The organism is Paraferrimonas sp. SM1919, from assembly GCF_010993985.1.
Classification (GTDB): domain Bacteria; phylum Pseudomonadota; class Gammaproteobacteria; order Enterobacterales; family Shewanellaceae; genus SM1919.
In genome coordinates this window covers 1-57,671 of sequence record NZ_WINH01000020.1, presented here as the reverse complement: position 1 = coordinate 57,671, position 57,671 = coordinate 1, and the positions used below count along the sequence as shown (strand labels likewise).

The 57,671-nt window shown below is 43.3% G+C and carries 56 protein-coding genes (1 of these 56 running past the window's edge); 22 read left to right on the top strand and 34 right to left on the bottom strand.

Features of this window, described 5'->3' with window-relative positions; translation table 11 throughout:
• From atpA to mioC, 11 genes are all read right to left on the bottom strand, one after another.
• A protein-coding gene (gene atpA / locus GFB48_RS12900; protein ID WP_163936395.1) for a F0F1 ATP synthase subunit alpha crosses the window boundary here: on the bottom strand, positions 1–137 show its beginning. 1,402 nt of this gene lie to the left of the window's left edge; 137 of the gene's 1,539 nt are visible here — the first part of the coding sequence; the start codon lies at positions 135–137; its stop codon lies beyond the left edge, outside the window.
• A 14-nt stretch (positions 138–151) separates the two neighbouring features.
• A complete protein-coding gene (atpH, locus tag GFB48_RS12895; RefSeq protein ID WP_163936392.1) occupies positions 152–685 on the bottom strand; it encodes a F0F1 ATP synthase subunit delta in 534 nt (177 codons plus the stop codon).
• Positions 686–698: 13 nt separating this feature from the next.
• Entirely contained in the window at positions 699–1,169 is a 471-nt protein-coding gene (atpF, locus tag GFB48_RS12890) for a F0F1 ATP synthase subunit B (protein ID WP_163936388.1), read from the bottom strand.
• Positions 1,170–1,204: 35 nt separating this feature from the next.
• Positions 1,205–1,456: a F0F1 ATP synthase subunit C gene (gene atpE, locus GFB48_RS12885; protein WP_095499564.1), complete on the bottom strand. Its 252-nt coding sequence runs from the start codon at positions 1,454–1,456 to the stop codon at positions 1,205–1,207.
• A 75-nt stretch (positions 1,457–1,531) separates the two neighbouring features.
• Complete coding sequence (atpB, locus tag GFB48_RS12880) at positions 1,532–2,326, bottom strand: F0F1 ATP synthase subunit A (RefSeq protein WP_163936385.1); 795 nt, start codon at positions 2,324–2,326, stop codon at positions 1,532–1,534.
• 12 nt (positions 2,327–2,338) lie between these two features.
• On the bottom strand, positions 2,339–2,722 hold the full coding sequence (locus GFB48_RS12875) for an ATP synthase subunit I (protein ID WP_163936382.1): 384 nt from the start codon (positions 2,720–2,722) through the stop codon (positions 2,339–2,341).
• Between the two features lie 215 nt (positions 2,723–2,937).
• On the bottom strand, positions 2,938–3,816 hold the full coding sequence (locus GFB48_RS12870) for a ParB/RepB/Spo0J family partition protein (RefSeq protein WP_163936379.1): 879 nt from the start codon (positions 3,814–3,816) through the stop codon (positions 2,938–2,940).
• Between the two features lie 19 nt (positions 3,817–3,835).
• A complete protein-coding gene (locus GFB48_RS12865) occupies positions 3,836–4,627 on the bottom strand; it encodes a ParA family protein (RefSeq protein ID WP_163936376.1) in 792 nt (263 codons plus the stop codon).
• Positions 4,628–4,644: 17 nt separating this feature from the next.
• Positions 4,645–5,259, bottom strand: coding sequence for a 16S rRNA (guanine(527)-N(7))-methyltransferase RsmG (gene rsmG, locus GFB48_RS12860; protein ID WP_163936374.1), 615 nt, complete (start codon positions 5,257–5,259; stop codon positions 4,645–4,647).
• Positions 5,260–5,389: 130 nt separating this feature from the next.
• Positions 5,390–7,279, bottom strand: a complete 1,890-nt coding sequence (gene mnmG / locus GFB48_RS12855) for a tRNA uridine-5-carboxymethylaminomethyl(34) synthesis enzyme MnmG (RefSeq protein ID WP_163936371.1) — start codon at positions 7,277–7,279, stop codon at positions 5,390–5,392.
• 431 nt (positions 7,280–7,710) lie between these two features.
• Complete coding sequence (mioC, locus tag GFB48_RS12850; RefSeq protein WP_163936368.1) at positions 7,711–8,151, bottom strand: FMN-binding protein MioC; 441 nt, start codon at positions 8,149–8,151, stop codon at positions 7,711–7,713.
• Between the two features lie 93 nt (positions 8,152–8,244).
• Between mioC and GFB48_RS12845 the strand changes: the two genes are divergently transcribed.
• The gene (locus GFB48_RS12845) at positions 8,245–8,793 is read left to right on the top strand and encodes a gamma carbonic anhydrase family protein (RefSeq protein WP_163936364.1); all 549 of its coding nucleotides are present in this window, start codon (positions 8,245–8,247) and stop codon (positions 8,791–8,793) included.
• 39 nt (positions 8,794–8,832) lie between these two features.
• Here GFB48_RS12845 and GFB48_RS12840 read toward each other — a convergent pair whose 3' ends face one another.
• Positions 8,833–9,477, bottom strand: a complete 645-nt coding sequence (locus GFB48_RS12840) for a TorF family putative porin (RefSeq protein WP_163936362.1) — start codon at positions 9,475–9,477, stop codon at positions 8,833–8,835.
• 233 nt (positions 9,478–9,710) lie between these two features.
• On the opposite strand from GFB48_RS12840, the gene GFB48_RS12835 reads away from it, so the two are divergent.
• The gene (locus GFB48_RS12835) at positions 9,711–11,081 is read left to right on the top strand and encodes a sodium:alanine symporter family protein (protein ID WP_163936358.1); all 1,371 of its coding nucleotides are present in this window, start codon (positions 9,711–9,713) and stop codon (positions 11,079–11,081) included.
• A gap of 35 nt (positions 11,082–11,116) precedes the next feature.
• Positions 11,117–11,596: a peptidylprolyl isomerase gene (locus tag GFB48_RS12830; RefSeq protein ID WP_163936355.1), complete on the top strand. Its 480-nt coding sequence runs from the start codon at positions 11,117–11,119 to the stop codon at positions 11,594–11,596.
• 57 nt (positions 11,597–11,653) lie between these two features.
• On the opposite strand, the gene GFB48_RS12825 is transcribed toward GFB48_RS12830, so the two are convergent.
• Positions 11,654–11,986 (bottom strand): DUF1294 domain-containing protein, encoded by a 333-nt coding sequence (locus GFB48_RS12825; protein ID WP_163936353.1) that lies wholly within the window; start codon positions 11,984–11,986, stop codon positions 11,654–11,656.
• A 53-nt stretch (positions 11,987–12,039) separates the two neighbouring features.
• Between GFB48_RS12825 and GFB48_RS12820 the strand changes: the two genes are divergently transcribed.
• Positions 12,040–14,385 (top strand): helicase-related protein, encoded by a 2,346-nt coding sequence (locus GFB48_RS12820; protein ID WP_163936350.1) that lies wholly within the window; start codon positions 12,040–12,042, stop codon positions 14,383–14,385.
• 385 nt (positions 14,386–14,770) lie between these two features.
• Here the strand turns inward: GFB48_RS12820 and GFB48_RS12815 are convergent, their stop codons facing one another.
• Positions 14,771–15,439 (bottom strand): hypothetical protein, encoded by a 669-nt coding sequence (locus GFB48_RS12815; RefSeq protein WP_163936347.1) that lies wholly within the window; start codon positions 15,437–15,439, stop codon positions 14,771–14,773.
• Between the two features lie 387 nt (positions 15,440–15,826).
• On the opposite strand from GFB48_RS12815, the gene GFB48_RS12810 reads away from it, so the two are divergent.
• The gene (locus GFB48_RS12810) at positions 15,827–16,432 is read left to right on the top strand and encodes a hypothetical protein (RefSeq protein WP_163936344.1); all 606 of its coding nucleotides are present in this window, start codon (positions 15,827–15,829) and stop codon (positions 16,430–16,432) included.
• A 125-nt stretch (positions 16,433–16,557) separates the two neighbouring features.
• Entirely contained in the window at positions 16,558–17,142 is a 585-nt protein-coding gene (locus GFB48_RS12805) for a hypothetical protein (RefSeq protein ID WP_163936342.1), read from the top strand.
• Positions 17,143–17,216: 74 nt separating this feature from the next.
• Here GFB48_RS12805 and mnmE read toward each other — a convergent pair whose 3' ends face one another.
• The 5 genes from mnmE to rpmH are packed head-to-tail and all read right to left on the bottom strand — an operon-like array spanning position 17,217 to position 21,015.
• Positions 17,217–18,584, bottom strand: a complete 1,368-nt coding sequence (mnmE, locus tag GFB48_RS12800) for a tRNA uridine-5-carboxymethylaminomethyl(34) synthesis GTPase MnmE (RefSeq protein ID WP_163936339.1) — start codon at positions 18,582–18,584, stop codon at positions 17,217–17,219.
• Positions 18,585–18,644: 60 nt separating this feature from the next.
• The gene (yidC, locus tag GFB48_RS12795; protein ID WP_163936336.1) at positions 18,645–20,273 is read right to left on the bottom strand and encodes a membrane protein insertase YidC; all 1,629 of its coding nucleotides are present in this window, start codon (positions 20,271–20,273) and stop codon (positions 18,645–18,647) included.
• Positions 20,274–20,276: 3 nt separating this feature from the next.
• Positions 20,277–20,531 (bottom strand): membrane protein insertion efficiency factor YidD, encoded by a 255-nt coding sequence (yidD, locus tag GFB48_RS12790; protein WP_163936333.1) that lies wholly within the window; start codon positions 20,529–20,531, stop codon positions 20,277–20,279.
• The gene (rnpA, locus tag GFB48_RS12785) at positions 20,498–20,857 is read right to left on the bottom strand and encodes a ribonuclease P protein component (RefSeq protein ID WP_205597736.1); all 360 of its coding nucleotides are present in this window, start codon (positions 20,855–20,857) and stop codon (positions 20,498–20,500) included. Before rnpA ends, yidD begins: the two co-directional genes overlap by 34 nt.
• 20 nt (positions 20,858–20,877) lie before the next feature.
• Positions 20,878–21,015, bottom strand: coding sequence for a 50S ribosomal protein L34 (gene rpmH / locus GFB48_RS12780; protein ID WP_163936330.1), 138 nt, complete (start codon positions 21,013–21,015; stop codon positions 20,878–20,880).
• 437 nt (positions 21,016–21,452) lie between these two features.
• On the opposite strand from rpmH, the gene dnaA reads away from it, so the two are divergent.
• The 4 genes from dnaA to gyrB are packed head-to-tail and all read left to right on the top strand — an operon-like array spanning position 21,453 to position 27,454.
• Positions 21,453–22,829 carry a chromosomal replication initiator protein DnaA gene (gene dnaA, locus GFB48_RS12775; protein ID WP_163936327.1) on the top strand — a complete coding sequence of 459 codons (1,377 nt, stop codon included), beginning with the start codon at positions 21,453–21,455 and terminating at the stop codon, positions 22,827–22,829.
• Positions 22,830–22,852: 23 nt separating this feature from the next.
• Entirely contained in the window at positions 22,853–23,950 is a 1,098-nt protein-coding gene (gene dnaN / locus GFB48_RS12770; protein ID WP_163936324.1) for a DNA polymerase III subunit beta, read from the top strand.
• A 12-nt stretch (positions 23,951–23,962) separates the two neighbouring features.
• On the top strand, positions 23,963–25,042 hold the full coding sequence (gene recF, locus GFB48_RS12765) for a DNA replication/repair protein RecF (protein ID WP_163936321.1): 1,080 nt from the start codon (positions 23,963–23,965) through the stop codon (positions 25,040–25,042).
• Between the two features lie 18 nt (positions 25,043–25,060).
• A complete protein-coding gene (gene gyrB / locus GFB48_RS12760; RefSeq protein ID WP_163936318.1) occupies positions 25,061–27,454 on the top strand; it encodes a DNA topoisomerase (ATP-hydrolyzing) subunit B in 2,394 nt (797 codons plus the stop codon).
• 239 nt (positions 27,455–27,693) lie between these two features.
• Here the strand turns inward: gyrB and glyS are convergent, their stop codons facing one another.
• Positions 27,694–29,763 (bottom strand): glycine--tRNA ligase subunit beta, encoded by a 2,070-nt coding sequence (gene glyS / locus GFB48_RS12755; protein WP_205597737.1) that lies wholly within the window; start codon positions 29,761–29,763, stop codon positions 27,694–27,696.
• Positions 29,760–30,677, bottom strand: coding sequence for a glycine--tRNA ligase subunit alpha (gene glyQ, locus GFB48_RS12750; RefSeq protein WP_163936312.1), 918 nt, complete (start codon positions 30,675–30,677; stop codon positions 29,760–29,762). The genes glyS and glyQ overlap by 4 nt, the downstream gene beginning before the upstream one ends.
• Positions 30,678–30,776: 99 nt before the next feature.
• Here glyQ and GFB48_RS12745 point away from each other — a divergent pair, with 99 nt between their 5' ends.
• A complete protein-coding gene (locus GFB48_RS12745) occupies positions 30,777–31,349 on the top strand; it encodes a DNA-3-methyladenine glycosylase I (protein WP_163936433.1) in 573 nt (190 codons plus the stop codon).
• A 378-nt stretch (positions 31,350–31,727) separates the two neighbouring features.
• Here GFB48_RS12745 and GFB48_RS12740 read toward each other — a convergent pair whose 3' ends face one another.
• The 5 genes from GFB48_RS12740 to fadB form a co-directional block, all read right to left on the bottom strand.
• Positions 31,728–32,531, bottom strand: coding sequence for a hypothetical protein (locus tag GFB48_RS12740; protein WP_163936309.1), 804 nt, complete (start codon positions 32,529–32,531; stop codon positions 31,728–31,730).
• A gap of 322 nt (positions 32,532–32,853) precedes the next feature.
• Complete coding sequence (locus GFB48_RS12735) at positions 32,854–36,012, bottom strand: amidohydrolase family protein (RefSeq protein ID WP_163936307.1); 3,159 nt, start codon at positions 36,010–36,012, stop codon at positions 32,854–32,856.
• Positions 36,013–36,110: 98 nt separating this feature from the next.
• Positions 36,111–36,350 carry a sulfurtransferase TusA gene (tusA, locus tag GFB48_RS12730; RefSeq protein WP_163936304.1) on the bottom strand — a complete coding sequence of 80 codons (240 nt, stop codon included), beginning with the start codon at positions 36,348–36,350 and terminating at the stop codon, positions 36,111–36,113.
• Between the two features lie 139 nt (positions 36,351–36,489).
• Positions 36,490–37,653, bottom strand: coding sequence for an acetyl-CoA C-acyltransferase FadA (fadA, locus tag GFB48_RS12725; protein ID WP_163936302.1), 1,164 nt, complete (start codon positions 37,651–37,653; stop codon positions 36,490–36,492).
• Positions 37,654–37,671: 18 nt separating this feature from the next.
• Entirely contained in the window at positions 37,672–39,819 is a 2,148-nt protein-coding gene (gene fadB, locus GFB48_RS12720) for a fatty acid oxidation complex subunit alpha FadB (protein WP_163936299.1), read from the bottom strand.
• A gap of 186 nt (positions 39,820–40,005) precedes the next feature.
• Here fadB and pepQ point away from each other — a divergent pair, with 186 nt between their 5' ends.
• Genes pepQ through hemG form a run of 4 tightly spaced genes read left to right on the top strand, consistent with a single transcriptional unit; the run spans position 40,006 to position 43,978 of the window.
• A complete protein-coding gene (gene pepQ / locus GFB48_RS12715) occupies positions 40,006–41,328 on the top strand; it encodes a Xaa-Pro dipeptidase (RefSeq protein WP_163936295.1) in 1,323 nt (440 codons plus the stop codon).
• Positions 41,318–41,938, top strand: coding sequence for a YigZ family protein (locus tag GFB48_RS12710; protein WP_163936293.1), 621 nt, complete (start codon positions 41,318–41,320; stop codon positions 41,936–41,938). The genes pepQ and GFB48_RS12710 overlap by 11 nt, the downstream gene beginning before the upstream one ends.
• Before the next feature lie 40 nt (positions 41,939–41,978).
• Complete coding sequence (locus tag GFB48_RS12705; RefSeq protein WP_163936290.1) at positions 41,979–43,436, top strand: TrkH family potassium uptake protein; 1,458 nt, start codon at positions 41,979–41,981, stop codon at positions 43,434–43,436.
• Complete coding sequence (gene hemG, locus GFB48_RS12700; protein ID WP_163936288.1) at positions 43,436–43,978, top strand: menaquinone-dependent protoporphyrinogen IX dehydrogenase; 543 nt, start codon at positions 43,436–43,438, stop codon at positions 43,976–43,978. Before GFB48_RS12705 ends, hemG begins: the two co-directional genes overlap by 1 nt.
• On the opposite strand, the gene GFB48_RS12695 is transcribed toward hemG, so the two are convergent.
• From GFB48_RS12695 to def, 5 genes are all read right to left on the bottom strand, one after another.
• The gene (locus GFB48_RS12695) at positions 43,935–44,255 is read right to left on the bottom strand and encodes a metalloregulator ArsR/SmtB family transcription factor (RefSeq protein WP_163936285.1); all 321 of its coding nucleotides are present in this window, start codon (positions 44,253–44,255) and stop codon (positions 43,935–43,937) included. The two genes, hemG and GFB48_RS12695, sit on opposite strands and share 44 nt — an antisense overlap.
• 83 nt (positions 44,256–44,338) lie before the next feature.
• Entirely contained in the window at positions 44,339–45,745 is a 1,407-nt protein-coding gene (trkA, locus tag GFB48_RS12690) for a Trk system potassium transporter TrkA (RefSeq protein WP_163936283.1), read from the bottom strand.
• Positions 45,746–45,916: 171 nt separating this feature from the next.
• The gene (gene rsmB / locus GFB48_RS12685; protein ID WP_163936430.1) at positions 45,917–47,194 is read right to left on the bottom strand and encodes a 16S rRNA (cytosine(967)-C(5))-methyltransferase RsmB; all 1,278 of its coding nucleotides are present in this window, start codon (positions 47,192–47,194) and stop codon (positions 45,917–45,919) included.
• A gap of 11 nt (positions 47,195–47,205) precedes the next feature.
• A complete protein-coding gene (fmt, locus tag GFB48_RS12680; protein ID WP_163936281.1) occupies positions 47,206–48,147 on the bottom strand; it encodes a methionyl-tRNA formyltransferase in 942 nt (313 codons plus the stop codon).
• Positions 48,148–48,153: 6 nt separating this feature from the next.
• Complete coding sequence (gene def, locus GFB48_RS12675) at positions 48,154–48,666, bottom strand: peptide deformylase (RefSeq protein ID WP_163936278.1); 513 nt, start codon at positions 48,664–48,666, stop codon at positions 48,154–48,156.
• A gap of 194 nt (positions 48,667–48,860) precedes the next feature.
• Between def and GFB48_RS12670 the strand changes: the two genes are divergently transcribed.
• The 4 genes from GFB48_RS12670 to GFB48_RS12655 all read left to right on the top strand — a co-directional run bounded on the left by GFB48_RS12670 (position 48,861) and on the right by GFB48_RS12655 (position 52,151).
• Positions 48,861–49,946, top strand: coding sequence for a LysM peptidoglycan-binding domain-containing protein (locus GFB48_RS12670; protein ID WP_163936275.1), 1,086 nt, complete (start codon positions 48,861–48,863; stop codon positions 49,944–49,946).
• Positions 49,943–51,016, top strand: a complete 1,074-nt coding sequence (dprA, locus tag GFB48_RS12665) for a DNA-processing protein DprA (RefSeq protein ID WP_163936274.1) — start codon at positions 49,943–49,945, stop codon at positions 51,014–51,016. The genes GFB48_RS12670 and dprA overlap by 4 nt, the downstream gene beginning before the upstream one ends.
• Positions 51,017–51,019: 3 nt before the next feature.
• The gene (locus tag GFB48_RS12660; protein WP_163936271.1) at positions 51,020–51,496 is read left to right on the top strand and encodes a DUF494 family protein; all 477 of its coding nucleotides are present in this window, start codon (positions 51,020–51,022) and stop codon (positions 51,494–51,496) included.
• 97 nt (positions 51,497–51,593) lie between these two features.
• Positions 51,594–52,151 carry a type I DNA topoisomerase gene (locus tag GFB48_RS12655; protein ID WP_163936268.1) on the top strand — a complete coding sequence of 186 codons (558 nt, stop codon included), beginning with the start codon at positions 51,594–51,596 and terminating at the stop codon, positions 52,149–52,151.
• 17 nt (positions 52,152–52,168) lie between these two features.
• On the opposite strand, the gene GFB48_RS12650 is transcribed toward GFB48_RS12655, so the two are convergent.
• Together GFB48_RS12650 and purE are read right to left on the bottom strand one after the other, a co-directional pair.
• A complete protein-coding gene (locus tag GFB48_RS12650; protein ID WP_163936265.1) occupies positions 52,169–53,311 on the bottom strand; it encodes a 5-(carboxyamino)imidazole ribonucleotide synthase in 1,143 nt (380 codons plus the stop codon).
• A gap of 4 nt (positions 53,312–53,315) precedes the next feature.
• Positions 53,316–53,798, bottom strand: coding sequence for a 5-(carboxyamino)imidazole ribonucleotide mutase (gene purE / locus GFB48_RS12645; protein WP_163936262.1), 483 nt, complete (start codon positions 53,796–53,798; stop codon positions 53,316–53,318).
• A 184-nt stretch (positions 53,799–53,982) separates the two neighbouring features.
• Here purE and GFB48_RS12640 point away from each other — a divergent pair, with 184 nt between their 5' ends.
• Together GFB48_RS12640 and hemF are read left to right on the top strand one after the other, a co-directional pair.
• Complete coding sequence (locus tag GFB48_RS12640; protein ID WP_163936259.1) at positions 53,983–54,528, top strand: Sua5/YciO/YrdC/YwlC family protein; 546 nt, start codon at positions 53,983–53,985, stop codon at positions 54,526–54,528.
• Between the two features lie 102 nt (positions 54,529–54,630).
• A complete protein-coding gene (gene hemF, locus GFB48_RS12635) occupies positions 54,631–55,554 on the top strand; it encodes an oxygen-dependent coproporphyrinogen oxidase (RefSeq protein ID WP_163936256.1) in 924 nt (307 codons plus the stop codon).
• 465 nt (positions 55,555–56,019) lie between these two features.
• On the opposite strand, the gene GFB48_RS12630 is transcribed toward hemF, so the two are convergent.
• Entirely contained in the window at positions 56,020–56,463 is a 444-nt protein-coding gene (locus GFB48_RS12630; protein ID WP_163936253.1) for a group II truncated hemoglobin, read from the bottom strand.
• A gap of 16 nt (positions 56,464–56,479) precedes the next feature.
• On the opposite strand from GFB48_RS12630, the gene aroE reads away from it, so the two are divergent.
• Positions 56,480–57,295 carry a shikimate dehydrogenase gene (gene aroE, locus GFB48_RS12625; RefSeq protein WP_163936250.1) on the top strand — a complete coding sequence of 272 codons (816 nt, stop codon included), beginning with the start codon at positions 56,480–56,482 and terminating at the stop codon, positions 57,293–57,295.
• The last annotated feature ends 376 nt before the right edge of the window (positions 57,296–57,671 follow it).

Below are 57,671 nucleotides of genomic sequence, written 5' to 3'. Positions count from 1 at the left end.
TCAGCCATGCCGTGGATGCGGATAATGCCGTCGCTTACCCCAACGATAGTACCTTCGTTGCGAGCTTCACTAACAACATTAAACTGCTCAATTCGCTGTTTAATCAGATCGCTGATTTCTGTGGAATTCAGTTGCATGCTCTAATCCCCGTTTACGACTGCAGTGTATCAGCTAGGCGGTCAATCTTACCGCGAGCTGAGCCATCAATTACTAAATCATCTGCTTTAACGATGAAACCAGCAATTAAATCGGCGTTAACACTGCAATTCAGCTTAACTTTGCGTGATAGACGTTTTTCTAATGCGCCAGCAATACTTGCTTGCTGTGCTTCAGTTAGTGAGACTGCTGAAATTACTTCAGCTTCAATTTCTTGAGCCCACTCGTTACGAAGACCGGCATAAAGTGCCGCAACTTCAGGTAACACTGATAAACGTCCATTTTCAGCCATCACCTTAATAAGGTTTTGGCCTTGCTCGTTGACTTGCTCACCACAGACTTGATTGAAAATTTCAGCCAATTTATCTGCAGCTAAAGCACCATTTAGAAGTTCACTGATTGACTCATTTTGAGCAACCAGAGATGCGAACTCTAACATTTCCTGCCATTTTTCAACGGCTTGCGCTTCTACAGCAATATCAAAAGCTGCCTTTGCATAAGGACGAGCTACAGTACTCATTTCAGCCATGGCTTAGTCCTTATTAAATTTCAGAGACAAGTTTCTCAACAATGTCGTTCTGAGCAGCTTCGTCAATCGAGCGTTCTAAGATACGTTCAGCACCAGTAATAACTAGAGCGCCTACCTGCTTACGCAGTTCTTCTTTCACGCGGTTACGTTCAGCTTCAATTTCTGCTTGGCCTTGCGCGATAATTTTAGCGCGCTCAGCTTCAGCTTCCGCTTTAGCTTCTTCAACGACTTGAGCTTTACGCTTATTAGCTTGCTCAATAATGTCGCTGGCTTGTGCTTTTGCTTCTTTAAGCTTGTTGGTTGCTTCCTGTTGTGCAAGTTTTAAATCTTGCTCAGCACGGTCAGCATCCGCCAGACCATCAGCAATTTTCTTCTGGCGCTCTTCAATAGCAGCCATTAGAGGTGGCCATACATGCTTCATGCAGAACCAAACAAAAAGAATAAAAGCGATTGTCTGACCAATTAAGGTAGCGTTGATATTCACAACTGCCTCCTAGTTAGAGTTAAGACAGAGGCTTCTTATAGCATCGCACCTAGAGGGTTGGTGAACAGCATGTATAAAGCAATACCAACACCGATCATAGTTACGGCGTCAAGTAGACCCGCTACGATGAACATTTTAACTTGTAGCATTGGTGCCATCTCAGGTTGACGAGCAGCACCTTCTAGGAACTTACCACCTAGTAGACCAAAACCAATAGCAGTACCTAGTGCACCCATACCAATTAGAAGTGCAACAGCGATAGCCGTAAAACCTAGTACAGTTTCCATCAGAATCTCCAGTTTCTAACTTTATTGTTAGTAATTATGTTTAAAACAATTAAAAAAAAATGCTTCTAGCAATTCTTAGTGATCTTCATGTGCCATGCTGAGGTAAACAATCGTCAGCATCATGAAGATAAACGCCTGTAAAGTAACAACTAAAATATGGAAAATAGCCCAACCTAAGTGTAGGGTTACACCTAGAGAAGCAATCATCCAGTTGGCACTGTACATCAACGCAATAAGAATAAAGATCAACTCACCCGCGTACATGTTACCGAATAAACGCAGCGCCAATGAAATTGGCTTAGCGATTAAGGTAACCGACTCTAAGATGAAGTTAACAGGAATCATTGCCCAATGATTGAAAGGATTCAGGGTCAATTCCTTAGTAAAACCACCAATGCCCTTAACTTTAATGCTGTAATAAATAATCAGCGCGAACACACCTAAAGCTAAGCTTAGGGTAATGTTCAAGTCAGTGCTCGGCACTACTTTCAGATATGGGACACCTGCTGCCAACGCTAGCTCAGGAAGCCAGTCTACAGGAACAAGGTCCATAAGGTTCATTAAGAACACCCATACGAAAATAGTAAGAGCTAAAGGAGCAATTACTTTGTTTTTACCGTGGAAAGACTCTTTCACGCTTTGGTCAACAAACTCGACGATCATTTCGACAAAACATTGAAGTTTGCCAGGAACGCCGGTTGTCGCCTTCTTAGCTACTGAGCGGAATAAACCCAAAAACAGTACGCCAAGAGCAACCGAAAAGAACAATGAATCAATATGCCATGACCAGAACCCTTCACCAGCCGTTAGGTTGGTAAGGTGGTGCTGGATATAGCCCTGCGGTGTCAATGCTTCACCATTTGCAGCCATGATTCATCCCACTTACTTTTTCTTGAAAAAAACCGGTGCAATCCAATGCACAATTAGCGCCAGTGTGTAACATACGAACGTTGGCATAAAACCAACCTTGACGTTAGCAAACACCAACGAAAACAGCAGCACGGTTGTCACCAGCTTCAACGCTTCCCCTCGATAAAACGACTTAACCACTTTATCGGCTTTACTCGCCCCTGAATGGGCAAAAGCAAAGGTTGCGAAGACCAAATTTGGCAGCACCGCAATCATTCCACCTAAAAAAGAAGAAATCAAAGCGTCAACTCCCAAGCTTACGAAGAAAATGCTCGAACAAAGCAAAACAGATATAAATTGGAAGAATACCAACTGGTAAGCTGATTTTTTTCCTTTTAAAGCTAAAGCATTTCGCACGAGTATTCTCCGGACTCTGATAAAACTGCCCCCTATTGTACTTTTTACAGAAAATGAGAGCAGAGTCAAAGACAGCCGCAAGTATACCTTTTCAGGGTACTATTGCAACAGATACTACCCCTAAAAAGACGCTTATTTTGGTGAATTGTTCTACATCAAGGCTGTGAGTTAGGTCACACAGCCTAAAATAAGAATTTGAGAAGTATATTAGAGTGTTATGAGGAAATTTTGTTCAGGATACCATCTAAATGAATCAAATCATGATAATCGATTACCAGCTTACCTTTACCCTTGGCGGAATGCTTGATTGCGACACTGGTACCAAGTGTTTCAGCCAATTTAAGTTGAAGCTTTTCGACATCTGGATCGAGTGCCTGCGGCTCTGCTTTTTGTGGTGGGTTTTGAAGATTTTGAACCAGCTTCTCTGTTTCACGCACCGTTAAGTCTTTGGCAATCACCATTTGCGCAGCTTCTAATTGTTGTTGCTCATCAAGTGATAAAATTGCTCTACCATGGCCCATTTCAATATCGCCATGTTCCATCATTAACTTCACATCTTTACATAAGCCATTAAGCCTAAGTAAGTTACTCACTGTTGAACGAGACTTACCCACGGCCTCGGCGACTTGTTGGTGAGTCATACCAAACTCATCTAAAAGTCGTTGCAGCGCAACGGCTTCTTCGATGGCATTCAAGTCTTCACGTTGAATATTTTCGATCAAAGCAATCGCGATAGCCGCTTCATCATCCACATCTTTGATGATACAAGGCACGTCATGTAAGCCCGCTAATTGAGAGGCTCTCCAGCGACGCTCACCAGCAATAATTTCAAATTTACCATTGCTAATAGGGCGAATAACTAAAGGCTGCAACAGCCCCTGTTTTTTGATTGATTCAGCTAACTCTTCTAGAGGCTCACTGGCCATGTCACGACGGGGTTGATACTTGCCAGGTACAAGGCTTTCAATTGGCTTAATGGCTAAGCCTGATTGATTACCTGTTGATTGATGATTTGATTCTGTTGATGCAGCAACCTGACTGTTACTAAAAAGGGCGTCTAATCCTTTTCCTAACCCTCTTTTTTGTGGTGACATAGTTTTCTCTCTTACTATCCTAAGCGGTTTCTAATTGTTTTTTTTGTTGCTCGCTGCGGCGAATTATTTCACCTGCTAATGCTAAATAGGCTTTGGCACCTGAACTTGTTTTGTCGTAATACATTGCCGGCGCTCCAAAACTGGGGGCTTCAGCTAAGCGCACATTTCTTGGTATCACGGTACGATATACTTTATCGCCAAAGTGCTGCTTTAATTGGTCTGAAACATCATTAGCTAAACGGTTTCGAGGATCGAACATGGTTCTGAGGATCCCTTCAATTTTTAGATCTGGATTAACCACTGAAGCCAGTTTACTGATGGTATCGACCAATGCCGTAATACCTTCTAACGCATAATATTCACATTGCATTGGTACAATGATCGAGTCAGCGGCAGACATGGCATTAATGGTTAATAGATTAAGCGAAGGAGGGCAATCGATAAAGATATAATCATAGTAATCACGAACTGGCGCTAAACCATTACGCAGACGAACTTCCCTAGCGAACACTTCCATCAATTTAATTTCAGCGGCTGTGACATCACTATTGGCAGCGATTAAATCGTACTTACCAACAGTATCTTTGATTATCACTTCTTCTGCTGGGCGCTCATCAACTAGGAAATCATATACGGTATGTTCAACATCGTACTTATCGACGCCGCTCCCCATGGTAGCATTACCTTGAGGATCAAGATCGATAAGAAGTACTTTTCGCTTAGTGGCAGCAAGTGAAGCAGCTAAGTTGACACTTGTGGTGGTTTTTCCTACACCGCCTTTTTGGTTTGCAACCGCAATAACTTTTCCCAAAACCGTTTCCTAACTATCTATTTTATTTTTACCACATGCCTAGGCTCATTAAGCTCAGGAACAGTGAGTTCTATGATTTGCTGAACAGCAAATTGCTGAGGTATTTGCTCAAGTTCAGATTGTTCAATATTTGCTTTTAAGGCGACAAATTGACCTGTTTCCTTAGGCAAATGATGACACCATTGCAACATATCAGACATAGATGCGAAAGCCCGACTTAATACCCCATCAAAACCAACTTCGTCATGATAATCTTCAACTCTTGAGTTTACACTTTCAATGTTTTGTAAACCAAGTTCAAATTTTACCTGTTTTTGGAAACGGGTACGCTTACCCAGGCTATCGAGTAACACAAACTCTTTATCTGGGTTAATAATTGCCAAAGGGATCCCAGGTAAACCTGGGCCAGTGCCAACATCAATGAATCGATGTCCTTGTAAATGCGGAGAAACACAAATGCTGTCCATGACATGGCGAACTAGCATTTGTTTTGGATCCCTAATAGAGGTTAAGTTATAGGCCTTATTCCATTTATGCAAGAGCTCGACAAAAGCAATTAACTTTTGCTGCTGCTCATTTGTCACGATTAAGTCAGTTTGTTTAAGCAAGTCACTCAAATATTGTTGTAGCACTTTAGCCACCTGATCACTGCACAAAAGGATATTATGACCCCACAATTGGGGGATGAAAAGGTTTATTAAACCAAAAGAGCCTGCATTTTACTGCAAGCTCTTCAATTTATGAGTTAAACAACATTGTTTTTTAACTCACTTTTTTTAATAAGCCGCGCTTCTTCAAGTGGACCAATAATACCGAAACAGCCGCAGGAGTGATACCTGAAATTCTTGATGCTTGGCCGATATTTTCTGGTTTATGCTCATTAAGTTTGGCAATAACTTCATTTGATAAGCCAGGTACTTCAGCATAATCAAGATCCAGTGGTAAACCGGTAGTTTCGTTTTTAATGGCTTTTTCAATTTCATCTTTTTGTCGTTGAATATAGCCAGCATATTTGATTTGTATTTCAACTTGCTCAGCAGCTTTTTCATCGCTAATGGCTGGACCAAAACCATCAATAGACATCAACTTTTGATAATCTAAATCTGGTCGACGGAGTAATTCCTCAAAAGTCGCTTCACGATTGATCGGTGTTTTTAGGTGTGGGTTTAATACCGCAACCGATTCGTGATTTGGATGAATCCGCTGAGAACGTAAGCGTTGTAGCTCTTGTTCAATGGCTTCTTGTTTTTCATTAAACTTTTGCCAGCGGTGATCATCCACCAAGCCTAACTCACGGCCTTCCGCAGTTAAACGTAAATCAGCATTGTCTTCGCGTAATAGCAGACGGTATTCGGCACGGCTGGTAAACATTCGGTATGGTTCTTTGGTACCTAACGTTGATAAGTCATCAACCAGCACACCAAGGTAGGCTTGATCACGACGTGGAGACCAAGCTTCTTTTTCCTGAACTTGTAAGGCCGCGTTTAAGCCAGCTAACAACCCTTGTGCAGCCGCTTCTTCATAGCCGGTGGTACCGTTGATTTGACCCGCAAAAAATAAACCATCAATCACTTTGGTTTCTAGTGATGATTTAAGATCGCGAGGATCAAAATAATCGTACTCAATGGCATAACCAGGGCGGATGATCTCAGCGTTTTCAAAACCTTTGATCGAGCGTACTAGGTTAATTTGTACATCAAAAGGTAAGCTCGTAGAAATACCATTAGGGTATATCTCATTAGTATTCAAACCTTCTGGTTCAACGAAAATTTGGTGTGATGTTTTATCAGCAAAACGCATGATTTTGTCTTCAATAGAAGGACAGTAGCGAGGGCCAATACCTTCAATAACCCCTGAATACATAGGACTACGATCTAATCCACCACGAATGATCTCATGGGTTTGCTCGTTTGTATGGGTGATATAACAAGGGATCTGCTGAGGATGTTGTTCCCGGTTACCAATAAATGAGAATACCGGAGTAACATCATCACCATGTTGTACTTGCATCACATCAAAGTTAATGGTGTTGCGATCTAGTCTTGCTGGAGTGCCTGTTTTTAAACGGCCAACACGCAAAGGTAATTCACGTAAACGGTCGGCTAATGCTATTGATGGCGGATCACCAGCACGGCCACCCTTGTAGTTTTCCATACCGATATGGATCTGACCACCTAGGAAAGTACCGGCGGTTAATACCACAGTCTTAGCGGCAAAGGCTAAATTCATCTGAGTTACAACACCAACAACTTTATTGTTTTCAACAACTAAGTCTTCTACTGCCTGTTGGAAAATACGCAAATTAGGCTGGGCTTGCAGAATATTTTGAATCGCTTGCTTGTATAAAGCACGATCAGCTTGAGCACGGGTCGCTCTAACGGCTGGTCCTTTCGATGAATTTAAGGTCCTAAATTGAATACCGCCATGATCAATAGCGGTAGCCATGGCACCGCCTAAAGCGTCAATTTCTTTTACCAAATGACCTTTACCAATTCCCCCAATAGCGGGGTTACAAGACATTTGACCTAGAGTATCAACATTATGAGTCAATAATAATGTTTTACAATTCATTCGTGCAGCGGCAAGCGCAGCTTCTGTACCAGCATGGCCACCACCAATAATGATGACATCAAAAGACTCGTGAAAATGCATCGATTAAACCCGTTATTAAAAAAGAGCGGTATTCTAACACTAGTTTAGTAGCAGTTACATTACGCAGATCGAATAAATCGAATTTTGCAAAGTAAAGTGATCAAAGAGATCAATTAATAAGATCATATGATCTTTATATATATTCTTTATATTTGTTACTATTAAGGATCTGGATAACTCTTGTTATGGGTGTTTTTACCTTATTTATCATTGGTTTAAGTTGACTTTAAAGCTGTGATCAAGCATTACAAAGATATGGATCTTCTTGGGGGTAAGTCGCGATCTTATACACAGGGGCAGATCTTGTTGGATCCCGTTTTAGATCTATCCCTAGGTAGATCCAAGCTTGATCATAAGTTATCCCCAGAGTTATAAAATTACCGATACTTATGTGGGTAAATATCGGTAATCTGTTAATAACTTATTTTTTATCAAGATTTAAAAGAGTCTATGTGATTGCCAAGCCATTGTAGAGCTTGATCTTCTACGATGAGATCTGCACTCATATCTAATTCGATCTTATTCACAATAGGTTTTGCACAGGCTTGTATAAGTTGATCTTCGAGGGTTTTTCCTGCTTCGCAAAAAGTATCATAATTTTTGTCGCCGATAGCGCAAATGGCGAATTTCACATCAGATAGCTTGTCTTCTAAGCATTGCAATTGCTGATAAAAGGGGCGAATGTTCTCTGGTAGCTCTCCAGCACCATGAGTAGAACAAACTAACAACCACTGACATTGCTTATTCAAGTTATCCAAGTTGGGATCGAAATGAAGTCGATTCGGGATCTGATTTTCTTCAAGTAACGCTGCAAGCTCTTCAGCTATGAATTCGGCATTGCCTAATGTGCTGCCAATAATGATTTCTACCATTTTTAATTTTGCCTTTTGACTTTCATCGATGAGATTTTTTAACAAGCTTATTATACTGACTTTTCAATAATTAACTTCATTAAGGGAAGAAGCATGGGCTTAGTTAATCATTCTATTCGTGCTTATCAAGGCAATAAGCCAAACATAGCGCCAGAGGTTTATGTTGATCCACAGGCTTGCGTGATAGGTAATGTTACTTTAAATAAGGATAGCTCGGTGTGGCCAATGGCGGTGATCCGTGGTGATGTTAATGAAGTTATCATTGGTGAGAGAACATCTGTACAGGATGGCTGCGTACTGCATGTTACCCACCGAAGTGACTTTAATAGTGATGGTTTCGCTTTAACGATAGGTAATGATGTCACTATAGGACATAAAGCCTGTCTACATGGATGTACCCTAGAAAGTGAAATCTTAGTTGGTATGGGGGCGATTATACTTGATGGTGCTTATATTGAGTCTCAAGTAGTGATAGGAGCTGGCAGTGTCGTTCCTCCTGGTAAGCGTTTGCAAAGTGGGTTTTTATATCTTGGTAACCCTATAAGGCAAGTTCGTTGTTTGAATGAACAAGAGTTATCATTTTTTAAGTATGCTGCAGCGAAATACGTTAAAACCAAAAACGATTATCTTCAACACAATTAAAAAGGCAGCAAATGCTGCCTTTTATCTATTATTTTACAATTAAAAAGCGACAGCATAGCCAACAACAACTTGGGCATCGTCATAGTCTACGGCACTACTTTTTGAAACTAATAAACTGATATCACCTTGATCCGTTGAACGGGTCAAACTTGCGTTGATATCAGTATCTTCATCAGTGTCGCTACCTAACCACTTACCGGCATGTAGGCCTAAAGTTAAGCTTTGTGTTAGTTCAAATTCTGCATTTGCCTCTAAATAAGAAACGTTATTAGCATCCCAGTCAGACTGAATTTGCTTAGAATAAGTCATGCTGATGAAATCATATCCAGCGCTTAGGTAAAGCTCTGTAGCGTTACTGTCTTCACCATCTGGAAAGGCATAGTAAATAACACCTAAATCATAGTTAAACCCACTAACTTCACCAGCATAACCACCGTAGAAGTCAAGTTCATAACTTGTGCCGTCACCAAAATCTACATTTGATGCCCAAGATCCAACATAAACGCCCGAATCACTTTCAAAATCAATTCCACCTTGAACTGCAGCAGCGCCATTAGTTTGAGTAAGACCACGCCATAGGTAATTTGATACTACGCCTGCATTTAGGCTGACTTCCGCCATCACAGGAGTGGCTAATAAAGAACCTGCAGTAATTACTAATGCTGCTAATTTAGTTTTTTTCATTGTGCTTTCCTCGCAAAATAATAATTAAAAAGTTACTGCTGATTACATTGCGAGTTGCATGCCACTTATTTTTATTGTTGTTTATCAGTTGTTTATGCTTTAAATGCTAACTTTGGTGCATTTTGTATGCACCATATATGAACCTGTTGCCCATATTTTGTGCAGCAAGGTGTTAGATAAAATACTGATAATTAGGTAGTTTATGTATCAAGTTTCCAAAATTAAGAAGTGTTATGTCTTTCCAAGAAATTACAGCCAGTTTTGCTGATCTTGCATGGGGACACCATATGTTGGTGTTGTTAGTTGGTGGGGGCCTGTTCTTCACCATTTTTTCTGGTTTCGCGCCTTTTCGTTATATGCGCCATGCCATTGATATTGTTCGTGGCAAATACGACGATAAAAAGGCTGAAGGGCAAATATCCCATGCTGGGGCATTGGCTAGTGCCATGGCAGGTACAGTGGGCTTGGGTAATATCGGCTCGGTCGCGGTGGCGATTATGGTAGGTGGCCCTGGGGCGATATTTTGGATGTGGGTTAGCGCCATATTAGGGATGGCGACTAAGTTTTTCACCGGTACCTTGGCGATCATGTACCGTGAGAAGGATGAAAACGGCACCCCCCAAGGTGGGCCTATGTATATCATTACCCAAGGTTTAGGCAGTAAGTGGAAGCCGCTGGCCATTTTGTTTTGTATTGCGGGTATGGTTGGCAATCTACCATTATTTAATACCAACCAAATTGTGCAAATTATCCGTGAGTATTTAATCGTGAAACCTGGCTTTGTAGCGGCAGGTGAATCTACCTTTGCGGTAGACCTAACTTTGGGCTTCTTTATCTGTACCTTAGTGGGCATCGTTATTTTAGGCGGTATTAAGCGAATTGCTAATGTTGCGGTTAAAGTGGTGCCAACCATGGTGGCGATATATGTTAGCTGTGCGGCATACGTTCTTATCACCCATGCTGATCAAATTCCCTATTATTTTGGTTTAATTGTTACTCAAGCGTTTGCTGCAGATTCTGTCGCTGGTGGCGTGCTAGGTGCCATGTTAATTGGTATTCGCCGAGCTGCTTTTTCGAATGAAGCGGGTATTGGTACTGAGGTGATGGCTCATGGTAGTGCCAAGACTAATGAACCTGTGCGTGAAGGGTTAGTGGCGATGTTAGGGCCATTTATTGACACCATTATTGTTTGTACCGCAACAGCGATGATTATTTTGATCTCTGGGGTGTGGCAAGTTAGTGATGCTGAAGGGGTAGTGCTATCAGCCAAAGCGTTTGAGCAGACTATTCCTGGAGTGGGCCCGTACATCTTAATTGTGTGTGTGTTTTTCTTTGGCATTAGTACCGTGTTTACCCAAGCATTTTATGGCAGCCAGTGTTTTGCCTTTTTGTTTGGTCGCAGCAAAGTGCGTTACTACCTGTATGTGTATATTGGCATTATCCTGTTTGCAGCGACGGCATCGGTCAGTGAAATAGTAAATATTGTTGATGGCTTTTATGCGCTGATGGCGATTCCGACCATGACTTGTGCACTCTTGCTCGCACCTAAGGTGAAAGCTGCCGCGAAAGACTACTTTGGTCGCTTAAATCGTGGTGAAATGTAGTACAATAAGCGCATTACTTGTGTACGAGAACAATTATGCAAATTACTGAAAAAGACGTAGTAGTCATGCACTACAGCGTAGCTACCGAAGGTACTCAATTAGACAGTACTTTCCACGATAAGCCATTAACGGTGATGATGAACTCTGGTTATCTAGTACCAGGTTTAGATAAAGCTTTAATGGGCAAAGAGGCCGGTGAAAAATTTACGGTTGATATCGATTGCAGTGATGCCTACGGTGAAAGAAACCAAGAGCTAATGCAAGCGGTGCCGATTTCTATGTTTGATGGCATGGAAGTAAAAGCAGGTATGCAGTTCCGCGCGGATACCGATCACGGTGAGCAATCGGTGATGATCCTTGATGTTAGCGACGACGAAGTGATCGTTGATGGCAATCATCCGCTAGCTGGCATGGACTTAACCTTCACTATTGAAGTGCTAGAAGTGCGTGCTGCCACTGCTGAAGAGTTAGTGCATGGTCATGCCCATGAAGATGGCAAGTGTTCCCATCACTAGTTTTTAACGGCACAGAAAAAGCAGCCATTTGGCTGCTTTTTTATTGGGGTATGTAATTTAAAGGTATCTTGGAATCGCATAAATAGCCGCAGCAGATACAATGCTCAGTACCAACCAAGGCCAGAAGAAGGCGTGTTTATTATGTTTGTGGTTGAACACAATAAAACTTAATGCCATTGCTCCCCAGCCACCAGCTAAAGTTGCAATAAAAAATAGCCACTCTGGCAGCCGCGACCACCTTTGAACAGCACAAAACTTGTCGATTGCGACTATCGATACAGCAGCAATAGAGCTGATGTAGCATACCTCAAGTAGCCATTTAGGGGTCCAAATATAATACCAAGCTGCTACGGCTGATATTGCAATTAATAAGCTAAGTAATTTTTTCATAATGATAAGTTGCCGTTACAATAGGGTTTTAATAAAGGTAAATGTTTTAATTTATGACTCTGCCAAGCCTTCCGATAGATCCTTTAAAATCGAAAGTTATCGCCAATATTGCTAACCATCATTTAGTGGTGGCGGCAGATACAGGCTCGGGTAAATCAACGCGTTTACCCTTGTGGTTGGCAGCAGCAGGCTATCGAGTTTTAATTGTCGAGCCTAGACGTATAGCGGCGACCGCTTTGGCCAATTATTTGAGCCAATCCAGCGCGTTTGCTGTTAATTACGCCATCCGCTTTGAAAATCATGTGACTGCCAATACTCAGCTGGCCTTTGTGACCCCTGGGGTTGCCCTTAGTTGGTTGGCAGATAATAACCTACAAGATTTCGATGTGGTGATGATTGATGAATTTCATGAGCGCCGCTGGGATACCGATTTATTACTGGCCATTCTTAAGCAAAAGCAAAGTCATAAACTGCTGCTGACTTCTGCCACCATTAATGCCCAAGCCTTAACCCGCTATATCGATGGCCAATACTTATTTAGTGAGGGCAAGCGCTTTAGTGTTGAGCTAAAACACTTAGCCAAAGACGATTTACAACTGCCAAGCAATCATAACCTAGAGCAAAGGGTGGCGACTGCCGTAGACCAAGCCTTAGCTGAAACCCAAGGCGATGTTTTGGTATTTCTACCCGGTAAAAAAGAACTGGCTAGCTGTCAGCAGGCCTGCCAGCATTTTGGGATTAGCAGCTTTCCCCTTCATGGTGGCATTGAATCTGATATCCAGCAGCAAATCCTGAGCCCAGCCAATGAGCGTCGAATCATTTTTGCCACTAACGTGGCAGAAACCTCTTTAACCATTGAAGGGGTAACGGCGGTGGTGGATAGTGGTTTAGAGCGCAGAACCATACAACGTAATGGCCGCAATGTGTTGTCACTGGAACGTATTTCCATGGCCAGTGCCAAGCAACGCCTAGGTCGAGCGGGTAGGGTGCAGGCAGGTGTGTGTTACCGATTATGGGGCCAAGCGGCTCCACTGGATGCCCATACAGACAGTGAATTAATGCGCCAAGAACTCCTAGAGCCCATGTTAGCCGCCGCCAATAATGGCTTTGAACTGGCTAGTTTAGAGTTTCTTGATAGCCTCAAGCCGAAAACCCTAGAAATTGCTAAACAGGCATTACTGTCATTAAGCGCTATTGATAGCCAAGGCCAGATCACCGAACACGGCAAACGCCTAGGGCCACTGCCGATCGATGCCATATTTGCCCATTTACTGAGTTCCATGCCGGACTTGGATTGCACCCAGTTAATGATCGATTGTATTGCAGTAATGTCGACCCCCGGGCGTTTATATCAATTGCCGAATGATCCCTACGATATTGATCAGCTGCAGCAGTGGCAACACTTTGATTGTGATGCCTATACCCAAATTAAACTGCTGCGTGAAGGGGCGCCAGATTGCTTAAAAGTGAATCACGAAGTGCTAAGGGAAGCCCGCACATTTGCTAAGCAGCTTAGGTTAGCGCTCGATATTCCTCTCTTAAGTAAACAGTTAAGCAAAGACAGCAGCAAGCTGCTGACTAATACCCAATTGCGCGAACGTTGGATATTGGCACTTTTAAAGGCTCATCCGCAAATGGCTTTTGTACGCCGTGAAAAACGCCAACAAGCGCTGGCCAATGGCATCCAAGAAGTACAAATCGGTCGAGATAGCCGCTTTGAAATTGCTAAAGAAACGCACCCTAGCGCCATCGTACTAAATATTCATTCCGTTCCTGGGCGTGGGGTAAAGCAAACCCTAAACTTAGCCACAGTTTTGATACCCGTGTCCCTGCAATTGCTTTGCAAAGCAGAACTGGGGCAAGAACAACTCAATGCCGATGGTAAGTTAGAGCGCATCTATGCCGGACGAGTGATTGGGGTGCGTCAAGCGCAGCTCAATAGCCAGCATACTGGGCAATTAGTGTTGCAACAAATCCTCTCTGGTGAGCGTTATGCCGGTCTCGCTGAGCAATTGCAGCAAGACATAGCATCCTATAACCTGTGGTTAAAGGTGACGGGCGAGCAGGGTACGGCCACCAGCTTAGAAGCCCATTTAAGTCATACCATTAGTGAACTTGGTATTGAAACCATGGATGATCTTGAGCTCGTAGAAGCCGATGACTTTGCCTTTGCGGGCATACCTGACTGGCAAAAGTCCGAGTTTATGGAAACTTACCCATTGGCGCTGACGTTGGCAGAGCTTAAGCTAACAGTCGAATACTTTCCTGCTGCTAAGCGCGTGGTGGTGCATTATGCCTCTGGTACCCGCAAAGCTGGGCCTAAGCGTTGGGAGTTACCAAGATTCAACGGTTGGCGGGTTCAATATAGGAAGGCGAGTAAGCTGGTGGATGTAAAGTAGTTGTCCTGCGGACGGCTGTGGGATTTCTTTCAAGTTAGGCTCTGCTGTTCGAGCTGGGAGTCGCGGTGGCGACGGCACGTCAGGGGAAAACAACAGCTTTTTCCCCCGACACCCCCTGAGCCGCCCCTTACTTTGCTTAACCAGAATTTTTCATTCGTCATTACGCAGACGGTCTGACTCGGCGTCCTGCCTCGAACAGACCTTGCTAGACATCCTGTCTAGTACAGCTATTCCTCAATCAAATTCTTCGCAAAGTCAGAGGGGAATTTGAGCATCAGGACGTAATTCGTATTGGTGACATTTTATTTAAAACTCATTTCAAGCAGTTCATCAATTTAATAGAATTAAGGATAAAGTGAGGGGAGGGAGTTGGGTGAAAGAAATGCTATGGCTCTATTGATAACTCAAGTTCTTTGAGTTGTTCATTCATAATAGGAATATTTGAAATTGATCTATTAACATCAATACTACTTTTGATATGTATTTGGTTAGGGGTGTAGCTGATAATAATTAATGCTAAGTTTTGATATTTAGCATCATTTTCAGCAATGTTAGCATCAATTTGAGAGCAAAAATTACAGAAATAATCATGTGATTTTTGCACTTCTTTTTGTATTGGAATTAATTCACTTTGTGGTCGCCATTTTATATTGGTGGGATCACGCAACACAGATATAGCTTGATACTGATAGAGTTTATTTTCTAGGTCTTTTAATGCGCTTTTGGCTTTCCATATTAATTCTATATTTTTGTTGTAAATGATCTGCTTTTTCCAAGTATTTAGTGATAGTAAAGCGATAATAGCGAGTGAAAAACCCGATAATCCGCTCATAAAAGCCCCTATGCTAGATAGGCTTTCCATTATTCTTTGGTATTCAGAAGAACTCGAGATAATCAGTGTAACGAGCCCTAATAGCCCTAATAGGATACAAATAGCGTTGAAGGTAAGAGCAGTTGCTTTTTTTATAAGAGTGGAGTTATTTATAGGGAGCTCGATATTTTTAACTTTCAGCAGATATTTACTCAAAGTACCAGTTAATAAGTACTCATTCAACTTTACAAACTTTGATAGTGGTAGCATTTACCCTTCTGTCTGCGCTTAATTTGATTGAGTTAATAGAGGGATTGGGCATGGATGCCCAAGAAGGTCAGTTTGAGCCATGGATGGCGAATCTGACCGTACTCGTACATTAACGAATGAAAATTAAGGTCACGCAGACTGCGGGGGCTGCGGAGGGGTTCCAAGGGGAGGGCGCAGCCCGGTCTCCCCTTGGGTGCTGTCGCCACCGCGACTCCCTAGCTATAAAAGCAAAACAAGGTTTAAATTACAGCTTCAAATCTATACCAACGATTCCACAAAAATATTTAACATTGATTTCAATGGGATATGCCTGTTAATTTATCCTTAATGAGGATCATCAAAGAAAAATAGGGATATTCTGTGGGTAAAGGGCGTTCTTTTTTGGCGGCGGATAGGCTTAATCTTCTTATCGCGTTATGTGCCATTTTAATCTCTTTGGCATCGTTTTATGCCACTTATATGCAGGCCAGTGCGGCTGAAAAACAGGTTAAGGCGATGACTTTCCCGTTAATGGGGTTCACTCATAGTAACTATGATGAGGCTGCTAAAAAGCCTGCTATTGCTTTTACTATTAAAAATTCGGGCTCTGGACCAGCGATTATCCATAGTGCAAAGTTAATTTATGATGGTAAGCCCTACAATGAAGTAGGTAACTTTATGGTGGCTTGCTGTAATGCAGAATATAAAGCCTACCAGTCACTTTTCGATAAGTTTAATTCAACGACGATTTCTATTGAAGAAGGGGCAACCCTGACGTCTGTGATTAATAATATTGTGTTGCCTGCTCAGCAAGATAGAGTCTTTTTTAAATTATACGATCATCAAAATAGCCATGATTTATGGCTAAAAGTGAACAACGAACGTTGGAAACTGGATGTCGAGTTTTGCTATTGCACCCTATTAGATGACTGCTTCACCTCTAAAGGTGGCGGCATTGCTAACCCAGTCAAATCTTGCAAAGCATAACTAGCTGATATTGAATTAAATAATCCATGATTTAAAGGTTTTTCAGGTGCTATTTTTCCTGTATCTTGTGTGGGTTAGAGTTACTGATTCTAGCCATTGTAATTATATAGAGGTAGGAAATTTAAATGGAATTTATACAGAAAAAAGGTTCTTTTAAGCATACATTTCAATTGAAAGATAATTACTTTAATTTTGCTTATGCAGATAAATCGGGGTCAGGGGATATAGATCATAACTATGCTGACTTTCCTCAGAAACACTCGGTTCAAATTGAACAGAATGATTGGTTAAGAAACGTTGGCTACCTTTGGATTGTTATTGGAATCATCCAGTTTGGACTTGCATATAGTGAAGGCCTTTCTTTAGTTGGCAAAGGTTTTTGGTTTTATATTGGCTTAGGTTGTGTGGCTTGGTCTGCTTTCACAAAAGTTAAGTTTTCAGTGTTTTCTAATGAAAGAGGTAATATCTTCATTATCCAAGACAGTCAGCATGACAACATTATTAATGAACTTAATAAGCGTCGTAAAACTCAGTTGCTGCAATGGTATGGAGAGGTAAATCTTGAGAATGAACTCCAACAGGAAATAAATAAGTTTAATTGGTTAGCCGATCAAAATATTCTTTCTAGGAATGAAGCAGATACTAAAATCGCCCAGGCTGAACTTATGTTCAAGTCAGAAGATTCGGTCGTTCCTGAAAGACTAAATTAATAAAAAAGCCGAACATAACGTTCGGCTTATTTCGTCTCTCGAAGCGAAGCGCTCTCGCACCTCGACTCTCGTATCTACTTACCAATACAAAAACTCGAGAAGATCCTTCCTAGCAAATCATCGGCACTAAATTCACCAGTGATTTCACTTAGGCTTTGTTGGGCGCTGCGCAGTTCTTCGGCTAGCAGTTCGCCTGCTTGAAAGACTTCTAGCTGCTCTTTACCAATCTCTAAGTGTTGCTCGGCGGTTTCAATCGCTTCAATATGGCGACGACGGGCACTGAAGCTGCCTTCGGTGGAACCTTGGTAGCCCATGCAGTCTTTTAGATGCCCGGTCAGTGCATCAAGGCCAAGTTTGGTTTTAGCCGACAGTGGGTAAACCGGGTGGCCGTGGTCTTCACTGGTTTTAATGCTTTCGCCGGTCATGTCCGCTTTGTTGCGAATGACGGTTAAGCCCATGTCCTTAGGGAGACGTGCCATAAAGTCAGGCCAGATTTTGGCTGGATCTAACTCTTCGGTGGTGGTGCCATCAACCACAAATAATACCCGGTCGGCTTGTTCAATTTCTTCCCAGGCGCGTTCAATACCAATTTGCTCAACGGCATCGGTGGCTTCACGCAGACCTGCGGTATCAATAATATGTAGTGGCATACCATCAATATGAATGTGTTCACGCAGCACGTCACGGGTAGTACCAGCAATGTCGGTCACAATCGCCGATTCTTTACCTGCTAGGGCATTGAGCAGGGACGATTTACCGGCATTAGGACGACCCGCAATCACCACTTTCATGCCTTCACGAATAATCGCCCCTTGGCTGGCTGAACGTTTAACTGCCGCTAAGTCATCAATGATTTGGTAGAGATCGCCAGCAATTTTACCGTCCGATAAAAAATCGACTTCTTCATCGGGAAAATCAATCGCTGCTTCCACATAAATGCGTAGGCGGGTTAGTTGTTCAACTAAGTGGTGAACACGGTTAGAGAACTCACCCTGTAAGCTGTTTAAGGCGTTTTTCGCCGCCTGTTCGCTGGTGGCATCAATTAAGTCAGCAATGGCTTCCGCTTGGGCTAAATCCAGCTTATCGTTTAAGAAGGCACGCTCAGAAAACTCACCTGGGCGGGCTTGGCGAACCTTGTTTACCTTAACCGCCGCGCGCAGCAGCATGTCCATAACGATTTGACCGCCGTGGCCTTGTAGCTCAAGGACATCTTCACCGGTAAATGAGTTTGGGCCTTCAAAGTACAGCGCAATACCTTGATCAATCACCATGTTGTCGCTGTCTTTAAATGGCAGGTATTCCGCCATACGGGTTTTAGGCACTTTACCTAGAATAGCCTCGGCAACAGTTTTGGCATCAGGGCCAGAAACTCGAACAATCCCTACGCCACCTTTACCTGTGGCCGTTGCTTGGGCGACGATAGTGTCATTGCTTAATTGCATTTAGTTTCTCTCTAATAAAAAAGGCGACCTAGGGCCGCCTTTTAGCCGAATGGCTATACTTTACTTAAGACCTTGCTTATCTAGGGCTTTGTAAATGTACATTTGCTGGGCGATAGCAACTAAGTTACCTACTAACCAGTATAGAACCAGACCGGCAGGGAACCATAGGAAGAAGATAGTAAATACCACAGGCATGTACTGCATCATCTTCTGTTGCATAGGATCCATGTTAGCAGGCATTGGTTGCATCTTCTGCATTAGGAACATAGAAGCACCCATTAGTAGAGGTAGTACGTAGTATGGATCTTGTACTGAAAGGTCTGTGATCCATAACATAAACGGTGCGTGACGCAATTCTACGCTTTCTAGAAGTACCCAGTATAGAGCAATGAAGATTGGCATCTGTAGTAGGATAGGTAGACAGCCACCCATAGGGTTAACTTTCTCTTTCTTGTACAGTTCCATCATGGCTTGGCCTAACTTCTGGCGGTCGTCCGCGTAGCGGTCTTGCAGTTGTTTCAGCTTAGGTTGTAGCTGACGCATTTTCGCCATAGAAGTGTATTGTGCTTTCGTTAGCGGGTATAGCGCACCACGTACCGCTAGGGTAACCATAATAATTGCCGCACCCCAGTTAACTACTAATCCTTGGAATAACATCAGTAGCCAGTGAATTGGTTCTGCTAACCACCATAGGAAACCATAATCTACAACAAGGTTTAGGCTTTCAGAAATGTCTGATAGCTGGTCTTGATACTTAGGGCCAACGTATAGATCAGCTTCAATGTTTTGGGTGCTGTTTGGTGCAACGTTAATTAGCGCACCACGGTAGCCAATATTAGCTAGACCGCCCGCATTAATGCGAGAAAACAGTAAATTTTGATCGCTTGCAGGTGGCACCCATGCAGACACAAAGTAGTGTTGCAGCATTGCTACCCAGCCACCAATAGTGCGCTTGTCTAAGTCTTCTTCACCCATGTCTGCAAAGTCATACTTTTCATAGTTAACATCTGCAGTTGAGTAAGCCCCACCACGGTAAACAGGCATCATCATCGAGCCTTCACCTTGGGTAATAGACTGTTTTAGCTGACCGTACATCTGCATCTGAAGAGGGGCAGCGGTGGTGTTTTCAATTTGGTAACCCACTTTGATTTGGCCTTTGCCACGGCTAAAGATGAAGTACTTTTGGTAATTCACGCCGTTATCAGCCACTAGGGTAAGGGTTACTTTCAGTTGGTCTTGGTCTTCGGCGAGTTCGTAGCTGGTTTGCTCTGAGCTGAATGCCGCACGACCTGCAGTCGTATCGATACCGTCTTTACCAATCAGGCCTGACTGAGCAATATAGGTAAAGTTGTTACCTTGCTCTAGCAAAACAAATGGAGCTTGCTCACCTTGTACCGCTTGGTGTTGCAGTAAAGAGGCTGCAACAATGTCACCACCAACAGGGTTTATTTTTAGGTCAAACTGGTCAGTTTTAACAGAAATCAGTTCTGCAGAGTTAACCGTTGCTTGAGCGATGCTGGTTTCTGCCATTGGTACATCGCTATTTATAGCGGTGTTAGCAGTAGTGGTCGTTGATTGCGTTTGCGGTGCTGTTACTGGCTGTGGGTTCTGTTCTTCTTGCCATGCTTGGAACAAAAAGAATGAAACTAACAGCAAGCCAATCAATAATATATTGCGTTGTGATTCCATAAGTTATTTTTCATGCCTATTGGTTTTTTCTGGGACAGGATCATTGCCACCAGGATTCATAGGATTGCATTTTAATATGCGTTTAATAGATAGCCAACTGCCTTTTGCAAATCCGTAGATTTTTATTGCTTCAATAGCGTAGCTAGAACAAGTTGGATGAAACCTGCAACGTGGTCCTAATAATGGACTAATACCCAGTTGGTAGCCTCGAATAATAGCGAAGCTTAGCCGTTGTAGCGGCGAGTAAGTTTTCGCCATAGCTTTTCTACCATTTTATGAAGCGCTGGATTATCGAGATCTTGTATGCCTTTTTTACCAATGGCGACAATATCGACAGCAGGAAGCTGATGTTGATGCAGGCGGTAACTTTCACGAATAATGCGTTTCAAACGATTCCGTTTACAAGCAAGCTTTACATTTTTTTTGGATATGGTTAATCCTAAGCGTGGATGCTCAAGTTTATTGGGAACAGCAAGTAAAGTGAGCTCAGGGGTGGATGCTCGAACGGGATTCGAAAAGACATTTTGAAAGTTTTTGGGAGTTAACAGACGTAACTCCCTAGGGAAGGTGTATGAATTATTCACCTTTATTACCAACCAGCTGATTAAACAGCTAGGCTAGCACGACCCTTTGCGCGACGGCGAGCGATAACTGCGCGACCGTTTTTAGTAGCCATGCGAGCACGGAAGCCGTGAGTGCGCTTGCGCTTCAGGTTTGTAGGTTGAAAAGTACGTTTACTCATTGTCTTGGCAATCCGTCTTTAGTAGTTAATGTTTACAGCACAATTAATTGAGCCAGCGTAAAAAGAGGCGAAATTGTAATGATTTTAACCATCAGCGTCAACCATTGTATGTCACAGATATTGAAGTAATGATTGTTTTTTTACAATTAACCCAAAAATCCTCATTTTATTGTGGATAACTTTGTGGAGAGACACAATATATAGTGTTTCTTTAGGTACAAAGATCCTAAGGGGCGGCGATTATAGATCAGAACCGATCCATTTATAAGCCTTAATATAAGTAAATTACTACATATATAGTGATAAATTAAAGATTATGATCAAGATCAGATCTTTGTTCGATCCTAATTGTGTATAAAGTTGAAAATACTCTAGCACTTATCCACTGCAAGGGATAGAATAAACAAATCGTTTGGGAATAACTTTAGGAAATAATTGTGTCTGACGCGCTCTGGCTGCAATGTGGTAAATGGCTACAGGATGAAATGCCTGCCCAGCAATACAATATGTGGATACGTCCCCTGCAAGCCGAGCACAGTGGTGACACTTTGGTCTTGTATGCACCGAATCGCTTCGTACTGGATTGGGTTACAGATAAGTACCTTAATAGTATCAATCAGTTCCTGCAAGAGCAGCTAGGTGACAATGCACCTAAACTGCGTTTTGATATCGGATCTAAGCCGGTGGCAAAGCCTGAAAGTCCTGCTGTTGAATCGAAAACAAAGCCTAAAGCAAGCGCATCGAATTTAACTAGATCGGAAACGAAACCTGAAACTAACCTAGTTCCTAACCATCGCAGCAATATCAACCCTAATTATCAGTTTGATAACTTTGTTGAAGGTAAATCAAACCAATTAGGCCGGGCTGCCGCTATGCAAGTAGCTGAAAACCCAGGTGGTGCCTACAACCCATTATTCTTATACGGTGGGACTGGTCTTGGTAAAACTCACCTTTTGCATGCTGTGGGTAATGGCATTATGGCGGGTAAGAAAAACGCCAAGGTGGTTTATATGCATTCTGAGCGCTTTGTGCAAGATATGGTTAAGGCGCTGCAAAACAACGCGATTGAAGAATTTAAGCGCTTTTATCGTAGTGTGGATGCATTACTGATCGATGACATTCAGTTTTTTGCTAATAAAGACCGATCCCAGGAAGAATTCTTCCACACCTTTAACGCCCTTTTGGAAGGCAACCACCAGATCATTCTTACCTCTGATCGTTACCCGAAAGAAATTGATGGCGTAGAAGACCGTCTTAAGTCTCGCTTTGGGTGGGGCTTAACGGTCGCGATTGAGCCTCCAGAGCTTGAAACTCGAGTTGCCATTTTAATGCGCAAGGCCGAAGAGAGTGGTATTCACTTACCTGACGAAGTGGCCTTCTTTATTGCTAAACGGTTACGTTCTAACGTACGTGAGCTTGAAGGTGCATTAAACCGTGTCATGGCTAACGCCAACTTTACCGGTCGTCCTATTACCATTGACTTTGTGCGTGAAGCACTAAGAGATCTCTTGTCATTACAAGAAAAACTGGTAACTATAGACAATATTCAGAAAACCGTTGCAGAATATTACAAAATAAAACTGGCTGATATACTTTCTAAACGTCGTTCTCGTTCGGTCGCTCGTCCGCGCCAGGTGGCAATGGCATTAGCAAAAGAACTGACTAACCACAGCTTACCAGAAATCGGTGATGCTTTTGGTGGGCGTGACCATACTACGGTGCTGCACGCATGTCGTAAGATTGAACAGTTAAAAGAAGAAAGCCACGATATTAAAGAAGATTATGCGAATTTAATTCGTACTTTATCGTCATAAACGTTTAAGGGAACTTGGATAATATGAAATTTACCATAGATAGGGATTCACTATTAAAACCTATACAGTTGGTATCTGGCGCAGTTGAGCGTCGTCATAATTTACCTATTTTGGCAAACATCCTGGTTCAGGTAACTGAGCAGCAATTACGCCTAACAGGCACCGATTTAGAAGTAGAACTTGTAGGTCAAATTCCTCTAGAAGGAAATGTAGTTGTTGGTAGTACTACAGTTCCCGCGAAAAAGTTTTTAGATATTGTCCGTTCTTTGCCTGAGGCACCTATTAATATCGAATTGGCTGGTGACCGATTATTGCTCATCTCTGGCCGATCTCGATTCTCGCTTTCTACATTACCCGCCAGCGATTATCCCAATATTGATGAGTGGCAGCCGGATATTGAGCTTACTCTGACTCAAGGAACGCTTAAGTCATTAATTGAAGCAACTCAATTCTCGATGGCTAACCAAGATGTTCGTTATTATCTTAATGGTTTGTTGTTTGAAACCGATGGTAACGTGTTGCGAACTGTTGCGACTGATGGTCATCGTCTAGCATTAAGTTATCGAAATATCGAACATTCACTCCCTAAAAAGCAAATGATTGTGCCACGTAAAGGCGTGGTTGAGTTATCGCGCTTATTAGATAACCCTGAAGCAACGATTGCGATTGCTATCGGCCAAAATTCCATTCGCGCCGCAACTAACGACTCGACCTTAACCTCTAAATTGGTGGATGGGCGCTTCCCGGATTACGAGCGAGTACTGCCAAAAGGCGGTGATAAAGTGGTAGTAGCCGACCGCGAATGGCTGCGCCAATGCTTGTTACGGGCCTCTATTTTATGTAATGAAAAGTTCCGTGGCGTACAGCTTAATGTGACTAATGGCCAAATGAAAATTACAGCCAATAATCCAGAGCAAGAAGAAGCGGTAGAAATAATTGATATCGACTATCAGGGCGATGACATAGAAATCGGGTTTAACGTGTCTTATCTATTAGATGTGATGAATGGCTTAACCTGTAAAGATGTGCGTCTAACTCTGAAAGATGGTGGTTCCAGTGTGCTTATTGAAAACTGTGATTTTCAGGATTCCATGTACGTTGTCATGCCGATGCGCATTTAGGTTCGTGACCCTTTGTTAAAGCAGTTACATTGCAGTAATTTTCGTAATTTCAGTTCAGCCCATTTGCAACTTGCCGATGGGCTGAACCTTATTTATGGCGCTAATGGGAGTGGTAAAACCTCGATATTAGAAGCGGCTTATTTTCTTGGCATGGGACGATCTTTTCGCAGTCACTTATCCCAACGCATCATTAATACACAACACAGTGAGTGTACCGTGTTTGGCCAGGTGTTTTTTGCTGAAGAGTTAAATAAGATTGGTATTCGTCGACAGCGCAGTGGCAATAATGAAATCCGTATTAATGGGGAAAATACCAAGGGCTTGGCTCAACTGACAGCTATTTTACCTATTCAAATTATTACCCCCGAAAGTTTTGCCATCCTGTTTGAAGGTCCCAAAGCCAGAAGACAATTTATGGATTGGGGAGTATTTCATTCCCAGCCCACTTTTCACCGATTATGGGCGGCCACCAAGCGTTTATTAAAACAGCGAAATGCACTGCTAAAAAGTCAATCCTCCCCTGCAATGCTTAATCCTTGGGATAAAGAGTTAATAAATCTCGCTGAGCAAGTTTCATCCCTTAGAAATAACTATATAGCCTCGTTAAATGAGGTATTAAAGGGTATAATCGAACAGTTTCTTCCTGACAAAAATGTTGTAGTAAGTTATTATCAGGGATGGGATAAAACTCTCTCCTATCAGGAAGTGTTAGCCAAGCAAAATCAAAGAGATAGAGAGCTTGGTTATACTGTTTCAGGCCCGCATAAAGCAGACCTGCGACTTAAGGTTGGCAATATGCCAGCACAAGATGCGCTTTCCCGTGGACAGTTAAAGTTACTTGTGTGTGCTTTGAGAATTGCTCAAGGGCAATTATTAGCACAGCAAACAGGTAAAGACAGTATTTATTTGGTTGATGATTTGCCATCAGAACTCGATGCCAAGCATAGAGGGTTATTACTGTCCCAGCTTCAGCTAACACAGGCTCAGATATTGGTTACCGCCATTGAGCCGAGCGCAATAATAGATTCGTTGTCACAGCCTCCAAGCAAGATGTTCCATGTGGAACAGGGTAAAGTGGTTGAGCAAAAATAAAATACATGAGAGAAAGACATGTCTGAAAGTTACGATTCTTCGAGTATTAAGGTATTAAAAGGCTTGGATGCCGTCCGTAAGCGTCCGGGTATGTACATCGGTGATACCGATGACGGTTCTGGTTTGCACCATATGGTGTTCGAAGTTGTCGATAACTCTATTGATGAAGCTTTGGCTGGCCACTGTGAAGACATTAACGTGACCATTCACGCGGATGGTTCTGTATCAGTCAGCGATGATGGTCGTGGTATTCCAGTCGGTATTCACCCAGAAGAGGGCGTATCGGCGGCGGAAGTTATTATGACGGTCCTGCACGCAGGTGGTAAGTTTGATGACAACTCTTATAAAGTTTCTGGTGGTCTGCACGGTGTAGGTGTATCGGTAGTAAATGCGCTGTCTGATAAACTGCAACTGACCATTAAGCGTGAAGCAAAAATTCATCAGCAAACCTATAGCCTAGGTGAACCTGATGCTCCGTTAGGAGTGATTGGCGATGCGCAAAACTCTGGTACAGAAATCCGTTTCTGGCCAAGCCCAACTATTTTCTCTGATATCACTTTCCACTACGACATTTTAGCTAAGCGTCTGCGCGAGCTTTCGTTCCTAAACTCTGGTGTGTCGATTAAATTATTAGACGAGCGTGACGGTAAGTCTGATCACTTCAAATACGAAGGTGGTATCAGTGCGTTCGTTGATTACCTAAACCAAAACAAAACCACCATCAACAAAAACGTATTCCATTTCACCCAAGAACGTGAAGATGGCATTACGGTTGAAGTTGCGATGCAATGGAATGATGGTTTCCAAGAAAACATTTTCTGTTTTACCAATAACATTCCACAACGTGATGGCGGTACTCACCTTGCAGGTTTTCGTGGGGCATTAACGCGTAACATGAATGCTTACATGGAGCGTGAAGGTTTTAATAAGAAAAACAAAACCAGCGCCACCGGTGATGATGCCCGTGAAGGTCTAACTGCGGTTATCTCAGTGAAAGTGCCTGATCCTAAGTTCTCATCACAGACCAAAGACAAGCTAGTATCAAGCGAAGTTAAATCTGCGGTTGAAAGCTCTATGTCTGAACGCTTTGGTGATTTCTTATTAGAAAACCCAACTGACGCTAAGACCATTGTTGGTAAAATTATTGATGCTGCCCGTGCCCGTGAAGCGGCCCGTAAAGCTCGTGAAATGACACGCCGTAAGGGCGCGTTAGACCTAGCAGGCTTACCAGGTAAACTGGCTGACTGTCAGGAGAAAGACCCAGCACTTTCTGAACTATACATAGTGGAGGGTGACTCGGCGGGTGGTTCTGCCAAGCAAGGCCGTAACCGTAAGAACCAAGCGATTCTGCCGCTCAAAGGTAAAATTCTTAATGTTGAGAAAGCACGCTTCGACAAAATGCTTTCTTCACAAGAGGTTGCCACACTGATTACTGCAATGGGTTGTGGCATTGGTCGTGACGAATACAACCCAGACAAGACCCGTTACCATAACATCATCATCATGACCGATGCTGATGTGGATGGTTCTCACATTCGAACTCTGCTACTGACGTTCTTCTTCCGTCAAATGCCAGAGCTCATTGAGCGTGGTTACATCTACATTGCTCAACCACCGTTATACAAGGTGAAAAAAGGCAAACAAGAGCAGTACCTAAAAGACGATCCAGCATTAACCCAGTACCTAACTACGTTAGCACTGGATAAATCGAGCATTCATACCAATGCTGAAGCTCCTGGTATCAGCGGTGCGCCACTAGAAAGTTTAGTAAAAGAGTACCGTAATGTTGAAGGTATTTTAAATCGACTTGCTAAGCTATACCCTGAAAAGTTGGTACAGCGTTTGCCATACCAGGCTGGGTTATCAGAAGCGAATCTAAATGCTGAAGGGCTTAAAGTTTGGTCCGAGGCGTTGGTTAAAGAGCTTATTGAGCTTGAATCTGAAGGCATTTTATACTCGTCTGAAATTATTGATGGCGATGCGGTATTTACCGTACGTATGCACGGTATTGACCGTAACTACACCTTCACTAATGATTTCTTCAAGTCGAAAGATTACCAAGCGATTGCTAAGCTAGGTGAGCAAATTAACGGCATGATTGAAGAGGGCGGTTTTGTTCGTCGTGGTGAGCGTAGTAAGCCAGTGGCTAGTTTTATTGATGCTTTAGAATGGTTAATGCATGAATCAAAACGCGGTTTATACATTCAACGCTATAAAGGTCTAGGCGAGATGAACCCAAGTCAACTTTGGGAAACCACTATGGACCCAGAGGCTCGTCGTATGCTGCAAGTAACTGTTGAAGATGCGGTAGCGGCAGATCAACTGTTCACAACATTAATGGGTGATCAAGTTGAGCCACGCCGTGAGTTTATTGAGACCAACGCGCTGAATGTAGAAAATCTAGATTTCTAATTTTATTGGCCTGACGGTTTACATATTAAAGCACGCCTATTGGCGTGCTTTTTTGTTGCTGGTTATGGAGCTTGATTCTTGCTAGCCAGCCAAATTAAATAGTGCTTCGCTTCACCCGCATCAACCTTGCAACTAAGGCCCTTCAACTCTCATTCGCCGTTTTTCAGGAAATAAAAAACCCGCAAAAAGCGGGTTTGGGCAAAAAGTGAGCGCTTGCTCACTTTTTGGTTAGTTATTGCTTACTTTTGCAGCATGGAGATGTCAGCTGTGCGTAAGAATAGTTCTCGCAATTGATTAAGCATGGCTAAACGATTTTGTTTAATTGCTTCATCATCAGCCATTACCATCACACCATCAAAGAACGCATCCACTGGCTCACGAAGGGCAGCAAGTTCTGTTAATGCGCATTGGTAATCATTATTTTCAAATGCACTCTGTAGCTTGTTATTAAGCTGTTGTAGTGTGTCAGCGAGTGCGACTTCAGCCTCTTCAACAAGCAGTTCAGCATTAATACTCGCAGATAACGTACCGTCGTACTTAGCAAGAATATTACCGACACGCTTGTTTGCTGCGGCTAGTGATTCAGAAGCTTCTAATGCTTTAAAACTGGCTACCGCTTTTACTCGGGAATCAAAATCTGCAGGCTTAGTTGGGGTGCGAGCAAGAACCGCTTGAATTACGTCTACACCGTAACCCGCATCCTGGTACCAAGTACGGAAACGACCTAGCATAAAGGTCAGTACGTCATCGGCCACTGTGTCGTTGCTTAGCTTGTCGCCTAGTAGTTCCTGTGCTTTAGCAATTAGGTCAACAAGGTCTAGGGTGAAACCGTTTTCAACGATAATACGCAGCACACCTAAAGAGGCACGACGTAGGGCAAAAGGATCAGACCCTTTTGGCGCCTGGCCAATACCGAAAATACCGACGATGGTATCTAGCTTGTCAGCCATAGCAACGGCGCTTGCTAGTTTGCTTGAAGGCAGTTGATCGCCGGCAAAACGTGGCATGTACTGCTCGTTTAGGGCTACTGCTACTTCTTCTTTTTCGCCATCGTGACGGGCATAGTGCATACCCATAACACCTTGAGTGTCGGTAAATTCGAACACCATGTCCGTCATTAGGTCACACTTAGCTAGGGTAGCGGCACGGCGAGTATCGGTAACGTCTGCACCAATTTGCTCAGCGATATAGGCAGCTAGCTCAACAATTCGGTCCGTTTTGTCTTTGATGGTACCCAGTTTTTTCTGGAAAATAGCTTTTTCCAGCATAGGTAAACGATCGACCAGTTTCTTCTTACGGTCAGTGTTAAAGAAGAACTCAGCATCTGCTAGGCGAGGGCGAACGACTTTTTCGTTACCTTCAATAATTTGCTGCGGATCTTTGGACTCAATGTTAGTCACAAAAATGAAGTTAGGCAGTAGTGCTTTGTTATCATCATAAACAGGGAAGTACTTTTGGTCACCTTTCATGGTGTAAACCAAAGCTTCTGAAGGTACTTTTAAGAACTCTTGTTCAAATTTAGCGGTAAGTACGATTGGCCATTCAACCAGAGAAGTCACTTCTTCTACTAGGTCGTCTTCTAGTTCAACGTTACCGCCAATGGCTTTCGCCGCCTCGATAGAACCTTCGATAATGATTTGCTTACGACGGTCGTAGTCAGCGATGACTTTACCTTTGGTTTCTAGAATTTCTGGGTATTGGTCAGCGTGCTCAATCGTGAATTCTGACTCACCCATAAAGCGGTGCCCACGGATAACATTATTAGACTGAACCCCTAAAATCTCACCGTTAATTAGCTCGCCACCCATTAGCATGGTTAGGGTTTTCACTGGACGAATAAATTGAGTCGTCTTGTCAGCCCAACGCATTGGTTTAGCAATAGGTAGGTTGTTCAATGCCACGTCGGCTAATTCAACGATGATATCTTTTGTGGCTTTACCTTCTACTTGTTCTTTATGTAGTAGCCATTCGCCTTTATCTGTTTTGAGTCGATCAGCTTGCTCAACGGTGATGCCATTACCACGGGCCCAACCTTGAGCGGCTTTAGTCGGCTGACCATCAGCGTCAAAAGCAACGGCGACTGCAGGACCACGCTTTTCTACTACTTTGTCAGCTTGGCGGTCGGCTAAACCAAGCACTTTTACTGCCATACGACGAGGTGTGGCATACCACAGTATCGAGTCAAAGGTTAATTCTGCACTTGTTAAACCAGCTTTTAGGTTGTCATGAAATGCCTGTGCAAGGGTACGCAGTTGCGTTGGTGGTAGTTCTTCGGTACCTAATTCAATTAAGAAATTTTGACTCATTATTTCTCATCCTTTTTGCACATAGGGAAACCAAGGGCTTCACGGGAGGCATAATACGCTTCTGCCACACCTTTAGTTAAATCACGAATACGCAGAATGTAACGTTGACGCTCGGTTACAGATACTGCTTTGCGAGCATCTAACAGGTTGAATGCGTGACCTGCTTTAAGAACGCGCTCGTACGCTGGAAGCGGTAATGGCTTCTCAAGCTCTAGTAATTGTTTACACTCTTTTTCACACTGGTCAAAGAAAGTGAATAGGAAATCCACATCAGCATGTTCAAAGTTATAGGTAGACTGTTCCACTTCGTTTTGGTGGAAAATGTCACCGTAGGTAACTGGGCCATTTGGACCATGGTTCCATATTAAGTCGTACACACTGTCTACTTCTTGGATGTACATGGCTAGACGCTCAATACCGTAAGTGATCTCGCCTGTTACTGGCTTACACTCTAGGCCGCCTACTTGCTGGAAGTATGTAAACTGAGTTACTTCCATACCGTTTAGCCATACTTCCCAACCAAGACCCCAAGCACCTAAGGTAGGGTTTTCCCAGTTATCTTCAACAAAACGAATATCGTGTACTAGAGTATCAATACCTAATGCTTCTAATGAGCCAAGGTATAACTCTTGGATATTGTCCGGTGATGGTTTCATAATCACCTGGAATTGGTAATAATGTTGTAGTCGGTTCGGGTTTTCACCATAACGACCATCAGTCGGGCGACGTGATGGTTGGACATATGCCGTATTAATTGGCTCTGGGCCAATGGCGCGTAAACAAGTCATTGGGTGAGAGGTGCCCGCGCCAACTTCCATATCGAGTGGCTGGACAATGGTGCAACCTGACTGGGCCCAATAATCTTGTAATGCTAAGATCATGCCCTGAAAGGTTTTAATATCGTACTTTTGAGTCATTGTGATAAAACCGGAACCTAAAAAAATTGCATTGATTATACAACGCACAGCGCCATCAAAGTAGGGCAATTTTGTGATAATTTACAAGGATTTTAAATGATGCAAGAAACAAGATGCGCTTGGAGCACTTCGGACCCTATATATGTGGACTATCACGACAGGGTTTGGGGCAGACCAACCCATGATAATCTCGAGCTATTTGCCAAGCTTTGCCTTGATGGCCAACAAGCTGGCCTGTCATGGATCACCATTTTAAAGAAGCAAGATAACTACTACCGCTTGTTTGCCGACTTTGTGCCACGGGATATTGCCAAGTTCACCCAAGACGATGTTGAACGGTTATTGCTAGATAAAGGCATTATTAGAAACCGCCTAAAGGTGAATGCCATCATCACCAATGCCAAAGCTTACCTAGAGCTAGAAAAGCAGGGTATCGATTTCAGCGAATTTCTGTGGAGCTTTGTAGGTGGCAAAACCATTAATAATGGTTTTACCGAAGCCAGCCAGGTGCCAGCCGAAACCGAAGAGTCTAAGGCCATGAGTAAGGCGCTTAAAAAAGCGGGGTTTAAGTTTGTAGGGCCGACCATATGCTATGCGTTTATGCAGGCGGTAGGCATGGTCAATGATCATTTAGTTTCTTGTAAGTGTTATGAGCTTTGTAAGGGCGAGTAAGTTATATCTTGCGTTGCTATTCTGTATTGCGCCAACAAGATTCCCGTCCTATTTGGCGCGATAACTGCGTTCGCTGCGGCACCTAACCCTAGTCATGTGGCGAACCACACTCCTAGGGCTTAGGAGCCTAGCTGCCTTGTTCTCGAAGCGATTAGCCGCGGACTCGAGATCGCACTGGAATTCTTTTTTATTATTTATGTTTCACGTGAAACACACAAACAAGATTCCCTTCCAATTTGGCGCGATAATTGCGTTGCTGCGACACTTAACCCTAGTAATGTGGCGAGCCCGAGCAAAGCGACCAAAGGTCGGGGGTTGATACATACCATTCAGTGTATTAGCGATTGGTAAGTGAATTTAAATTGTTTAACTTGGTATTTATACGTGTAATTTAAATGTTTTTAATGAATTTAAATCATTATAGAGAACACCAATATTCCTATATATTTTTTCAAGCTCCAAATCAATCTGTTCATTATTAGGATTTTCGTAGGTATAAACTTTATTTACTAAGTCAGAAGGTAACCGACTCTCTAGCAGCTTAAATCTCTTTAATACTTTTGCTATTGCTTCTTTTTTATCAGGAAAAGGTATGAAGTCTATTTCTAATGGGTTGACTCCATCGAATACACCATTCTTGCTATGTGGAAACATGATCTCATATATATATTCAGAATGCTTATCTTGAATAAATATAAGTTTTTTCGATCTAGCTATAAAATTTTTAAATTCTTCTTTATATTTGAAGTGTAAATTCATTTTGTTGATATGTTCAGATATCTCTATCTGTAACTGTGTTTGCTTTGATTTGTGTAATGAAGCAATTAACGCAATTACAGGTACTAGTAAAGTTATTAACGATAAAGGAACTTTGAAATGACTAATGAAGTTAGACCACCACAAACTCCTAGAGTAATTATTTGGTAGTTGATCATACATAGCTATATCGGTAGCAATACCAATTGACGATAAAGTAATGACCAGCCAAGCTACTTTATATATTTTTAATTGTGATAATGATTTCTTCGGATCTAAAATATTTCCATCATCAAAGTTTAGGTAGTAGCTACCAGGCTTCCTTTGTTTTATTAATTTCATTGTTACAAGAGTCTTAGGCTCTTTCTCAATAAAAACTATAAGAATAGATATTATTATTAATATGAAAGTTGTTAAGATTATCATCCTTGATTCTCATACTGGTTAAAGTTAATAGACTAGCATACCCAATCTTTGTTTTACATGAAACAGGACCCATCAAGATAGGGAAGTTAGGTTTCTAACCGCTAAAATCACTCCCCTTAGATAAGTTTCACGTGAAACATTAACCCCTCGACTCCCGCTTCTCGTCACTCGCCTCTTGATGGTTTCACGTGAAACAACTAATACTTTGAGAGTAACACCTATTTCGCTTTCGGCGTTTGCCGTTCTAGTTTAGACCTTCTCAAACAAAAATACCCCAGCCATAACAGCTGGGGTATTTCCAAAAACCGAACTAATCTAACGATTAATCTTCGAAGTAAAACTTGTTACGTTTTACTTTCTTGCCGTTTAGCTCGTTCATGGTTTCGGCATCGAACAGACGACCGTTAACCATGGTGTGAGTCACTTTGTCTGAGTCACGGATGTTATCTAGTGGGTTACCGTCAATCACGATGAGGTCAGCTAACTTACCTTCTTTAATTGAACCAATAGACTTGTCCATACCAAAATGGAAGGCCGGGTTAATGGTGGCGGTTTTCAGCGCTTCTAGGTTGCTCATGCCGCCTTGGGCGAACATCCAAATTTCCCAGTGTGCGCCTAAACCTTCACGTTGACCGTGGGCACCAATGTTAGATTTAACTCCCAGCTCGTTTAGTTCGTTGGCAACACGCGCCACATTAAAGTGGTTGTAGTGTTCGTCAGGTGCCGTTGTTACCCGCATCGAACGTTGCTTCAGCATATCGTTAGGTACAAACTTAGTGAGGCGTGGGTGTGCCCAAACATCGGTTTTGTCGTACCAGTAGTTTTCACCCCAAATACCACCATAGGCCACCACCAGAGTCGGGGTGTAACCCACCTCAGTTTGTGACCACAGCTGTTTTACATCATCATACAGATTCGCCACAGGCAGTGAGTGCTCTAAACCGGTGTGACCATCTACCGCCATGGTGAGGTTATGTTGCAGTAATGAACCGCCTTCAGGCACCACCATCATGCCTAAATCTTTGGCAGCTTTAATCACTTGCTGACGTTGCTCGCGGCGAGGTTGGTTATAGCTTTTCACCGAAATGGCACCGGCTTTTTGTAAGCGCTCTACATGGAAGTAGGCATCTTCATAGCTTTCAATCTTAGAAGAGTAACCTGCACCATGGGCACCATAAACGATGGTGCCGGTTGAGAAAATACGCGGGCCAACAATCTTACCGGCTTTTTGCATTTCTGCTGCAGCAAAAATTTCAGTGGTATCGTTTGATGGATCGTGAATCGAAGTCACCCCTAACGCTAGGCCTGCGTAGTTTACCCAGTTTTGTTGTGGGGTTAATTCTTCGCTGCCTTGGCCACCGTGGGCATGGGCATCAAAGATGCCTGGCATAATGGTTTTACCTTCAATGTTGTACACAGCGGCATTTGCAGGGATGTTGGTTGAACTGTCGCCCACGCTGACAATCTTGTTGCCTTTTACTACGACCACACCATTTTGAATTACCTTGTCGCCTTCCATGGTGATCACTTGGCCGCCAACAAAGGCGATGGTTTCACGTGGAACATAAGCTTTTTGTTCAAAGGCTAGATTGGTAATGGTTGGCTCTGCATCGGCTTTGTCGGCGTAGTTAGTATCGAGTTTTTGCTGATACAAGTCGGCACCTAAGCTCCAGTAAATCTCATTAGACTCACCATTCCAGCTAATGTTCTCACCTGCACGGCTTGATAACTTAGTTACTGGTAGGCCTTTGGCATTAGGACCGATGTCAACCAATTCACCATGCTTAGCAAATGGGGTTGCATACACGTTGAATCCTTCGGCGAAGGCGAGGTGCTTGCCATTAGGTGAGACCACAAATTCAGTTGCCAACTTCGACTTATAATGGCTGCGCTTTTCAAAGCCATTAATGCCCACTGAGCTTAAGGTTTGTGAATGGCCGGCTTCGGTAAAGTAAACGCGGTCGTTGCTGCCGCCAAAGTGTGGCGCTTTACCAGATTGGCTAATGCGTTTTGGTTTGCCGCCGTCACGGTCTACCACATAGATGCCTGTATTTAATGACCATGCTGGGTTAGTAATGTAACCACCACGGAAGTTACGAAATGTTACTAGCTCATCATTAGCAGAGAAACTAGGCTCAACGTATTTACCTGGAGCAGTAGTTAGGGTTTTGGTGTTACGGTTGCTTACCTTAGTAACTTTAATTGAGCCTTGGTCTTGGTCATTCCAGGTTGAGTAGGCAATGTATTTACCATCGTGTGACCATTTAGAATGGCCCTCAAAAATGTTATCGGCCAGCTTAGTTAAACGTTTTTGCTTGCCTGATTTTAGGTCTTTGACATACAGCTTACCCATGGCTTCAAACACCACTTGTTTGCCATCGGGTGACACTTGTACGTGACGCAGCATCTTAGTGGTGAAACTGTCTTGGTCTAGGTTGTGTTCAAAGCGCAGGGCAGGTTGTACTTGTTTTTCTACTTCCACTTTAAATGGAATGTTTTTCACCTCGCCAGAGTTCACTTCTACTTGGTTAATCTTACCTTCACCCCAGAATACAATATGCTGGTTGTCGGGTGTCCAGCTCATGGTTGGGTATACACCATGAATGGCCCAAGTTTCTTGCATGTCACGGTCAAGTTTGTCGGTAATTTTTGTGGTCGCACCTGAATCCAAGTCCATGCTGTATAGCGTAGACTGGAAGCCATCACGTTTAATGTAGGCCAGCTGTTTACCATCTGGACTTGGGGTTGGGCGAATGGCGCCACCCATGCCAGAGATCAGTACTTCAATTTCACCGGTTACGGTATCGTAACGCTTAATCTTATAAATGCCTTTTACAGAGTCTTTAGAATAGTGGAAGGTTTTGCCTGGGGTGGCATCTTGGCTGAAGTAAATGTAACGACCATCGGGTGAGAATGCAGGTTCACCTAAATCTTTTTGGTCGTTCGGGCGCTTAGTTAACTGCACGCCTTTGCCGCCTTCAATGTGGTACATCCAAACCTCACCGGCACCTAACGACCGAGTATCGGTAAAGTGCTTACGGGCCACAATGTATTGTGAGTCTGGGCTCCATGCTGGGCTGTTCAATAGGCGGAAACTTTCATCGGTGACCTGCTTGAGGTTGCTACCGTCCACGTCCATTACCCAAATATTATCACCGCCCCCCATGTCTGAGGTAAAGGCAATGCGCTTACCGTCAGGGCTAAAGCTTGGCTGCATGTGCCAGCCAATGCCTTTTAGAATTGGGGTCGCTTGGCCACCATCGGCATCCATGGTGTAAATGTCACCTAACAGGTCAAACACGATAGTGTCACCGTCTGGGCTTAGGGATACGTTCATCCATGTGCCACGTTCAGTATTAATCTTTACCGTATTAAAACTGGCATCAGTAGGATTGTTAACATCCCACTTAGGAGTGTCTTTGGCGTAGACAGGGAGAGCAAGGGTCACCGCGCAAGCGATGGCTGATAATGGGCGTTTCATTTAAGCCTCTACTTATGTTGTATACAATGTGTAGAGACTTTTATCTCATATTATGGGTAGGAATAAAAGGGCTGGTAACAGCTTGTTACTTTTACCCATTAGCCTTTCTGAATTAGGTAGTGCAAGGGCATATCATTTACAGCTTTAGCCACTAGGGTGTGGTCCATAAACTGGCAAAAGGATGGAATGTCACGAGTGGTTGATGGGTCATCAGCAATCACATGCAGGGTTTCACCGCTTTGCAGTTCACGTACTTTTTTACGGATCATCATTACGGGTTCTGGGCAACGTAGGCCTAGGGCATCTAAAGTGTGGTCTGCTTGTTCAAACTGGCTCATGATTTCTCATCACAATTAAAATGTAAAACTCTATTTTAGCTAAATCTAAATTATTACCCAATAAAAAAGGCTGCAAAATGCAGCCTTTATCATTTATTTGAAGTGTGTTTCACGTGAAACACACTTTTGTTATTCGAACTTAAACGCGCTCGAATACAGTCGCAATGCCTTGGCCTAAACCAATACACATGGTGGCAACGCCTAGCTTAGCATCGTTGGCTTCCATTAGATTGATTAGGGTCGTCGAGATACGAGTACCAGAACAGCCTAGTGGATGACCAAGGGCAATCGCCCCACCGTTAAGGTTCACCTTGGTGTCTACCACATCCATAATGCCTAGGTCTTTCACTACAGGCAATGCCTGCGCCGCAAAGGCTTCGTTTAGTTCCCATAGGTCGATATCGTCTTTGGTTAGACCTGCACGCTTAAGAGCTTTTTGAGTCGCAGGTACTGGGCCGTAACCCATGATAGCCGCTTCACAACCAGCCACTGCCATTGACTTAATGCGGGCACGGATTGGTAAACCGAGAGCTTTGGCTTTTTCTTCTTCCATTACTAGCATGGCAGAAGCACCATCAGAAAGCGCAGAAGAGGTACCTGCAGTTACCGTACCGTTGGCAGGGTCAAATACTGGGCGTAGAGCGCTTAAGCTTTCGGCTGTGGTTTCAGGACGAATCACTTCATCGTGCTTAACCAATACTGGCGCACCTGTTTCATCGTGGCCTAGGGTAGGGACGATTTCATTATCAAAACGACCTTCAACCGTAGCGGCATGGGCACGTTGGTGAGAACGGGCACCAAAGGCATCTTGTTGCTCACGGCTAATGCCATGAACTTTAGATAGCATTTCAGCGGTTAGACCCATCATGCCCGAAGCTTTAGCGATGTTGTTTGCCATTTCTGGAGCAAAATCAACACCATGGTTCATAGGTACGTGACCCATGTGCTCAACACCACCGACAATAAAGGCTTCACCGTCGCCCGCTTTAATGGCGCGCACAGCTTGGTGTAGGGCTTCCATTGATGAACCGCATAAACGGTTTACGGTTACAGCAGCCACATGTTTTGGAATGTCAGTTAACAGTTGGGCATTACGAGCAACGTTAAAACCTTGCTCTAGGGTTTGTTGAACACAACCCCAAATAATGTCTTCTAGGTCATTAGGGTCTAGGGCAGGGTTACGCTCTAGCAATGACGTCATTAGGTGAGCCGATAAAACTTCAGCGCGCACATTACGAAATACGCCAGCTTTAGAACGACCCATTGGTGTACGAATACAATCGACAATAACGGCTTGTTTCATGATAAATATCCTTTTAGCTTAAGCGTTGTAGTAAGTGCTGTTAGTTGCGGCCATGTCACGCATTGCTGGCGTCACTTGGTATAGCGGACCTAGGTGTGCAAAGCTATCTGCTAGCTCCACAAACTTGGCCACACCCATGGTGTCAATGTAACGGAATACACCACCACGGAACGCTGGGAAGCCTAGGCCATACAGTAACGCCATATCGGCTTCTGCTGGGCTAGCCACAATGCCTTCTTCTAAACAACGAACAGTTTCAATAATCATTGGGATCATACAGCGGGCAATCACTTCGTCTTTATCGACGGCTTTTGCTTCACCGTATTGCTCTGCAAAGTAGTTGATCACTTCTTCCGAGGCAGTCTTCTGCATACGGCCACGCTTGTCTTTGGCGTAATCGTAGAAGCCTTTGCCATTCTTCTGACCTAGACGGTCTTTCTTGTAAAGCTGGGTTACTGCATCGCTACCATCTGCAGGCATACGCTCAGGGAAACCTTCGGCCATAACACCCTGACAGTGTGCACCGGTATCCATGCCCACTACGTCCATTAGGTACGCAGGGCCCATTGGCCAACCGAACTGCTTTTCCATTACCTTATCAATTTGGGCGAAGTCAGCACCGCTCTTGATTAGGCCTGTGAAGCCAGCAAAGTATGGGAATAGTACACGGTTAACAAAGAACCCAGGACAGTCGTTTACTACGATTGCGGTCTTGCCCATCTTAGTAGCGTAGTTCACTACAGTAGCAATGGTTTCGTCTGAAGAGTGCTTAGAACGAATCACCTCTACTAGTGGCATTTTTGGCACTGGGTTAAAGAAGTGCATACCACAGAAACGTGAAGGATCTTTTAAGCTTTCAGCCAGTTTGTCGATAGAAATGGTCGAAGTATTTGAAGTAATGATGGCATCAGCGGCAACGTTTTGCTCAACCTCGGCCAATACAATACCTTTTACTTTCGGATTTTCTACTACCGCTTCAATCACAACATTGGCATCTTTAAGGGTAGAGTACTCAAGTGATGGGGTAATGTTGTTTAGGGTCGTTGCCATTTGTGCAGGCTTCATACGACCACGTTGAATTTGTTTGGTTAGGTTAGATGAGGCTTCATCTAGACCAAGTTGTAATGCGGCATTGTTAATGTCTTTCATTACAATTGGGGTGCCTTTAACTGCACTTTGGTAGGCAATGCCGCCACCCATAATACCAGCACCTAGCACCGCTGCGCTGTCTACTTTAGCCGCAGCTTTACCGGCTTTCTTGGCTTTACCTTTAACAAACTGATCATTCAGGAAGATACCAATTAGTGCTTTAGCCACATCGGTACGAGCCAGTTTTAGGAAGGCTTGGTGTTCTACTTGTAGTGCTTCAGTGCGGCTCATTTTAGCTGCAGCTTCTACTACCTCTACGGCAGCCATTGGTGCTGGGTAGTGTGGGCCCGCAGCTTTAAATACCATGCCTTTAGCGGTGTAGAATGACATTTTTGCTTCAATGTCTGATAGCGTTAGAGGTGCTTGCTTTTGAGCACGCACTTTTTGCCAGTCTAGGTCGCCTGCTAGGGCTCGTTCTACGGTTGCTACTGCGGTAGCTTCTAGGGCATCTGGTGCAACAACACCATCTACTACGCCTAGCTTAAGCGCCGCTGCGGCCTTTTTAGGCTTGGCAGTGGTAATCATTTCTAGGGCGTTATCGGCACCAATCAGACGTGGCATACGTACTGTGCCACCAAAACCAGGGATAATGCCTAGTTGAGTCTCTGGTAAACCAATAGATGCTGTAGTGTCAGCGATACGGAAGTCAGTAGCCAGAATCGCTTCACAACCACCGCCGAGGGCATAGCCGTTAACCGCAGAAACGGTTGGGAACGGAAGGTCTTCTAGCTTGTTGAATACTGAGTTTGATTGCTCAATCCAGCCCATAATGGTGCTGTCATCTTCCGCAAATAGACCTAGGAATTCAGTAATGTCGGCACCAACGATAAAGGCAGGCTTGCCACTGGTTACGATCATACCGCGAGGCGCTGCAGCTTTAACTGCATCTAATGCCTCATCTAGGGCTTTTACGGTTTCTTGGTCAAACTTATTGACCGAGCCAGCTGAGTTAAAACAAAGCTTGGCAATGTTGTTGTCGATTAGCTCTACGCTAACCGTTGCACTCTGATAAATCATACACTTTTCCTTGTTGTCGCTATCTGTTGAGCGAAGGGTTGTTGGTATTTGAGTAAACCGCCAACAGTTTTACTCGTAAATGTTAATCAGATCAACATAAATTAAACGTTTGTTTGACTTTTTACCTTGGTGAGTTTGTTGTTAAGCCTGTGGTACAATTTAAAAAAAGGATATTAGGAGATGAAAATGGCAGATCTAGCGCAGCTCTATGGGCAGCATATAAAACAATTACAGCAAAAAGCAGAACAAATAATTGAGCGTGCTGGTCTCGATGGGCTAGCGATCCATTCCGGTCAGCCACACCGTCAATTCTTAGATGACATGGATTATCCGTTTAAGTGTAATCCGCACTTTAAGGCATGGGCGCCGCTGATCAATCATCCCCATTGCTGGTTGCTCATTGAACCTAATTGCAAGCCTAAATTGTACTTCTATCAACCGGTGGACTTTTGGCATAAAGTTGAATCGTTGCCTGAGGCGTTTTGGGTCGAACATTTTGAAATTAGTTTTGTAAAAAACCCTACAGAAATCTCAAGCTATTTACCTTACGATTTAGAAAACTATGCCTACATCGGTGAACATATTGACGTAGCTGGATTACTTGGTTTTAAACATTTTAACCCTGAAGATGTGATGAATTATTTCCATTATCATCGGGTTACTAAGTCAGAGTATGAAATTGCCTGTCTAGAAAAAGCCAATGAAATTGCGGTTAAAGGGCATCAAGCTGCAAGCGCTGCATTTTTTCTAAGTGCGAGTGAATATGAAATCAATCAGCAATATCTGGCGGCGATCAACCACACTGAAAATGAAGTGCCTTATACATCGATTATTGCACTAAATGAACATAGTGCGATTTTACATTATATGGCCTTAGAGCGAAAAGTACCGGCTAAACTGCATTCATTTCTGATTGATGCTGGTGCCAACTTTAACGGTTATGCAGCAGATATTACTCGGACCTATGCCCACGATAGTGGCACCTTTGAAGATATGATAGAAGTGATGCATAAGCAACAACTTGAATTAATGCAGGGCATTAAAGCTGGTGTAAGTTTTGTCGATTTGCATCTACAAATGCATCAACGTATTGCTAATATGTTACTAGAATTTGGGCTATCGACAGGTCAGCCTGAAGACTTAATTGAGCTGGGCGTAACAAAGGCCTTTTTCCCACATGGCTTGGGTCATATGTTGGGATTACAGGTGCATGATGCCGGCGGCTTTTTGCATGATGATAAAGGTACCTTTGTCAGCAGTCCGGATGATCACCCTTTCTTGCGTTGCTCACGAACTTTGCAAGCCAATCAAGTGATCACCATTGAGCCAGGATTATACATTATCGATTCACTTTTAAACGGCTTGAGCGAGAATGCTAAAAAAGCCGTTAATTGGCAACAGGTCGACTTATTGAAGCCTTTTGGTGGAATTCGTATTGAAGATAATATTGTGGTAACAGCAACTGGTCATCAAAACTTAACTCGCAAGTTTGGGTTAAATGACGGATAGTTATCAGGTACCGGCCGAGCAAGTCGTTTTTGAAGAAACGATTAAGCGCAGCCGGTTTATCACCGTTATCGACCGTATTAACAACAGTGCAGACGTTAAGCCTTGGCTGGCTAAACAGCGTCTCGCTTATCCAGACGCACGGCATTATTGTTGGGCATTTATAGCGGATAAACCAGGCAGTACTATGCATATGGGTGCCAGTGATGATGGCGAACCTTCCGGCAGTGCTGGTAGGCCAATGTTAGCGTGTTTGCAAGGAAGTGGCATCGGCTATTTGGTGGCGGTAACCATTCGCTACTCTGGTGGCGTAAAATTGGGTGTAGGCGGATTAGTGCGTGCTTATGGCGGTGGCGTTAAGCAAGCCTTAGCACGCCTGAAAACCGAAAGCGTACGGGTACTTGCCTATGCTGATATTGTGGTTGATTATGATGATGTGAAAACTGTCCAACATCTCTTTAAACAGTTTGATGCAGAACTGCTTAGTCAGGATTATGGGCACCAAGTTAAGCTTAGATTTGGCTTAACTCCAAAGGATTGTGGTGGATTTGAATTGGAACTGACTAATCTCACTCAGGGGAGAGTGTCAGTAACATTTGACGACGAACAATAATTGTGCAAAGTTTCATTTATAGATAAAAAAACAAGCGTATATGCAATATAAAACCATTATTCGCATCATCGGCCAACTCGTTGGTTTGTTCTCTTTGGTGTTCTTCTTACCTGCAATAATCGCACTCATATATAAAGACGGCGGTGGTAGGGCATTTGTAGAAGCATTTGCTTTAAGCATTATTATTGGTTTGTTTATGTGGTATCCAAACCGTAAATATAAGCAGGAACTTAAAGTTCGCTCAGGCTTCATTATTGTTGTACTTTTTTGGACTGTTCTAGGGGCGATTGGGGCACTGCCATTTTATTTAGCCGAAAATCCACATTTAAGTATTACAGATAGTATTTTTGAATCTTTTTCCGCTTTAACGACAACCGGCGCGACGGTCATTGTCGGTTTAGAAGCGTTACCTAAATCCATTTTATTTTATCGGCATTTACTGCAGTGGTTAGGCGGGATGGGGATCATTGTCTTGGCGGTAGCCATTTTGCCGATATTAGGTGTTGGGGGGATGCAGTTGTATCGAGCGGAAACCCCAGGGCCAATGAAAGACTCCAAGATGACGCCAAGAATTGCAGAGACAGCAAAAGCATTGTGGTATATCTATCTGACGTTAACTATTGCTTGTGCGCTGGCTTACTACCTGGCAGGAATGAATGGTTTTGATGCCATTGGACATGCATTTTCAACGATTGCAATTGGTGGCTTTTCTTCCTATGACGCCAGTTTGGGGCACTTTAATAGCAGCACCATCAATATGATTTGTGTGTTTTTTTTACTGCTATCAGCGGTAAATTTCAGTTTGCATTATGCTGCCTTTATGGGCCGCAAAGTAAATCTCAAAATTTATGGTAAAGACAGTGAGTTAAAGTTCTTTTTTGTCGTTCAGCTGCTTCTTGTTGCGGTTTGTTTTGGCACACTCTATACCCAAAATTATTACAGCGATGCAGGTGTTGCCTTCGATCAGGCTTTATTTCAAGCGGTTTCCATTTCCACTACTGCAGGGTTTGCCACAGATAATTTTTCGGCATGGCCTATATTTTTGCCTCTTTTGTTAATTTTTTCGAGTTTTATTGGTGGCTGTGCGGGCTCTACTGGCGGTGGTATTAAAGTCATTCGTATTCTGTTGTTAATGTTACAAGGGATGCGTGAATTAAAACGCTTAGTCCATCCCCGAGCTTTATTTGCTATTCGACTTGGGGATAAGGCGCTACCGGATAGAGTTGTAGATGCGGTATGGGGCTTTTTTTCTGCGTATGCGTTAATCTTTGTGATAGTGATGCTTGGGTTAATGGCGACCGGATTGAATGATATAACAGCATTTAGTGCCACTGTCGCATCATTGAATAACTTAGGGCCTGGGCTTGCTGATGTTGCATCTCATTATGGTGACATTAATGATACTGCTAAATGGATTTGCGTGATTGCTATGCTATTTGGCCGTTTAGAGATTTTCACATTATTAGTGTTGTTCACCCCGGCTTTTTGGAAAAACTAATGAATTCGATGTTAATTTTATACTCCACTATAGATGGGCATACTAAAACCATCATAAGTCATATGTGCGAGCAGTTGCAGCCGCAATTGCAACCTACTGTGATGCCCCTTGAGCAGTTAGCAAGCGTTGACTTAAACCAATTCGATACCATTGTGGTAGGTGCCAGTATTCGTTATGGTAAATTTCGACCCAATGTTATGGCCTTTTTTGAGCAGCATAAAACCCTGTTAGACAATAAAAAAGTGAGCTTTTTTGGGGTGAATATGGTCGCCAGAAAAGCCAATAAAAATACACCAGAAACTAATCCTTACCTAAAAAAGTTTAAAGCAGTGTGTCCTGCAAAAGTGGATTTATATGGGGTGATGGCTGGACGAATTGATTATCCAGATTACCGATTGTTTGATCGACTCATGATTCAGTTCATTATGAAACTGACTAAAGGACCAACCGATGCTACTAAAAGGTACGAATTTACGGACTGGCAACAAGTACAATCCTTTACTCAGCAGTTGTTGGCATTGCACAAAAGTGCTGATGCATAGTCGAAATCAGCTCAACAACTAAAGGGCTGGCAAGTTGGTAATAAACCACCTGAGCTTCTTTGCGGGTACTAACCAGTCCTTCTTTTCGAAGAACAGCGAGATGTTGGGATAAAGCAGATTGACTGAGATCAACCTCATCATTGAGTTTTGAAACACTCATTTCATTTTTCAGAAGCAGACACAACAAGACAAGGCGATATGGATTGGCCATAGCCTTAAGTAATTTGGAAGCTAAGCCAGCATTATCTAGCATTGCATCAATGGTTAAATTATCCATGGGTCACCAGATTAAAAATAATATATTAGTTTATTCTAATTTAGAGTGTTCGTTGTTGCTAGTTTTTAACGCCTAAAATGTGATCAAAAGAAGAAGGCGCTGGGCTGAAATAGCCGCTCAACTTTTTCAATATTCTTCTTATTCACTAAGAATAAGATTACATGGTCGCCTTCTTCAATTATTGTTCTATCATGGGCAATTAGCACCTCATCATCACGAACAATGGCGCCAATGGTAGTCCCCGGTGGCAAGTCGACTTCAGAAATCTGTCTGCCAATGACTTTTGAGTTGTTGGCATCGCCATGGGCAATGGCTTCAATAGCCTCTGCTGCCCCGCGGCGTAATGAGTACACATTGCAAATATCACCTTGGCGAATATGGGTTAACAATGCTGAAATAGTCGCATTTTGAGGTGATATGGCGATATCGATGTTGGCATCTTGCACTAAATCTACGTAAGCTTCCCGTTGAATTAGCACCATTACTTTCTTGGCGCCTAAGCGTTTAGCAAGCAAGGCTGACATAATGTTGGCTTCGTCGTCATTGGTCACTGCAACGAATACATCTACTTGGTCAATATGCTCTTCTTGTAACAGTTCATGATCTGAAGCATCACCAGCAAAAACAGTTGTATCACTGAGCTTTTCAGAAAGGGCGTGCGCTCGGTTAGGATTGCGCTCAATAATTTTAACTTGATGATTTCCCTCTAAACGCTGCGCTAAACCATAGCCAATATTACCACCACCAGCAATCATAATGTTACGGTTAGAACTGTCTAACTTCTGCATTTCAGACATAACCTGACGGATGTGGCGGCTATCGGCAATGAAAAACACTTCATCGTCGGCTTCAATAACGGTGGTACCCCGAGGCATAATAGCTCTTCCCTGACGGAAAATGGCAGCGACCCGAGTATCAATATTAGGCATATGCTCCCGTAGGGTAGACAGTGCATGACCGACAAGTGGACCACCATAATAGGCGCGCATCGCAACCAGTGACACCTTGCCTTCGGCAAATTCTAAAACCTGTAGTGCACCCGGATAGGTGATCAGGCGCTTAATGTAGTTAGTCACCAAGTGCTCTGGAGAGATCATCTCATCGATGACAAAGCCGCCTCTTTGGTTGCCTTCTTGTTTGCTTTCAGAGTTGATAAAAAGTTGATCTTTTACTTCGAGATATTGCTCAGAACGAATTCGAGCAATTTTGGTTGGCGTGCCAAACATGGTGTAGGCGACATGGCAAGCAGCCATATTACACTCGTCAGAGTTGGTGACCGCAATCAGCATATCGGCATCTTCGGCACCGGCATCGGCAAGGACTTGCGGGTGCGCCGCATGGCCAGCAACGACCCTTAAATCGAATTTATCTTGTAAATAACGTAGGCGTTCGATATTAGAATCGACAATGGTGATGTCGTTGTTCTCGCCAACAAGGTTTTCCGCGAGTGTGCCACCAACTTGTCCTGCACCCAAAATGATGATTTTCATCTGTATCCTACTGTTATTCTTGTTACTTGGGTCTGTTGACCTTTCATGTTTACTTTATGTGAACCTGCGGACAGCGTGTTAGCAATTTCGCTCATTACAGTGGAACCAACACGCTTCACTCGCTGCCGTATTCCTTTTAACTAAAGAGCAAAGGCCAACAGACCCTAAATATTATTGCTTTACTAACTTAGCGTAGTAGAAGCCGTCACCACCGTCCTGGTTGGGTAACCTTTGCCAACCAATATCATCTTTGCTTTGGCTAATTGGTACTAGCTTAGCATCTTGGTGGCGTTCTATAAATGCCTGTACTTGCTCGCTATTTTCTTCAGGCAAGATAGAGCAAGTCGCATATACTAGAGTGCCACCAGGCTTTAACCATTGCCAGCATTCATCGAATATTTTTGACTGTAATTGAACCAATTTAGCGATGTCATCAGCGCGGCGTAACCATTTAATATCAGGGTGGCGACGAATCACTCCAGTTGCTGAACAAGGTGCATCTAAAAGAATACGGTCAAACTGCTCACCCGCAGCAACAGCGCTTAAGTCGGTGGCATCAGCATGCACAACTTTAGCCGTTAAGTTTAACCGTTGCAGGTTATCTTCAATGCGGCTTAGGCGAGTGGCATCGGCATCAATGGCGATCAGCTCTTTAAGCTGGGGTTGTACCTCTAGCAGGTGACAAGTCTTGCCCCCAGGGGCGGCGCAGGCATCTAGTACACGCTCGCCTGGCTGTGGGTCTAATATATCCGCAGAAGCTTGGGCGGCGATGTCTTGCACGGATGCCCAGCCTTTATCAAAACCTGGTAAACGCTCAACCGTAGTGGCTTGCTCAAGCAAAATGGCATCGCTGCCATTGCCAGCAGTGGCAGCAATGTCTTGTTCAGACAGAAGCTGTAAGTACTGATCACGGCTGTTGTGCAGGCGTGAAGCACGTAACCACATTGGTGCTTTTTGATTATTGGCATCCAAAATGGATTGCCACTTATCTGGATATGCGGTCTGCACCTTCTTGATAAACCAGCCGGGATGGTTATAAGTCAACGTATCATGACTGGTCTGGAGTTCTGGGCGTTCGCGATCAAGCGTACGCAATACGCCATTACACAACTTAGTTAGGCTTGGGTGGCGCAATTGGCGCACAGCTTCAACGGTTTCGGCAACCGCAGCATGGGCAGGGATACGAGTAAAATATAACTGATATACCCCAACCATAAGTGCATGGTGCACCACACGTTTTTTGCCGGTTAAGGCTTTGCTTAAGCGACCACGAATACAATCATCCAGTTGCACTAACTGACGCATTACTCCGTAACAAAGCTCGGCTAATAAACCTTTGTCTTTGGCTGAGTTTAGCTTGGCTTGGGCCTTGGGCAATTCGGCTGTCAGTGACTGACCTTGGTCAATTACGGCAAAACAAACTTTGGCGGCAAGGGCGCGAACATTCATTGATTTCAAGCTTATTGCTCCAAGATAGTGCCTGGGGTGAACCAGTCTTTACGAGCGTTAATCACATCACCAGCGTCTAAACGACGTTTACCAGGTAATTGCAGAGATTCAATACGCAGGGCGCCTTCGCCACAACGGACTACTAGGCCGCTTTTATCTGCACTAATGATTTCGCCAACTTGGCCTTGCTGGCAATCTATTGCTACCGCCTGGTGTACTTTAATGCTGTTTCCTTCAAGGGCGAAGTGGCTGATAGGCCATGGATTAAAGGCGCGTACTTCACGATTTAGTGCTTTGGCGTCTTTGCTCCAGTCTAACTTAGCTTCTTCTTTTGATAGCTTTTCAGCGTAGTTGGCTAGGTTATCGTCCTGTTTTTCAGGAGTCAGTTTACCCGCTTCAAGCTTAGCTAAGCAGTCTATTAGTGCTTTGGGGCCAATGGCTGCAAGCTTAGTGTATAAAGAAGCACTGGTGTCAGTATCTTCAATGGCACACTTTTCAATTAACAGCATGTCGCCAGTATCAAGACCGACATCCATTTGCATAATGGTAACACCCGTCTCTTGATCGCCAGCCCAAATGGAACGCTGGATCGGTGCCGCACCACGCCATTTTGGCAAAATTGAACCGTGTACGTTTAGGCAGCCAAGTTTTGGCGTTTCTAGTACCTCAATCGGCAAAATTAGACCATAGGCAACCACGACCATGACATCGGCATTTAATGCCGCTAACTCAGCCTGAGCATCGGCAGAGCGGAGGCTTGTTGGTTGGTAAATTGGCAGCTCATGTTTGAGAGCTAGCGCTTTAACAGCACTGGCTTGCAGCTTTTTTCCGCGACCAGCTGGACGGTCAGGCTGGCTATATACTGCTACAACATTGTGCTCACTATTTAATAGTGCTTGCAGGTGATCAGCAGCAAATTCAGGAGTCCCAGCAAATACGATATTTAAACTCAATGTTGTTTACCCGTGTTTGGCGGCTTGACGGGCCATTTTTTCAAGCTTGGCTTTAGCACGCTGGCGTTTAAGCGGTGATAAATGGTCGATGAACAAAATACCCTCTAGATGATCCATTTCATGTTGGATACAGATAGATAGTAATTCATCTGCAGGCTTTTCATGCTGCTCACCATGCTCATCAAAGTATTTAATCGTAACGGTTTCCCAGCGCTCTACTTTCTCATAGATGCCTGGAACGGATAGACAGCCTTCTTCGTTTTTGAATTTGCCAGTTTTATCGGTTAACTCTGGGTTGATAAATACCATTGGCTCATTGCGATCTTCAGAGTGATCCATCACCACTACTTGTTGGTGGACATTGACCTGGGTTGCTGCCAAACCAATACCTTTTTCTTCATACATGGTATCAAGCATGTCTTTCACCAGAGTCTTAATCTCATCATTAAACTCAGTTACAGGCTGTGCTTTTGTTCTTAATCGCTCATCGGGAAAACGCAGTACTTCTAAAATCGCCATGTGAAACTCTCTAAAATATTATTAACTTGCGCCAAAAAGGCGGGGTTTGAATTAATTTTAATCTTTCCCACAATGAAATCATAGTCATTAGCTGCGTATATGTGAATAAACCGCTCGCTTAAATATATAGATACATTTTAGATTAACTTTGACTATCTTTAATCAGGCCTAGCAAGGAAATAGTTGGAGGTACCATGCTAGTAACTCGTGTTTTACTTCTAAGCCTGATATTGAGCTTCAACGTGAAAGGCTTACAAATAAAAAATCAAGCACCCGATCAATATGTTGTGGTGTCAGGGGACACCCTTTGGGATATCGCAACGCTTTATTTAAATGACCCTTGGCGGTGGCCTGAGCTTTGGGGAGATAACCCGCATATTGCCAACCCTCACTTGATCTTCCCTGGCGATGTGTTAACGCTTACATTGATTAATGGTCAGCCAAGATTACAGAAGTCAAAAAGATTTAGAGCCTTATCGCCTGCTATTAAAAAGAAACATAAACCAAGCCCTATTTCAGCATTCAGTCTTGAGCAATTGGCTCCTTACATCAATCACAATATCGTCGTGCTGCCTAAACAGCTCGACCAACAAACCACAGTCGTGCTCGCTGCCCAGAGATTAGCGAAACATTATTACCAAGGTGATTTGCTTTACGCTGATGGAAAATTGGTGATGGGTAACAATTATGGGATTTATCACCCCCAAAAGGTGTTTACCAATAACGGTGAACAAATCGGCGTTGAGCTAGCACTTGCTGCTACAGCAAAAGCTGTTGCAATTGATAAATTCAATACATTGCAAGTCACTTCGGTTTATCAGGAATTTAGCTCGGGAGCTGTGCTACTGCCGCTAGAACAATATCATGCTTGGCCATTGGCTTTTCAACCCTATTACAGCAACCATGATGGGCTAAAGGTGTTAGGTCATCTTGGTAACATTAGAGAAGCGGGAAAATACGACATCTCTTATATCAATGCTGGCAGCAATCAACAATTGAAATCAGGCGCGATTTTTACAGTAAAACGACAAGGTAGCAGAATAATCACCAGCAATACCGGTGAGCCTATTTCACATATCAATCAAAGCAGCTATCAAAGGCTGCTCTCGGATTCATTGAACAAAGGCAAAGTTATGCCAGCAGAGCCGATTGCAATAATAATGGTCCTACGTGCTTTTGATAATGTTTCTATGGTGATAGTACTGCAAGCAGGTATGCCAATCAGAGCCGGCGATAAGTTAGCACATGCCAATGAAACATTTTCTAGGCTTGTGAAATGAAAAGTCCACTTTGGTATGCGCTCAATTTAAGGCTATGGCCACGGTTAAGTGAATTTAAATTAGCCCAATTACTGCAGCAGGCAAAACTAGAACAAATCTATCAATTTTATCAAAACAAGGTGGCAAGTGGACGGGCAGCAGGCCTAAGTGAACAGCATCAAATAATGATTGAACAAGCTTTGCAATGGGAGCAAGCTGCAGAAGTTAATCATATAATTGATATTGAAGATAATCGATATCCTAAGGCACTAAAAAATATTGCCGATCCGCCGCCTGTACTGTTTATAAAGGGAAAATTACCCGATCAGCAATTTCCTCATGTCGCTTTTGTTGGTGCAAGACAAGGAACCACCTCGGCTAAGCAACATACCATAGATCTTACTAGGCAGTTGGCCAGCAGCGGGGTGGTAATCGTTAGTGGGTTAGCGGCGGGTATTGACGCTTGTGCTCATCAAGGAGCAATTAATGCTAAAGGAGTAACTGTGGCCGTTTTAGGTTCTGGTTTAGAGCATATCTACCCTAAGGGGAATATTAATCTGGCGAATGAAATTATTTCATCAGGAGGCTGTCTAATTAGTGAGCAGTGGCCTAATTGTCCACCAAATGCGTATAACTTTCCTAAGAGGAACCGAATCATCAGTGGGTTAAGTTGTGGGGTTGTGGTGGTTGAAGCTCAAACAAAAAGTGGAACCTTAATCACTGCCCGGCTTGCCAATGAACAAGGCCGACAAGTTATGGCAATTCCAGGCTCTATTCATAATAAGTATGTCGAGGGCTGTCATTATTTGATTCGTCAGGGAGCCGTTTTAGTCACAGATGCTAGTCAAATACTTGAAGAACTCAATCTCGACCAAGAGCTGCTTAACCAAAAGGTAACAGATGTTAAAAAACATGAGTTGCCATTTGCTAAAGTGTTGAGTAATGTAGGTTATGAAGTCACTACAATTGACGAGATTGTTTCATCAACTGGAGCGTCATTTGAAGAGGTCATCGGCCAACTAATGACTCTAGAATTAGAGGGTTGGGTGGCAACCACAGCAGGCGGCTATGTTCGCATTAGGAGGGGCTAAAATATGTTTGATATCCTGATGTATTTATTTGAAAACATGGTACACAGTGAGTTTGAGTTAACACTGGATCATGACGAACTTACTGAAGAGCTACATCGCGCTGGTTTTCATCAAGTTGATATTATCAAAGCTTTGTCTTGGTTAGAAAAATTGGCCGAACTACAAGAGGGTAAAGAAGCCACTTCAGTAACCAGAGCCCACAATCATTCTATGCGCATTTATACCGATGATGAAATGCGTCATTTAGATGCCGATTGCCGTGGTTTATTGCTTTTTTTAGAGCAGGCTGGGATTTTAAATTTCGAAACTAGAGAAATGGTCATCGAAAGAGTCATGGCGCTAGAAGAAACGCGGCTTGATATTGAAGATCTTAAGTGGGTGGTTCTAATGGTGTTGTTTAATGCACCTGACAATGAGGTTGCCTATGCGCATATGGAAGACCTATTGTTCGAGCAGCCAGAATTAGACCGACTGCAATAAATAATACTGTATTATTCGCTTTTCTGAGAGTAAAGCTCGTACAATAAGCTATCTAAAGGTAAAATAAGCTTTAAATTATACTTTTGGACAGCTTTACATGAGCAAAATTGATACCTCAATTTTTAATAAACACAGCTTGCAACAGGAAGTTTGTCCTGAGTGTGGTGGCAGTTTATCTATCCGTTCATCAAAACGCGGTCCATTTCTGGGTTGTGATAACTATCCAAGTTGTGAGTACGCAAAAGCACTGACTCAAGTATCCGAAATGGCAGCGCAAACCATTGATGGTTCCAGTTGCCCTAAGTGTCAAAGTGTATTGCAGGTGAAGACAGGCAGATATGGCATGTTTATTGGCTGTAGCAAATTCCCAGACTGCGACTATCATGAAAATCCTAATCAACCAAAAGAACAAGTCGCTGGAATTGATTGTCCACAGTGTAAAAAAGGCAAGTTGACCAGTCGCACCAGCCGTTATGGTAAAATCTTTTATTCTTGTGATGCTTATCCTAAGTGTAAGTATGTTCTAAATGACAAACCTATTGCTTTAGATTGCCCAGCCTGTAAATGGCCGGTAGCCATAGAAAAGAAAACCGCAAGGGGCACTAAGGTTATCTGCGCCAATAAAAAATGCGGTGAAGTACATTCACCGCAATGATAGTGGCAACAGGGAAATTAAAGTGCGCTAATTAGCGCTTTAACGTCGGCAAAATCACTGTCACTAAGCATGCTAGCAACTTGTTTGAGTTTCGCTGGTAGCGTCTCAAATCGGTCACTACAAACATTGATATGCCCCATTTTTCTGCCTGGGCGTGCTTCTTTACCATACCAATGAATATGTACCCCAGCAATTTGTAAGATAGCTGGGTCAACATCATCGGTACCAATAATGTTGATCATGGCAGTTGGGCGAGTTAGGTTGGTATCCCCTAAAGCTAAACCAGCCACGGCACGAATATGATTATTAAACTGGCTGGTATCGGCACCTTGTTGGGTCCAATGGCCTGAATTATGGACCCTTGGAGCAATCTCGTTCACGAGTAGGTGGTCACCAACTTGGAATAACTCAACCGCGAGCACACCCACATATTCAAGGGTGTCGGCCAGCTTATCAAAAATGTCTTTAGCTTGAGCGGCCAGCTTGGGTTGTGGCTGCTGGGCAATGGATAAACTTAAAATACCATTACTGTGGTGATTCTCGGTTAAGGGATAAATTAAGGTTTCACCTTTAGCCGTTCTGACACCGATTAAAGACACTTCACGGTCAAAAGGCACCATTTGTTCGGCGACAATGCCTTGATTACGATCGTTGCCAGTGGCAATGAACTCAGCCATCTCTGCCCAGATAGCTTGGGCATTATCCATAGACTTTAAGCGCCATTGGCCCTTACCATCGTATCCATCGAGGGCGCTTTTAAAGATAATCGGCAGCGATAACTTAGCAATAGCATCTTCAAAGTCCTGTTGGGTTTGAACAATATGATGCTTAGCATTGGCAACACCACACTGCTCAAGCGCGGCCTTTTCTATGCGTCTGTCACCACCGGTTTTGATGGCGGTGCTAGTGGGTTTGAGCTTGCCAGACGCCTGGCAAACCTTAAGGACATCGTCGCTAATATGCTCAAACTCGGCAGTAATAACATCCGCAAATTCAATCCCAGCGTGAAGATCACCAAATGTTTGGCCGGTGGCTAAGGGGTTAACCACTTGGTTGCTACGAACATCGAAAGCTCTGACATTAAGATTTAATGGTAAAGCTTCTAAAGCCATCATTCTGGCAAGTTGACCCGCACCTAATACTAGGATGTTGTGCGTCATGTTATTACTCCGCAGGATTTGGATGACTTAAAATGCTATTGGTTTGCTCGTCTCTAAAAGCATCAATAGCTGTCGCAATCTTATCGTCAGTGGTCGCTAGAATTTGAGCGGCTAATAGACCTGCGTTAGCGGCCCCTGCGGTACCAATGGCTAAGGTTCCTACAGCAATACCTTTAGGCATTTGTACTATTGATAATAATGAGTCCTGTCCGCTAAGCGCCTTAGATTGCACAGGCACACCAAGAACTGGCAAAGGCGTGTACGCAGCGGTCATGCCTGGAAGATGGGCGGCACCGCCGGCACCAGCAATGATCACTTTAATTCCACGGTCACGGGCAGATTCAGCGTATTGCGCTAATAAATGTGGGGTTCTATGGGCTGAAACCACCTTTGTTTCGTAAGCAACACCAAGAGAGTCAAGCATGTCTGCTGCATGCACCATGGTGGGCCAATCAGATTTTGAGCCCATAATAATTCCAACTTTCATTGAATATGCCTTATATAGTTGTTTATTAGAGATAGTTCGCTATCGCCAAATTTTGCGCATATTATATAGAGCTTTACATTAAGTCTGAATGTTAGCTCTAACATCATAAAAAAAACTAAAGTAATTAAGCTATCCAACCTTAATTGCTAGACTTGCAAGTTACAAGTTACCAAGGAAAGTAATCATGTTTAGTCAAGAACTTTTAAATCAATTTAATCGTGGTGGAATCATTGCTTATCCAACAGAGGCAATGTATGGCTTGGGCTGCGATCCGGATAACCTCCAAGCATTACAAAAGCTGATAGAGTTGAAACAAAGAGATCCTGCTAAAGGTGTATTAGTCATTGCCGCCAGCTATGAGCAATTGCTTCCCTACATCGATGAGCTAGCACTCGCGGATAAAAAAGCACTGGTGCTAAGCAAGTGGCCAGGTCAGCATACTTGGGTTTTACCCAAGTCAGATAGAGTGCAGCCAATGCTAAGCGGAGAATTCAATACCATTGCCGCAAGGGTGCCAGGATTTGAGTACTTACGTCAACTATGCCACTTTTTAGGCAAACCTATTGTATCAACTAGTGCAAACTTGGCAGGAGAGCAACCATGTATCAATGCCACAGAGGTAAAAAAGGTTTTTGGTGATAAAGTTTCTGCAGTAGTTGAGGGTGATATTCAAGGAGCAAAATCAGCGAGCCCCATATTTGATGCTATAACCGGACAGCAGTATCGCTAATACATTGGGGTGATCTAGGTTGCCTTTCACGGCATTTTAAGGATAATTCCTCCAATCGATCAGCATAGTTCACCCAAATTAAGATATCGGAAAATAACAATAATGAGCCAACGCCCAAGTGTTACCCAAGTAAAGTCCTATTTACTGGAACTGCAAAATCAGATTTGTCAGGCATTAGAATCACAAGAAACAACAGCACGTTTTAAGTTTGATTCTTGGCAGCGAGAAGAGGGCGGTGGTGGCCAATCAAGAGTCTTGAGCCAGGGTGATGTGTTCGAGTCAGCTGGGGTAAACTTTTCCCATGTAATGGGGGAGGAAATGCCTGCTTCAGCTACGGCGCATCGTCCTGAACTCGCCGGTCGCAGCTTTGAAGCGATGGGAGTGTCTTTAGTGATTCACCCTAAAAACCCTAATGTTCCAACCTCTCACGCTAACGTACGTTTTTTTATTGCTGAAAAAGACGGTGAAGACCCAGTTTGGTGGTTTGGAGGCGGTTTTGATTTAACGCCATACTACCCTGTTGAAGAAGATGTGAAATATTGGCACCAAACCGCCTATGATTTATGCATGCCCTTTGGTGAAGAGGTTTACCCTAAATATAAAAAGTGGTGTGATGAATATTTTTATCTAAAACACCGTGATGAAACCCGTGGTGTCGGTGGTCTATTCTTTGATGATCTAAATGAATGGGGCTTCGACAAGAGTTTTGAATTTATGCGCGCCGTTGGTAATGGGTTTGTGCCTGCTTATTTACCTATTGTTGAAAAGCGTAAAAGCACACCAACTAATGATCATCAGCGTCAGTTCCAGCTATACCGCCGTGGTCGTTATGTTGAATTTAACCTAGTGTTCGACCGCGGTACGCTATTTGGCTTACAAACCGGTGGTCGTACCGAATCTATTTTAATGTCGATGCCACCTTTAGTGCGCTGGCAGTATAACTACACTCCAGAACAAGACTCGGTGGAATACAAACTCTATGACAGATATCTGAAACCTCAGGACTGGTTAGGGTTAAATAACTAACGACTTATTTTAACAGAGCGCTCAATTGAGCGCTTTTTTTGTAGCTTCAGTATGGCAAAGGCAGGAATATCAAGGTGGTATGATTCAATTTCAGCGGAACTTGATATAAACCAAGCCATAGTGAGTTGTGCGCTAGATCGAACCAATGCTTTGTTTTAGATCAAGTTTTATCTGCAACAAACTCGCTATGCTGAACTTAGTTAATGCAAAGGGTGACACATGAAGCCAACCACATGCTTCACCTTTTGTGCACAAAGCATGGCAAGGAATGCCGTGAACAGGGAAAGGACATTTGCTGAGGGAAGAGAGCTGTTGCCCGAACATGTGCTCCTTAAGAAGGTGCGACGGGCAATAGACCCTAGCAAATATAAAGTTTGATTAAGTTAGCCTGACTTAATCATAGGTTTTAGCAATGGAAAAAAGCACGTTTATTTAGGTGTGTTGTTTATATTGATAAATGAACCATTAGCAATTTTGCATATGCTGAGCTAATGGTGTGAGCTTTTTCATTATTATGCGTCGATGACTTATCTGTTCGACTTCCATATCTAGCGCACGAGACATACACATCAGCCATTGTTCTACTGAAGCGGCATCGACATTAAAGTGCATATGGCGCATGCGTAACATTGGGTGACCAAACTTATCAGTATAAAGCTGAGGACCGCCAAGCCAACCAGATAAAAACATATAAAGGCGTTCTTCTGCTCTATCCATTGGTTGTGGGTGGATATCCAATAAATGCTTAGCTTCTGCATTGCTTCGCATTTGCACATAAAATTGCTTACATAAAGCTTTCACTACTATATCGCCGCCAATTAGGTAATAAAGGCTATCTTTATCTTGGTGTTGATCTGAACTTAGGGTAACTTTGTTTTTCTTAAATAAGCCAGTAAATTTACTCAGCATAAAACTAGGAACTCCAATGGATAAGTACGCAGTATTTGGCAACCCGATTAAACAAAGCAAATCTCCAGTAATCCATACACAATTTGCTAAGCAAACTAATCAAGCTATGCAATATGAAGCGATCCTAGCACCAATCGATGGTTTTGAGCAGAGCCTAAGTGAATTTATTGAAGCAGGCGGACAAGGTGCCAATATTACCGTACCTTTCAAAGAGCAAGCCTTTTTACTGTGTGATGACCTTAGTCCTGAAGCACAACAAGCAGGTGCGGTTAATACTATTATGGTTAAAGCCGATGGTAGTTTATATGGCCATAATACCGACGGCTTAGGCTTAGTTAGCGATCTAACCAAATCCAAGGTTCAATTAGCAGGTAAACATATTCTGCTACTGGGTGCTGGTGGTGCAGCCAAAGGGGTGTTGTTACCACTGATCAACCAAAAACCGGCCAGCATTACGATTGTGAATCGAACCCAAGAGAAAGCAATGGCATTGGCTGATCAGTTTAAAGCGCTATTTTCTATTGATGTGAAAACGATTGATGAGTTAGATACAGCCTATGATGTGGTAATCAACTCGACCGCAGCCAGTTTGAGTGGCCAAGCAATAGAGTTACCTGAAGCAAGCTTTAATGCAAAAACGGTGTGTTATGACATGATGTACTCCAAAGAAGCCACGCCATTTAATGCTTGGGCTAAAACTCATGGTATGCAAACCATTGATGGCTTGGGCATGCTGATTAACCAAGCGGCCTATAGTTTTGAGTTATGGCGAGAGCAAATGCCGACAACAGACGAAATAGAAAACTTATTAAATAAAGAGCTTGGCCGCTAAAGGGCTATAAAACAGTCAAAATGCTAATTAAACGTGCGATCAATCACGTTTAATTGGTGATTTAAGTTTATTTGACAAAAAGTCCTTGCGCTAATCCTAAACCTCTCTATAATGCGCAACCACTGAGACGGGGAGCGGTGCTAAACACCAATAACCAAGCCAAATAAGGTTTATCTCAGAGTCAAATAAAAGCTTGTTTAAAACGTTTGAAAAAACATTTTAAAAAGCACTTGACGAAGGGTTTCGATGCTGTAAAATGCACAGCCCTGACCGACACGGTCAAACGTTCTTTAACAATATAATCAAGTAATCTGTGTGGGCACTCACAGGCATTTGAAAATCAACAAAACGATTTTCTCAATGTACTTTAGTGTTC

Excerpts from the sequence above, each read along its gene's own strand:
- GFB48_RS12835 (WP_163936358.1), top strand. The coding sequence starts at position 9,711 with ATGTCTTTCCAAGAAATTACAGCCAGTTTTGCTGATCTTGCATGGGGA.
- mnmE (WP_163936339.1), bottom strand. The coding sequence starts at position 18,584 with ATGCAATTAAGCAATGACACTATCGTCGCCCAAGCAACGGCCACAGGT.
- fadA (WP_163936302.1), bottom strand. The coding sequence starts at position 37,653 with ATGAAACAAGCCGTTATTGTCGATTGTATTCGTACACCAATGGGTCGT.
- def (WP_163936278.1), bottom strand. The coding sequence starts at position 48,666 with ATGGCGATTTTAGAAGTACTGCGTTTTCCCGATGAGCGATTAAGAACA.
- GFB48_RS12845 (WP_163936364.1), top strand. The coding sequence starts at position 8,245 with ATGGGCTTAGTTAATCATTCTATTCGTGCTTATCAAGGCAATAAGCCA.
- GFB48_RS12825 (WP_163936353.1), bottom strand. The coding sequence starts at position 11,986 with ATGAAAAAATTACTTAGCTTATTAATTGCAATATCAGCCGTAGCAGCT.
- GFB48_RS12710 (WP_163936293.1), top strand. The coding sequence starts at position 41,318 with ATGACGGATAGTTATCAGGTACCGGCCGAGCAAGTCGTTTTTGAAGAA.
- yidD (WP_163936333.1), bottom strand. The coding sequence starts at position 20,531 with ATGGCGAAAACTTACTCGCCGCTACAACGGCTAAGCTTCGCTATTATT.
- hemF (WP_163936256.1), top strand. The coding sequence starts at position 54,631 with ATGAGCCAACGCCCAAGTGTTACCCAAGTAAAGTCCTATTTACTGGAA.
- GFB48_RS12805 (WP_163936342.1), top strand. The coding sequence starts at position 16,558 with ATGGAATTTATACAGAAAAAAGGTTCTTTTAAGCATACATTTCAATTG.
- GFB48_RS12735 (WP_163936307.1), bottom strand. The coding sequence starts at position 36,012 with ATGAAACGCCCATTATCAGCCATCGCTTGCGCGGTGACCCTTGCTCTC.
- hemG (WP_163936288.1), top strand. The coding sequence starts at position 43,436 with ATGAATTCGATGTTAATTTTATACTCCACTATAGATGGGCATACTAAA.
- GFB48_RS12660 (WP_163936271.1), top strand. The coding sequence starts at position 51,020 with ATGTTTGATATCCTGATGTATTTATTTGAAAACATGGTACACAGTGAG.
- GFB48_RS12655 (WP_163936268.1), top strand. The coding sequence starts at position 51,594 with ATGAGCAAAATTGATACCTCAATTTTTAATAAACACAGCTTGCAACAG.
- GFB48_RS12695 (WP_163936285.1), bottom strand. The coding sequence starts at position 44,255 with ATGGATAATTTAACCATTGATGCAATGCTAGATAATGCTGGCTTAGCT.
- GFB48_RS12650 (WP_163936265.1), bottom strand. The coding sequence starts at position 53,311 with ATGACGCACAACATCCTAGTATTAGGTGCGGGTCAACTTGCCAGAATG.
- GFB48_RS12870 (WP_163936379.1), bottom strand. The coding sequence starts at position 3,816 with ATGTCACCACAAAAAAGAGGGTTAGGAAAAGGATTAGACGCCCTTTTT.
- dnaN (WP_163936324.1), top strand. The coding sequence starts at position 22,853 with ATGAAATTTACCATAGATAGGGATTCACTATTAAAACCTATACAGTTG.
- fadB (WP_163936299.1), bottom strand. The coding sequence starts at position 39,819 with ATGATTTATCAGAGTGCAACGGTTAGCGTAGAGCTAATCGACAACAAC.
- rsmB (WP_163936430.1), bottom strand. The coding sequence starts at position 47,194 with ATGAATGTTCGCGCCCTTGCCGCCAAAGTTTGTTTTGCCGTAATTGAC.
- dprA (WP_163936274.1), top strand. The coding sequence starts at position 49,943 with ATGAAAAGTCCACTTTGGTATGCGCTCAATTTAAGGCTATGGCCACGG.
- atpB (WP_163936385.1), bottom strand. The coding sequence starts at position 2,326 with ATGGCTGCAAATGGTGAAGCATTGACACCGCAGGGCTATATCCAGCAC.
- pepQ (WP_163936295.1), top strand. The coding sequence starts at position 40,006 with ATGGCAGATCTAGCGCAGCTCTATGGGCAGCATATAAAACAATTACAG.
- atpE (WP_095499564.1), bottom strand. The coding sequence starts at position 1,456 with ATGGAAACTGTACTAGGTTTTACGGCTATCGCTGTTGCACTTCTAATT.
- GFB48_RS12745 (WP_163936433.1), top strand. The coding sequence starts at position 30,777 with ATGCAAGAAACAAGATGCGCTTGGAGCACTTCGGACCCTATATATGTG.
- GFB48_RS12840 (WP_163936362.1), bottom strand. The coding sequence starts at position 9,477 with ATGAAAAAAACTAAATTAGCAGCATTAGTAATTACTGCAGGTTCTTTA.
- aroE (WP_163936250.1), top strand. The coding sequence starts at position 56,480 with ATGGATAAGTACGCAGTATTTGGCAACCCGATTAAACAAAGCAAATCT.
- mioC (WP_163936368.1), bottom strand. The coding sequence starts at position 8,151 with ATGGTAGAAATCATTATTGGCAGCACATTAGGCAATGCCGAATTCATA.
- glyQ (WP_163936312.1), bottom strand. The coding sequence starts at position 30,677 with ATGACTCAAAAGTACGATATTAAAACCTTTCAGGGCATGATCTTAGCA.
- GFB48_RS12830 (WP_163936355.1), top strand. The coding sequence starts at position 11,117 with ATGCAAATTACTGAAAAAGACGTAGTAGTCATGCACTACAGCGTAGCT.
- GFB48_RS12740 (WP_163936309.1), bottom strand. The coding sequence starts at position 32,531 with ATGATAATCTTAACAACTTTCATATTAATAATAATATCTATTCTTATA.
- GFB48_RS12630 (WP_163936253.1), bottom strand. The coding sequence starts at position 56,463 with ATGCTGAGTAAATTTACTGGCTTATTTAAGAAAAACAAAGTTACCCTA.
- rpmH (WP_163936330.1), bottom strand. The coding sequence starts at position 21,015 with ATGAGTAAACGTACTTTTCAACCTACAAACCTGAAGCGCAAGCGCACT.
- gyrB (WP_163936318.1), top strand. The coding sequence starts at position 25,061 with ATGTCTGAAAGTTACGATTCTTCGAGTATTAAGGTATTAAAAGGCTTG.
- GFB48_RS12640 (WP_163936259.1), top strand. The coding sequence starts at position 53,983 with ATGTTTAGTCAAGAACTTTTAAATCAATTTAATCGTGGTGGAATCATT.
- yidC (WP_163936336.1), bottom strand. The coding sequence starts at position 20,273 with ATGGAATCACAACGCAATATATTATTGATTGGCTTGCTGTTAGTTTCA.
- atpH (WP_163936392.1), bottom strand. The coding sequence starts at position 685 with ATGGCTGAAATGAGTACTGTAGCTCGTCCTTATGCAAAGGCAGCTTTT.
- GFB48_RS12670 (WP_163936275.1), top strand. The coding sequence starts at position 48,861 with ATGCTAGTAACTCGTGTTTTACTTCTAAGCCTGATATTGAGCTTCAAC.
- GFB48_RS12820 (WP_163936350.1), top strand. The coding sequence starts at position 12,040 with ATGACTCTGCCAAGCCTTCCGATAGATCCTTTAAAATCGAAAGTTATC.
- purE (WP_163936262.1), bottom strand. The coding sequence starts at position 53,798 with ATGAAAGTTGGAATTATTATGGGCTCAAAATCTGATTGGCCCACCATG.
- GFB48_RS12705 (WP_163936290.1), top strand. The coding sequence starts at position 41,979 with ATGCAATATAAAACCATTATTCGCATCATCGGCCAACTCGTTGGTTTG.
- tusA (WP_163936304.1), bottom strand. The coding sequence starts at position 36,350 with ATGAGCCAGTTTGAACAAGCAGACCACACTTTAGATGCCCTAGGCCTA.
- mnmG (WP_163936371.1), bottom strand. The coding sequence starts at position 7,279 with ATGCATTTTCACGAGTCTTTTGATGTCATCATTATTGGTGGTGGCCAT.
- trkA (WP_163936283.1), bottom strand. The coding sequence starts at position 45,745 with ATGAAAATCATCATTTTGGGTGCAGGACAAGTTGGTGGCACACTCGCG.